The sequence below is a fragment of the Streptomyces sp. NPDC037401 genome (assembly GCF_055602345.1).
This window is the reverse complement of the sequence record NZ_JBVJWO010000018.1, coordinates 125,463-168,023: the sequence shown is the minus strand read 5'-3', so window position 1 is coordinate 168,023 and position 42,561 is coordinate 125,463. Positions and strand designations below refer to the sequence as shown.

Annotated in this window: 30 protein-coding genes and 6 pseudogenes; 16 read left to right on the top strand and 20 right to left on the bottom strand. The window is 69.5% G+C overall.

Features of this window, described 5'->3' with window-relative positions:
* Together ACZ7H1_RS21365 and ACZ7H1_RS21360 are read left to right on the top strand one after the other, a co-directional pair.
* Positions 1-86 (top strand): annotated as a pseudogene (locus ACZ7H1_RS21365) (IS5/IS1182 family transposase); the annotation flags it as partial.
* A 111-nt stretch (positions 87-197) separates the two neighbouring features.
* The gene (locus tag ACZ7H1_RS21360; protein WP_470788669.1) at positions 198-782 is read left to right on the top strand and encodes a DinB/UmuC family translesion DNA polymerase; all 585 of its coding nucleotides are present in this window, start codon (positions 198-200) and stop codon (positions 780-782) included.
* A 54-nt stretch (positions 783-836) separates the two neighbouring features.
* On the opposite strand, the gene ACZ7H1_RS21355 is transcribed toward ACZ7H1_RS21360, so the two are convergent.
* The 8 genes from ACZ7H1_RS21355 to ACZ7H1_RS21320 all read right to left on the bottom strand — a co-directional run bounded on the left by ACZ7H1_RS21355 (position 837) and on the right by ACZ7H1_RS21320 (position 6,243).
* Positions 837-2,123 carry a hypothetical protein gene (locus ACZ7H1_RS21355; RefSeq protein ID WP_470788668.1) on the bottom strand — a complete coding sequence of 429 codons (1,287 nt, stop codon included), beginning with the start codon at positions 2,121-2,123 and terminating at the stop codon, positions 837-839.
* The gene (locus tag ACZ7H1_RS21350; RefSeq protein ID WP_470788666.1) at positions 2,120-2,251 is read right to left on the bottom strand and encodes a hypothetical protein; all 132 of its coding nucleotides are present in this window, start codon (positions 2,249-2,251) and stop codon (positions 2,120-2,122) included. Before ACZ7H1_RS21350 ends, ACZ7H1_RS21355 begins: the two co-directional genes overlap by 4 nt.
* 9 nt (positions 2,252-2,260) lie before the next feature.
* A complete protein-coding gene (locus ACZ7H1_RS21345; RefSeq protein WP_470788665.1) occupies positions 2,261-3,331 on the bottom strand; it encodes a DUF6292 family protein in 1,071 nt (356 codons plus the stop codon).
* A gap of 430 nt (positions 3,332-3,761) precedes the next feature.
* Positions 3,762-4,739, bottom strand: a complete 978-nt coding sequence (locus ACZ7H1_RS21340; RefSeq protein WP_470788663.1) for a DUF6551 family protein — start codon at positions 4,737-4,739, stop codon at positions 3,762-3,764.
* 92 nt (positions 4,740-4,831) lie between these two features.
* Complete coding sequence (locus ACZ7H1_RS21335) at positions 4,832-5,203, bottom strand: RapZ C-terminal domain-containing protein (RefSeq protein ID WP_470788676.1); 372 nt, start codon at positions 5,201-5,203, stop codon at positions 4,832-4,834.
* Positions 5,152-5,634, bottom strand: coding sequence for a hypothetical protein (locus ACZ7H1_RS21330; protein ID WP_470788661.1), 483 nt, complete (start codon positions 5,632-5,634; stop codon positions 5,152-5,154). The genes ACZ7H1_RS21335 and ACZ7H1_RS21330 overlap by 52 nt, the downstream gene beginning before the upstream one ends.
* 33 nt (positions 5,635-5,667) lie before the next feature.
* Positions 5,668-5,997: a hypothetical protein gene (locus ACZ7H1_RS21325; RefSeq protein ID WP_470788660.1), complete on the bottom strand. Its 330-nt coding sequence runs from the start codon at positions 5,995-5,997 to the stop codon at positions 5,668-5,670.
* 45 nt (positions 5,998-6,042) lie between these two features.
* Positions 6,043-6,243 (bottom strand): hypothetical protein, encoded by a 201-nt coding sequence (locus tag ACZ7H1_RS21320; RefSeq protein ID WP_470788658.1) that lies wholly within the window; start codon positions 6,241-6,243, stop codon positions 6,043-6,045.
* A 123-nt stretch (positions 6,244-6,366) separates the two neighbouring features.
* Between ACZ7H1_RS21320 and ACZ7H1_RS21315 the strand changes: the two genes are divergently transcribed.
* The gene (locus ACZ7H1_RS21315) at positions 6,367-7,311 is read left to right on the top strand and encodes an ATP-dependent DNA ligase (RefSeq protein ID WP_470788657.1); all 945 of its coding nucleotides are present in this window, start codon (positions 6,367-6,369) and stop codon (positions 7,309-7,311) included.
* Positions 7,312-7,449: 138 nt separating this feature from the next.
* Here the strand turns inward: ACZ7H1_RS21315 and ACZ7H1_RS21310 are convergent.
* Positions 7,450-7,893: pseudogene (locus tag ACZ7H1_RS21310) on the bottom strand (transposase); the annotation flags it as partial.
* Between the two features lie 600 nt (positions 7,894-8,493).
* Between ACZ7H1_RS21310 and ACZ7H1_RS21305 the strand changes: the two are divergent.
* Complete coding sequence (locus tag ACZ7H1_RS21305) at positions 8,494-8,901, top strand: DUF6193 family natural product biosynthesis protein (protein WP_470788656.1); 408 nt, start codon at positions 8,494-8,496, stop codon at positions 8,899-8,901.
* Positions 8,902-9,348: 447 nt separating this feature from the next.
* On the opposite strand, the gene ACZ7H1_RS21300 is transcribed toward ACZ7H1_RS21305, so the two are convergent.
* Entirely contained in the window at positions 9,349-13,488 is a 4,140-nt protein-coding gene (locus ACZ7H1_RS21300) for a polymorphic toxin type 27 domain-containing protein (protein ID WP_470788655.1), read from the bottom strand.
* Between the two features lie 323 nt (positions 13,489-13,811).
* Here ACZ7H1_RS21300 and ACZ7H1_RS21295 point away from each other — a divergent pair, with 323 nt between their 5' ends.
* The 3 genes from ACZ7H1_RS21295 to ACZ7H1_RS21285 all read left to right on the top strand — a co-directional run bounded on the left by ACZ7H1_RS21295 (position 13,812) and on the right by ACZ7H1_RS21285 (position 17,513).
* Positions 13,812-15,881: a trypsin-like serine protease gene (locus ACZ7H1_RS21295; protein ID WP_470788654.1), complete on the top strand. Its 2,070-nt coding sequence runs from the start codon at positions 13,812-13,814 to the stop codon at positions 15,879-15,881.
* Between the two features lie 187 nt (positions 15,882-16,068).
* Positions 16,069-17,022, top strand: coding sequence for an endonuclease/exonuclease/phosphatase family protein (locus ACZ7H1_RS21290; RefSeq protein ID WP_470788652.1), 954 nt, complete (start codon positions 16,069-16,071; stop codon positions 17,020-17,022).
* 293 nt (positions 17,023-17,315) lie between these two features.
* The gene (locus ACZ7H1_RS21285) at positions 17,316-17,513 is read left to right on the top strand and encodes a hypothetical protein (RefSeq protein ID WP_470788678.1); all 198 of its coding nucleotides are present in this window, start codon (positions 17,316-17,318) and stop codon (positions 17,511-17,513) included.
* Between the two features lie 78 nt (positions 17,514-17,591).
* Here the strand turns inward: ACZ7H1_RS21285 and ACZ7H1_RS21280 are convergent, their stop codons facing one another.
* Complete coding sequence (locus tag ACZ7H1_RS21280; protein ID WP_470788650.1) at positions 17,592-18,494, bottom strand: GNAT family N-acetyltransferase; 903 nt, start codon at positions 18,492-18,494, stop codon at positions 17,592-17,594.
* A gap of 633 nt (positions 18,495-19,127) precedes the next feature.
* Between ACZ7H1_RS21280 and ACZ7H1_RS21275 the strand changes: the two are divergent.
* Positions 19,128-19,944 (top strand): annotated as a pseudogene (locus tag ACZ7H1_RS21275) (IS5 family transposase).
* Positions 19,945-20,085: 141 nt separating this feature from the next.
* On the opposite strand, the gene ACZ7H1_RS21270 reads toward ACZ7H1_RS21275, so the two are convergent.
* The 4 genes from ACZ7H1_RS21270 to ACZ7H1_RS21255 all read right to left on the bottom strand — a co-directional run bounded on the left by ACZ7H1_RS21270 (position 20,086) and on the right by ACZ7H1_RS21255 (position 26,888).
* On the bottom strand, positions 20,086-20,508 hold the full coding sequence (locus tag ACZ7H1_RS21270) for a hypothetical protein (RefSeq protein WP_470788648.1): 423 nt from the start codon (positions 20,506-20,508) through the stop codon (positions 20,086-20,088).
* A gap of 1 nt (position 20,509) precedes the next feature.
* Entirely contained in the window at positions 20,510-24,463 is a 3,954-nt protein-coding gene (locus tag ACZ7H1_RS21265) for a polymorphic toxin-type HINT domain-containing protein (RefSeq protein WP_470788646.1), read from the bottom strand.
* Positions 24,464-24,721: 258 nt separating this feature from the next.
* The gene (locus tag ACZ7H1_RS21260; RefSeq protein WP_470788644.1) at positions 24,722-26,365 is read right to left on the bottom strand and encodes a S1 family peptidase; all 1,644 of its coding nucleotides are present in this window, start codon (positions 26,363-26,365) and stop codon (positions 24,722-24,724) included.
* Between the two features lie 58 nt (positions 26,366-26,423).
* Positions 26,424-26,888 carry a hypothetical protein gene (locus tag ACZ7H1_RS21255; RefSeq protein WP_470788642.1) on the bottom strand — a complete coding sequence of 155 codons (465 nt, stop codon included), beginning with the start codon at positions 26,886-26,888 and terminating at the stop codon, positions 26,424-26,426.
* A 1,399-nt stretch (positions 26,889-28,287) separates the two neighbouring features.
* Between ACZ7H1_RS21255 and ACZ7H1_RS21250 the strand changes: the two genes are divergently transcribed.
* The 3 genes from ACZ7H1_RS21250 (at position 28,288) to ACZ7H1_RS21240 (ending at position 34,027) form a co-directional block, all read left to right on the top strand.
* Positions 28,288-30,735: a trypsin-like serine protease gene (locus ACZ7H1_RS21250; RefSeq protein ID WP_470788640.1), complete on the top strand. Its 2,448-nt coding sequence runs from the start codon at positions 28,288-28,290 to the stop codon at positions 30,733-30,735.
* A gap of 846 nt (positions 30,736-31,581) precedes the next feature.
* Complete coding sequence (locus ACZ7H1_RS21245) at positions 31,582-32,094, top strand: hypothetical protein (protein ID WP_470788639.1); 513 nt, start codon at positions 31,582-31,584, stop codon at positions 32,092-32,094.
* A gap of 664 nt (positions 32,095-32,758) precedes the next feature.
* Positions 32,759-34,027, top strand: coding sequence for an MFS transporter (locus ACZ7H1_RS21240; protein WP_470788637.1), 1,269 nt, complete (start codon positions 32,759-32,761; stop codon positions 34,025-34,027).
* Positions 34,028-34,148: 121 nt separating this feature from the next.
* On the opposite strand, the gene ACZ7H1_RS21235 is transcribed toward ACZ7H1_RS21240, so the two are convergent.
* The 5 genes and pseudogenes from ACZ7H1_RS21235 to ACZ7H1_RS21215 all read right to left on the bottom strand — a co-directional run.
* Positions 34,149-35,402: an NAD(P)/FAD-dependent oxidoreductase gene (locus ACZ7H1_RS21235; protein WP_470788636.1), complete on the bottom strand. Its 1,254-nt coding sequence runs from the start codon at positions 35,400-35,402 to the stop codon at positions 34,149-34,151.
* Between the two features lie 394 nt (positions 35,403-35,796).
* Positions 35,797-35,982, bottom strand: a complete 186-nt coding sequence (locus tag ACZ7H1_RS21230; RefSeq protein WP_470788675.1) for a BBE domain-containing protein — start codon at positions 35,980-35,982, stop codon at positions 35,797-35,799.
* Positions 35,897-36,811 (bottom strand): annotated as a pseudogene (locus ACZ7H1_RS21225) (IS5 family transposase). The gene ACZ7H1_RS21230 and the pseudogene ACZ7H1_RS21225 overlap by 86 nt, the downstream one beginning before the upstream one ends.
* Positions 36,812-36,970: 159 nt before the next feature.
* Positions 36,971-37,390: a RacP protein gene (locus ACZ7H1_RS21220; RefSeq protein ID WP_470788673.1), complete on the bottom strand. Its 420-nt coding sequence runs from the start codon at positions 37,388-37,390 to the stop codon at positions 36,971-36,973.
* A 2-nt stretch (positions 37,391-37,392) separates the two neighbouring features.
* Positions 37,393-37,752: pseudogene (locus tag ACZ7H1_RS21215) on the bottom strand (DUF6192 family protein); the annotation flags it as partial.
* Between the two features lie 1,171 nt (positions 37,753-38,923).
* Here ACZ7H1_RS21215 and ACZ7H1_RS21210 point away from each other — a divergent pair.
* The 5 genes and pseudogenes from ACZ7H1_RS21210 to ACZ7H1_RS21190 all read left to right on the top strand — a co-directional run bounded on the left by ACZ7H1_RS21210 (position 38,924) and on the right by ACZ7H1_RS21190 (position 42,326).
* Complete coding sequence (locus tag ACZ7H1_RS21210) at positions 38,924-39,616, top strand: hypothetical protein (RefSeq protein ID WP_470788635.1); 693 nt, start codon at positions 38,924-38,926, stop codon at positions 39,614-39,616.
* Positions 39,583-40,077, top strand: a complete 495-nt coding sequence (locus tag ACZ7H1_RS21205; RefSeq protein ID WP_470788634.1) for an amidase domain-containing protein — start codon at positions 39,583-39,585, stop codon at positions 40,075-40,077. Before ACZ7H1_RS21210 ends, ACZ7H1_RS21205 begins: the two co-directional genes overlap by 34 nt.
* Positions 40,078-40,094: 17 nt before the next feature.
* Positions 40,095-40,514 carry a hypothetical protein gene (locus tag ACZ7H1_RS21200; protein ID WP_470788632.1) on the top strand — a complete coding sequence of 140 codons (420 nt, stop codon included), beginning with the start codon at positions 40,095-40,097 and terminating at the stop codon, positions 40,512-40,514.
* 82 nt (positions 40,515-40,596) lie between these two features.
* Positions 40,597-41,717 (top strand): annotated as a pseudogene (locus tag ACZ7H1_RS21195) (IS630 family transposase).
* 69 nt (positions 41,718-41,786) lie between these two features.
* A complete protein-coding gene (locus ACZ7H1_RS21190) occupies positions 41,787-42,326 on the top strand; it encodes a P-loop nucleotide/nucleoside kinase family protein (protein WP_470788630.1) in 540 nt (179 codons plus the stop codon).
* The last annotated feature ends 235 nt before the right edge of the window (positions 42,327-42,561 follow it).

Sequence of the window (42,561 nt, the reverse complement as noted above, 5' to 3'; positions counted from 1 at the left end):
TCCGCGACTGCCGCCTCAAAGGCGACGGCGTCCACCACGCCATGCTCGGCATCGCCCGGATGCACAACCTCGCCCTCACCGGATAGGCAAGCGGGTCGCACGACGGTTCGTCATGCCCGAGGCGGCGAGAAGATCATTTACGGGACAGCCCTTAGTTCAGAGAACGCACCCGGGAGCAGCGCCTGGTCCAGTTCGGGGTGCACACGATCGGTCTGCTGGCGCAGCTGCCGGAGGCGACCGTGCAGCGGGTCCTCGGTGGGCGGGCGGGCCAGCAGCTGCGCGAGGTGGCCCGCGGCATCGACCGCCGTGTGGTGGTCCCGACGGAGCTCCCGCACAGCACGGCCGCGCAGCGCCGGTTCACCCTCGACACACTCTCCCCCGAGGAGGTCCGCGCCGCGCTGCTGTCGCTGGCGGTCGAGCTCGGCGACCGGCTGCGGACCCGGCGCCAGGCGGCGAGGACGATCACGATGACCGTCACCCTGGCCGACCGGTCCCAGGTCCACCGAAGCCGCCAGCTGCCCGGCGGCCCGAGCGCGCACGCCGAGGACCTCCGCGACACCGCGTACGAGATGTTCCGAGCGCTGGGCTTCCAGCGGGCACGGGTCCGCGGCCTCGCGCTGCGCTGCGAGCAGCTGGTCGACGCGGCCGCTGTCGCCGAGCAGCTGTCCTTCGACCAAGGTCGCGAGCGCAGACTGCGGGCGGAGAAGGCCGTCGACCTGCTCAATGCCCGGTTCGGCTCCGGCACCGTGGGGCCGGCGGCCAGCTACCGGCAGGCTGGCTGACGCCTTCGGGGCGGGCGGCCGACGGTCCGGCCGGGCCCCGCCCCGAGCGGTCGGTCAGCACCCGAAGTCGTCGAGGACCTTGCGCGTCGCGGCGTCCACCGGGCGGAGAGGGTGGGTGCTGCCGTCCTCAGCCGGCCCCAGACGCAGGGTCGTTCCCCGGCTGGTCGGGGTGACGAAGAGGACACCGTCGTCGACGCGGGTCTGTACCGCGCCGCTGCGGTAGGGGCTGACGGACAGACATCCGTCACCGAGTTCGCGCTCGAAGCGCTCGTACGGGCCGGCGAAGAAGTGCTCAGCCACCGGGCCTTGGCCCTGCCACACCACGATCGCGAGGAGTCCGGCGGCGATGCCGGGGGCCGCGGCCTTGAAGCCGGGAGCCTGGATGAGCCGGGGCCCGGTCCGGTGGACGATCGCGGTCCCCGCGAGCGCGATGGCCCCGGACGCCGCGAGCAGCAGGGTGTAGTGGGAGAGGAGGTCGGCCCGGTTGCCGAAGGTCAGCGGAAGGGCCGCGCAGGCCAGCACCAGCAGGCCCAGACCGGTCAGGGTCACCGCCTGGAAGCCGCCCAGCTTGGCCGGCCACTTCGTACGGGTCGGGACCAGGTCGTCCTCGCGGCCGACCCACTGTCCCGCGCCGCGCAGTCGTCCGGCCAGCGGGCGGGCGCCGTCGAGGCGGGCCTCGACGAGCAGGTCCAGGACCGCGTCGCCGAAGGCGAGGGCGCGGCGGTGCACCGCGAACTCGTCGTCCTTCAGCCGGTCGGCCTCCTCGGCGCGGACCGGCTGGATGCGCAGCCCGGTGCCGCCGGCGAAGGTGAGGTTCACCGGATGTCCGGGATCGGGGAAGCCGGGCACGGTGGGGGCCGGGCGGCCACGCCCGTCCAGGCGCACACCGCCGTCGCGCTCGGGGAAGTACTTCTCGTACATCCTGGGGTGCCGGCGGTGACCGTGAAGGCTGGCCTGGAGCGCCTCGGCCTGCTCGATCACCGCGTCCAGCAACGGCGAGGCCGGGGCGCTGCGCATCTGGTCGGCCACTGCGGCTCCCGGAACCGCCTGCCACAGGCCGCCGGTCCGCCCCAGGACCCGGTCCTTCCACAGGTCGCGGACGGACCGCGGCCATACCCGGGCAGCGGGCAGTCGTCGCGGAGGCTGCCCGTCGGCGAGGTGCGCGCGCAGCAGTGCGAGGGCGCTGCGCACGTAGTCGGTCTCGGCCGCGTAGTGGACCGCGACCGCCGTGGTCCGCTGCCGTAGGTCGGCCCCGGTCTCCTGAACCCGGTCGGCCGAGGCCCGGGCCGCGAGGCCCTGTGCGAGCAGCTCGGCGATTGCTCGTTCCCAGCTCCGGCTCATCTGCCATCCCCCTCCAGGTCGGCGTCCGTCGTCGTGAGGTTATCCGCCGCGATGCGCAGCAGCTGCGGGTCGGCGTAGAGCACGTACTGAGCGCGGGCGACCGGCTCGGGTTCCTCTTCGTGCGGCATGGCCTTTCCTCAGCCCTCGCTGTTGGGCTCGTCCGTGCCGGCCTTGGGGCGCTTGGTGCCCTTGCGGCCGTCGCGCAGTGCGGCGAGGAGCTCCTCGGGCTCGGGCCGCAGTCCGCTGCCCAGGTAGCGGATCCCTTCGCCTTCGGGTGCGGTGTCGGTGTCCTTGCCGATGGGGTGCCGGCGGCTGGTCGCGGTCCGCCATCCGTAGCGGGAGTCCCACACCGCGGCGGCCGGCTGGTCGGTGTCGAGCATCACGGTGGCGGCCACGGCGCCTCCGTCGAGCTGGCGCATCTCGACCTGGGCCTGCTGGGCGATGCCGGCCGCGGCCAGGACGTCGGCGGTGTGCTGCAGGTAGGGCTGGGCTCCGCGGGCGTGGAGCTCGCGCTCGGCGAACGTGACGGCGGCGCGGTGGGTGATGGCGGGGTAGCCCAGCTGGAGAGCGGCGCCCTTCAGGTCGAGGCTGGGCTGCTGCTCGACGAGGTCGGCGATGCGCCGGCCGCGCAGGGTGGCCAGGCCGGACTGGGCGGTGGGGAACTTGGTGATGCCGAGGGTGTCGGAGACGGTCTCGACGGTGACGGCGGGGTCGGCGTCCAGGAGCTCGGCGATCCGCGGCAAGATCTGGTCGCGGGGGATCATGTCGCCGCTGCCCTCGCGGCGGCCGCCGCCGGCGCCGCGGCCGGGCCGGCTGTCCTTGTAGGCGAGGACCAGGCGGCGGGGCCAGTGCTCGGTGCCCTTGGGGCCGGCGGGCACGAGGACCATGCCGGCGGCCAGGGCCGGGTCCTTCTTGTACGTGTTCCAGGTGACGGGTTCGATGCCGAGCACCTCGGCGGCCTCGTGGCGGTCGAGGAGGTCCTCGTCGTCGTCGACCTGGGGCAGCTCGGGGATGGGCTCGCCGACGTAGTAGGCCTTGGTCTGCTCCGAGTCCCACAGCTGGTTGCGGGCGTCGGGCGAGCTGATCGGCACCGGGTGGCCTTCGGCGGCGTAGGGCTTCTGGTTTCGGATCGTGGTGAGCTTCTTGCCGAGGGCGTCGGCCAGGTCGGACATGGTCTGGACGTGCTGCAGGCGTCCGGCGCGGATCACGTTCTTCTCCTTCGTCACGGTGCGGGGCGCGCGGGGCGCCCCGCCGGCGGGGGTGTTAGTCGGTCGAGGGGTCGGGCAGGCAGTTCGGGTTGCACGGCTTGAAGGCCTCGGCACCGCATCCGTCGCAGGGGCGGGCGGCCGCCTCGATGAGCGGGTGGAGGTAGGCGAAGGCGCTGTCGGCGCCGGCGTGCGAGCGGCGTCCGGATCCTGTACGTGCCCACCGCCTTGGGCACCCTGATCCTGGTCGCGTACGTCGAAGCGGATTGACCGCGCCGCACCCAGGCTGTGCGGGCTTCTGGACGAGCCCGGCTCCATGGGATATCCGCCGGCTCGGTGTCCCGGGATTCGCGGCGCCGGCTCTCCCTGCGCGGGGCCACCCTCCGGGGTCACGAAGGGCCCCGCGCCACGCGCGGGGCCCGGTGCTCGTGGCTCAGTCCTTGTCGGGCCGCCCGGGCACAACCAGGAACTCAGCGGGGTCGGAGAGACCGTCGTTGTATTCGGCGACGATGAGCTTCGCGAGCGGGGCGGAACGGGAAGAGGAACCGCCGCCGCCAACTGTGTTCGCGATGGACGATTCCTTCCACTGCGCCACCGTCTTCACCTTGCGCTTGGAGCGACCGGCGAGTTTCGAGCTGAGGCGGTCGAGCCGGGCGTCGGGGTTGCGGTCGAGGACCATCCCGACGGCGCGCAACATGATCCCCTCCCACGTCGAAGTGTTGCGGCCCCACGCATCTTCGACGACCCTCAGCACCTTGGGGATCAGCGGGGTGCGCCCCTCGGGGAGGATGAGAGGGTAGACGCTCCCGCCCTCGTGGCGTTTGGCGTGCTTCTCGTCCATCACGGCGATGGCGGTGAGCGCCTGTACCGCGCCGATCTTGTTGGCCGAGGTGCTGCCGGAGATGCCGAGGCCGAGGCTCTCGACCTCGTTCAGGATCCGGGTGTTGCGAGGGTCGCCGGCGGTAATCGAGACGCGGAAGATGTCGAACGGCTTTACTGCCTTGCGGTCGCGGTTCGCCGCGAGGAACAGTTTCGCCTCCTGCTCGGCGGTGAGTCCCTCGTAGACCATGCAGTCCCTGAGGAAGTCCGCCCCCTCCTTCTCGATGGCCACCTCTGTGGAGTGCTGGCCGTCGAGGAGATAGTACCGGCCGTCGTCCCGCAGGGAGACAATCGCCGGAAGCAGTGCGAAGGGGTCCCACATCTTCGTGAGCCGGGCCGTCCAGACCGCGTCCTTCTTGCGCTGCGCGGCGGGACCGGCGTCCTCTCCGGTGGAGGTGCCGTACAGGGCGGCAGAGTCGAGGTCCTGATCGACGTGCAGGTCCCCGACGCGGATGGCCGCGTAGGTCTTCTGGACGGTCCGGGTCGTTCTGGCCTGCGCCGGGACGGCGGCCTTCTTGCGTGCAACTACCATAAATCCCCCCTGGATTGAGCGTAGGTGACGCCCAGTCAACCATAGAGATTCCTCGCGCGCGGGAATTTCTCGCGCCCGCCACCGCAGGTGGGTCAGCGTTCGACGACGGGCTTGTCGAGGTCGCGGTGGACGAGGCTGACGTCCAGGTGCCGGTCGGCGTACGGCTGGGCGAGGTCGGCGATGCCGAGCTCGGCGGCGGCCTTCTGGTCGCCGGAGAGGGCGGCCTGGAGGGCGAGGGCGACCGCGCCGGCGCGGTGACGTCCGCCGGCGCATCCCGCGGCGACGCGGACGAGGCGGCCAGAGGCGGAGGGACCGGCGAGGAACGCTTCGATCTGCATCACGGTCGCGGTGACGAGCTCCTTGATGCCGGGGGTGGTCATGACGGCGGCGCGGACGGGGGCGTCGTGCGCGGTCATGTAGCGGAGCTCGGGGCTGACGTGCGGGTCGCGGAAGTGGTGGCGCAGGTCGATGGTGAGGTGCGCGTCGTCGGGGCGCCGTGCAGGTAGCCGAAGGAGACGAACTCGATGGTGCCGGTGCGCTCGGTAATGTTCTCCACCTTGTCGGTCGTCTTGGGTCGGCGGGAGGGGTTGCCCCGTGCCCGAATCGGCGGGATGCGAGCGGCGTCGGTGACGGCCTGGCGGCCGGCGTCGGTGATGGCGAAGAAGTGCGGGTGCCCGCGGTGGACGTTGTCGGGGTCCGGGCTGCCCTGGGTGTGGCCGCAGGCGTCGATGCTGTCGGCGTAGCCGAGTTCCTCCAGCGCGATCTCGTCGGCAGCCGTGAGCCAGATCTTCTTCCCCGCGTCCGCGGTCTCGATCAGGGAGCCGATGTTGCCCTTCGGGTGGGCGACGGCGTTCTGGAGGGCCTTGAGGCGCTTGGGGGTGAGACGGGGAGTCATCGCTGTCCTTCCTGGTTGGCGGTGAGGGTGGTGCTACTGCCAGCGGAAGGCGTTGCGGATTTCGCTGGCGGCGCCGGAGAGGTTGTCGCCCTCCAGGCGGATGTCGAAGTCGTACGGGTCGTTGTCGTCGAGCTGGTCCATCACCGCCTCGCTCGCAGCGTCGAGGACCCCGGCGAAGGCCTCGTGGAGCTGGGCGGCCTTGAGGGCGTCGACGATGCTCTCGTAGTCGGCGCCGCGCTTGATGGCGTCGGCGAGGAGACGCAGCGCGGCGGCCGGGGCGAGGGCGGCGAGCTCGGAGGTGTCGGCGCGGACGGCCGGCGTCTCGATGGCGGTGATCCGGGCGATGTCCTTGGAGCTGTCCATGGTGTTCCTCCTGGTCGTGGCCGGGCTGGTCGGCGTGGGAGTCGGTTACAGGTGGGGGATGGTGATGGCGGCTGCGGCGTCGCCGGTGAGTGCGAGGCCGGGGGCCTGGGGCAAGGCCTCGGCGAGGGCGGTGATCGCGGGCCACAGGTCGTTGACCATGTTCGTGGTGGTCTTGGTGACCTCGGTCCAGGTGGCGCCCTGGTCCGGGTCGGCGGGGGCGTCGCCGGTCAGGGCGATGCCGTTCACACCGAGGGCCGGACGCGCGCCCGGCCACGCCTTGCTTGCCCAGCCGGTACCGAGGGTGCGGCGTTTCCCGATCCGCCTGCGCGGCTCGCACGCTGCGGCCAGGACGCGGGATATGGCTAGCCCATGACTCGCCTCGCACTTCCGGCCCCGCTGGCCCTGTGCCGCCCCGTTGAGGACGTACGCCTCGGCTTGGGACTGAATTTCGAACCGAAGTTCGATGGGTGGCGGTGCCAGCTCCTGACCGGCGCCGGGCGCCTGTGGAGCCGACACGGTACAGACCTGACGGCCCAGTTCGCGGACGTGGCCGACGCATCCCGTGCCCTGCCGGAGTGCGTTCTGGACGGGGAGCTCGTGGCGGTTCCGGAGAGCGGGAGCGTAGCCTTCGCGCGGCTGCAGTCCCGCTCCGGGCGTGGTCCGCAGCGCGGTGAGGACTTCGCCGTCCACCTCGCCGTCTTCGACCTTCTCGGGCTGGGCGAGGAGGACTGGCGGCCGCGCCCGTACGAGCAGCGGCGCATGAAGATGCGCGAGCTGCTGGCAGACAGACTTCTCGCCATCCGGCCGGTCCCCGCGACCGGTGACCTGGACGCCGCCCTGGAGTGGGTGGGAGGCCTGAACGGCGTCGAGGGGCTGGTCTTGAAGCCGAACCTGCCCTACGTGGCGGGCCGCGGGTCGGGGTGGCTGAAGTGGCGGCGCATGCACACCAGCGAGGCGGCGGTGATGGGTGTCAGTGGGCGGACCCCGGGCACCCAGTGCCTGGTCCTGGGTCTCCCCCGCGGGGACGGCCGGATGCGGGCCGTGGGCGTCAGCCTGCCGCTCGCCCAGGCTGTCCGCCGCGAGTTGGTGCCTCTGCTCCGGCCCGTCGGCGAGGACCAGGCCGAGTTGCCCGGGACGGTGGGCGGCCTGCCGGGCGCTGACCCTGTCCGCTACCGGCCCGTCGTAGCGAACGTGGTCGTCGAGATCGAGGCCGACCAGAAGCGTCCGCTGGAGTTCGGCCGGTTCCGTCATCGGCCGCGGGTGCTGCGGGTCCGCGGCGACATGACGCCTGACCACCTTCCACACGCACCGTGAACCGCGCTGCGCGCCGAGGCGACGGCCCGCCGGCCCCTGGGCGTCACGATGCCCGGAGGCTCGGGGCTGCCTCCGGGCATCGTGGCGGGATCTCCATCGCTATCCGCGGGCCCTAAGAGGTCGTTTTCGTCCGATGTTTCATCCCGGGATGGGGTGTTTGGTGGTCTTCTTCGGGTCGCGCCAGGAGATGGTGTTCTCGCCGGTGAGGCGGCGGGCCATGAGGTCGGTCATGGCAAGGTTGATCAGGGCTTCGGAGCGTGTGGGCAGGGTTTCGTAGTCGCGGGCCAGGCGGCGGTGGAGCATGAGCCAGCCGTAGGTCCGCTCGACCGCCCACCGCTTCGGGATCGGGGTGAAGCCTCTGGTCCCGGGCTTTCGGGCGGTGATTTCCATGTCGATGCCCAGGGCGGCAGCATGCTCGACGAGGTGCTGGCGGTAGCCTCCGTCGACCCACACTTTGCGAATGCCTGGGTGGTGGGCGGCAACCTGGTCCAGGAGCGTGGTTCCGGCGATGGAGTCCTGCACGCTCGCCGCGGTGACCAGCACGGCAAGGAGGAGTCCGAGCGTGTCGGTGACGATTGCTCGGCAGCAACGACGAGGTCGGGGAATCGGTCTTGGACCAGGGAGCCGCGGCGGGTCTGGAGCAGCACCCTGCCACCCGATCCGGCGGGAGTGAAGACGAGCATCCGGTGCCCGTCGAACTTCTGCTCAAAAGCAGCCCCGCCTTTCATCATGCCGGGGCCCGGCAGCGTATCTGCGGCCTGCGCGAGCATCGGTTCCACCGGCGGGTACAGCGTCACCCCAGGACCTCCCTCGCGCTCTGCGCCCTCTTCCAGGATCGGCCAGGCCGGGTGGACACGTGTGCAGCCGAGGCTGGCGCACGTCATCCGTCCGAGGGGCACGACGGCGCTGTCCCGAGCGGCCCCCGCCGCAGGTAGGGCACGGTGACGGCATGCGCCGCTGGTCCATGCCCCTGCTCCTGCCTCGGGCTTGTCCGGGTGTGGCATCAGGACGAGGTGATCGAGGTCCGTGAGCTCGGCTAGGGTCGTCTCCTCGGACTCCTCCGTCGTCCTCTGGCGTAAGGCGATCGGCGCGAGATCCGTACTATCGTGCGAAGGATGCTGCCGAGCAGGCCGGCGGCGGTGGGCAAGTTGACGTGTACGTGAACGGGTAGGCTTGCCGTCCATGACCCGTTCCGATGAATCCCCATCACGCGAGCCGAACGAACGTGCCCTTTCCCACGTGAGCGGGGCGGTGGTTGAGAAGTGGGCTGCGGTACGCGAGATGAGCGACGACCTGATCGACAAAAATCTGGTCGAGGCAGCCTTTGCGGACCCGGTTCTCAGGACTCTTTTCCCTCTGGTGAGCCATGGATCCCTGCAGTTCAGCCGGTGCACGGAGTTTCCGTGGTCGAAGGACCTGCCCTCCATCTTTCCAGCCGGCGCGGGCCGATTTCGCGTTCTCCGTCTGTACGCCGAGGATGATGCGGAAGTCGGCGACGTGCGGACACCGCAGGAGGCCGTGCGGCTGGTCCGGGCGGAACTCCCGGAAGGGATCCTTCCCGCGATCGACGGCCCCCCCGAGGAGCTTTGACGCCGGCCAGGCCAAGCGCGCGCAGAATTGGCAGGAGTGGGTGAGCGCCCGCCGGTGGGTCGAAGTGGCACGGACGGCGGCACAGCTGCAACGGTGGCAACACAAAGCCACCCCGGACCTGGCTGGATAAGACCGTGCAGCCGGCACTCCCGGATGCCATGAAGTCGAGGGCGCGTTGCGGTGTGGTGCCGGGACTGGGACTGTCGGTGGACTACAAGCGCATCTCGGCCGCCTCCGGCTGAGGACCGCCGCCGTCCTTGGGAGGTGTCCGAGGTCGGCCTGTTGGCCCCATCCGATTGCACAGCGCAGGTCTGCTGGAAACGGCAGGCTGCGGATCGAGCTGAGGTCAGTTCGGTGAGGCCGAAGGACGGACGGGCGCTCCCACGAGGTGTTGTCGTGGGAGCGCCCGAAGTCTCGGTGCTACCGGTCAGAGATGACTCCGTACGGTCAGTCGATCGGGTAGGCCCAGTCGGGCTTTGTCATCTTGCTGGTAACGTTCTTCCCGCCCCAATACCAGTCCACCGACTCCCAGGTGCGCTTTTCCAGAACGATCTGAAGGCGGAGCAACGCCATTTCCCAGGCAGTTCCGTTTCCTGACTCGGTGGCGGGTTTCCACTTGGGGCCCAACAGGGGAATGCCACGTTCGACGAGTAGTTTCAGGGCCTGATCAGGGCTTGTCGCTCCTTTGACGCCGTCGAGGGTTACCGAAAGCCGAATCTTCGGATTCGCAACGGCCTCGGCGACCCCGACCATCCAGATCGGACGACCGTCCCCGTTGGGATAGGGATCGCCGTATCCCTGGTTATTGAAGGTCCGGCCTTTGATGGCATCGGCGAGCTCGTCCGAGTACGGGTTGATGCCAAGCACGATGAGTTCGCCGGTGGTGCAAAGCGAGTCCGCGTTGTGGACCAGCAGCGGAATGCTGCCGGCGAGGACGTAGTACGAGTGGACGCTGTCGATCGTGAGGTCGTACGCAGGCTGCGGGGACCTCCGGTGGGTGACCGAGACGATCGGCACCGACCGGCCATCGGGGGTACGGAGGGTGTCCTGCGTGGTCAGGTCGCCCGCGTCCCGCCACGTACGGGAGTTCTCCGCCCAGAACGGGTGGTGGTCGGTGGCGACGACGGTACGGGCGGTGCCGTCCGCAGCCGGGACGCCGAGCTCGGTGAAGTCGCGGTCGTCGGGAGTACGGATGGTCGCTTCGACACGCTGGGGGGCCGTGACGCCGGTGTCCGGGTTGGTGGACACCACCTGATCACCGACTCGCACGTCCTCAATGGGCCGGGTCGAACCGTCACGCATCAGGACCGGCGTGCCGGCGGGGAAGCTGTGGCGCTTCGTCGGGCAGGGCGGCAGTGAGAGGCCGTCGACCTTGTTCCAGAGATTCTGCAGGGCGCCCCTGAGCTTCTCGGCCTTGAAGCCCCATTTCTCGAGCTTGGCGCCGAGCGCGGCCCAGCCACCGATCGGGATCGTCAGGGCGCAGGACCAGGCGGCGTCCTTGTACTTCCCCGGATCGTCGAAGATCTTGGCTTCCAGGACGTACGAGCCGCAGTTGGCCAGGCTGACCGGGATGCCGACAATCGGCAGCGCGCCGTACAAGTCGGCACCCAAGTGCGCGAGTTCTACGGCGACGCGCAACTTTTCCTGCAGCGGCAGGTTGGCGAAGATGACCGCACCCTTGGCCAACGGCGGCAGGCTCTGGTACATGTGCTCGTTCAGCGCCGCCAGGTAGCGCTGGGTCCGCTGGCGGTTTGCCTCTTCCGTTTTGGCCTTTTCGAGCGCCTCGTTGAAGACGTTGACGACAACGGTGGCGTCCTGGCCCGACCGCTCCGCGGACTCCCGCGCCGTCGTCGCGGCGGCGTAGGCCTGTGCGGCACTCCCGGCGGCAGAGACCGCGCTCGCCCGGGCCCATACCGCTGACTGGGTGGCGTCGTTGGCACTGGCCTGCGCACGCTGGCGGGCCTGTTCCGCGGTCCTCGCGGACTCTGCGGCCTTGGCCGCCGACTGCTTAGCTTGAGTGGCCCAGTCTTGCGCCTGCCGCGCGGCGTCGGCGGCCCGTTCGGCGTCCTTTCGGGCCTCCTCGGCAAAGGCCTGGGCGTCAAGGGTGGCATTGCGGGCGAGAGCGTAGGCCTCCTCTGCCAGGGCTGCGTTCTGCTTCGCCCTGTCCGCGACCACCGCGGCCTCGGCGATCATTTGCTGGACTTGGCTACGATGGGTCTCGGCCAGGTGGTCCATGCGCTGGGCCCGATATTGGCCGGTCTGGAGGAACGAGCGCAGGACGCCGGGAGGGCTCAGGATGGCGGCTTCGGCCGCTGCCTTCACCTCAGGGCCGCCGGTCTGGGCGAGTCTGGCCGCGCGGGCGCGGTCGTCCGTTTCCCTGGCCTCATACTGGGTGACGGTGATGAAGTCGACCAGCGCCTTCGCGGTACCGGCCTTGAGCGCAGTGTCGCCAGCCTGCTTGACCCCGGTGTCACCGGCCTGGCTGATCCGGGTCACCTCGACCTGGTAATCGGTGAACGCCGCCTGATGCTGGCCGGTCTCGAGGAAGGCGTGCACCTGGTCGGCGTTGCCCTTGAGCGCCTCCCAGGCAGCAGTTCGCACGGGCTCGTACGGTGACTTCACCGCAAGGGCCTGCACCTGCTCGGTCTCGTCCTGGAACTGGGCGCTCCGCCAGCCGGTACGCGCGTACTCGGCGACTTCGCTGTCGCTGCCCGCCAGCGCCCACTCAGCAGCGGTGCGGCTCCACGAACCACCGAGTTTCATGGCGGCGACAGCCATCTGGCGGCCGTCGGCCACTACCTGCGACAGGTCCGCCCCGGGCCGGCCGGCCCGCTCGGCCAGAGTGACGAAGTCGTCGTACAGCTTCTTCGTGTCCGCCTGTGCCTTGGCGACCTCGGCCTGGGCCGCCTGGTGAGCGGCGCTCTGGTCGTTGGCCTGGTTACGGCCGGCAGCGGTGCGGGCGGCGAGTTCCTCGTCCTCGGCCTTACGGGCGATGTCGTAGACCAACTTGGCCTGATCCGCCGCATTGGAGGCGGCGGTCGCGGCCGTCCGGGCTGCTACGGAGTGCACCCGGGCCCGCTCGGTGGCTGCGGCGCCGGTGACGGCGTGGGCGGCTGCCTCTTGCGCGGCCGCTGCCGCGTTGCGGGCATGGGTGGCGGAGGAACGCGCGGCGTCGCGTGCCTCCCGTGCGGCTTTGGCGGCCTCTCGGGCGAGTGCCGACGCAGCCTGGGCGGCCCGGGTGGCCTCCGCCAGGTAGCGGCGTGCCGCTGCTGCGGCCGCGGAGGACTGCCCGGATGCCGCGCCGGCCCGAGCCGCGTCCTGGTCGGCGTCGTTCGCGGCGTTGATCGCGTCGTTCACGTTGCCGGTGACCTCGGTCACCGCTACGGACATCATCGTGACGGCGTCGGCTGCCTTGGCAGCCCGGTCGGCCCACGTGGCTGCCATGTCGGACTTGTCGGCGGCGAGGCGGGCCTCGTGGATGGTGGCTTCGTCGACCTTCTGGGCCGCGGCGGCGTCCAACGCCCGTGAGGCAGCGCGGGCTGCGCCCGCCGCGGCATTGGCGGCCTCGGTGGCGGCGGACGCCGCAAGCCGGGCCGCGGAGCTGGCGGCGCGGGCGGCGGTGATCGCCGCCTGCGCGGCGTCGGCGGCTCGGCGGGTGGCCTCTGCCGCGCGGCGTGCAGCGTCACCGGCGCGAGCGGCGTCCTCGATCGCGAGCTTGGTCTCCCTGGCAGCCTGAATCGCGGCCTGCCTGGCCAGCCGGGCCGCGGAGAGCGCCTGGTCGCTGGCGTCCTTGGAAGCGACTGCCTCCTGCTCCGCGCGCTCGCCCGCCGCCTTCGCCTGCTCGGCGAGCTGGCTGACGCTGGCGGTCTCCTGGTCCTGGGCACGGGTGACGTGCTGACCGAACGTCAGAAACTCGCGGATGTCTTCCGGCGTGCCGTTCATCGCGATGGCCGCAGCACGCTTGGTGTTGGGTCCCCCGGCGCTCTCGATCTGCGTCACTCGGACGAGGTCATCGGTGTCACGCTGCTCGAACTGGGTCCGGCGCAAAAACTCCTGCACCTCTTCGACCGACCCGTTGAGAGCAGCGTCACCGGCAGCCTTCACCCCGCGGCCACCGACGTTGGTGATGCGAGCGGCCTCTACAACCTGGTCCTGCTCGAGCGGGACCCGCCAGCCGTCTTTGAGGAAGGCATCGAGCTCCTGCGGAGTTCCAGCGATGGCCCGTTCCGCGGCCTCCCGAAGTCCCCGTCCGGCCTGGGCGACGATCTGTAGTGCCGCCTCCTTGTCGTCCAGGTGCTCTGCCGCGGCACGCTCGGTGTCGAGGAACTGGCGCGCGCTTTGGTCCGAGGAGGAGATCAAGGCCCGCTCGGCCGCAGCCTTTACGGCCGGTCCGCCGGCCTTCCACGCTTCGACGACCCTCCCGCGTTCGGTGTCCCCCAGAACGCTGAGCGGTGGGTCTTCGGCCGCGGCCGGTGGGGCCGCCACCAGTCCGGCAAGCAACGCCAGCGGGAGCAGCCCCGCGCTGAGCGCTCGTGCGCCGCCGAACCTCCCTCCGGGCCGAGCGACCAACGATATGTCAGAGCGCAACGAAATTCCTCCTGCTAAGCCACTTCGCCGATTCGAAGCGAAGGCGAGCCTAGCGAAGAAGATCAACGTCCGATCCCCCGCGGGTCCGCCCCCTGAGATGCCAGCCAACAGGAGTGAATCTGACCATTGTGCATCACAAACGACATTCAGTCAGATTCAACCAGAAATGCCAGCACCCGGTCTGCAGAGCGGCCTGGCCACTACTATTCCCATGATCGCCAACCCGCTTGAAGCATGTCCGGTTTCCCCTTCATGCGGTGCCCGATTCACCCCCGCCAGCTCGGGCGGGCGTTTTTCATTCCCATTCATACGAAAGTGATCTCATGGCTTTGCGCATACGACGACGGCTGCCCGCGGCGTTGACCGTGGCCGCCGCGGTCCTCGGTACCGCGGCTCCGCTCGCAACCGCCGCTCCCGAACCCGCAGCCAATGCCGGTGCGCCGTACGCGGTCGAGGACGGCGCCTACCCGGGCGCCGAAGCCGTACTGGCCGCCACCGGAGCCAAGCTGGTCAGCGGCGACGGGGGCATAACGCACTCCCCCTGCGATGCACCGCACCAGATCGCCGTCTGGGCCCGTCCCGTCACGCTCCCCCTGCGCCGTATCTGCTTCTCCGCACCCGGCGGCACCGGCTTCCTGACCCTCTCCATCCCCGACACGTTCCGCATCGAGACCCACGGCCGGGACCTGCGAGCCAGCCTCACGACCGACGGCGAGAGCCAGACCGTCAACGTCCCACGTGACACAGCGGTCGGCGTGGGTGAGGGAGCCGCCATTGGTTCCAAGTCCGCACTGCTCGAACTGCGCGTCACCGGAACCAGCGCCCCCACGACCACCGTCGACTTCGGTGCCGGCTTCACCGCCAAGCTCGCCATCGGTGAGCAGGGCCGGAGCTGCTCCGGCACGCTCATCGATCCCTACTGGCTCGTTACCGCCACGAGCTGCTTCGCCGAGGTCCCCGGGGCCTCAGTCGCTGCCGGGCCACCCAAGCTGAAGAGCACCGTCACCGTCGGCCGCACCGATCTCACCACCGCGCCCCGGCACGCCACCGACATCGTCGACCTGGTGCCGCGTACGGACCGCGATCTGGTCATGGCCCGGCTGGCCACGCCTGCGACCGGAGTGACCCCAATCGCCGTCGCCACCAGGGCTCCCGAGCAGGGCGAGGAACTGCGGGTTGCCGGCTTCGGTCGCAGCAGGACGGAGTGGGCGCCCAGCAAGATACACATCTCCAGCTTCGCCGCCGGTGCAGTCGACGCCACCGGCCTCGACATCGCTGCCCAGACACCCGCCGACGCCACCGTCTGCAAGGGCGATGCCGGAGGACCTGCCTACCGCACCGTCAACAACGTGAACGACCTCCCCGAGGTCGTCGCCATCACCAGCCGCGCCTGGCAGGGCAGTTGCCTCGACAGCGCCGAGACCCGCGCTGGCGCCTACAGCACCCGTGTCGATGACCTCCACTACTGGATCCAGGGTGTGCGTGCCCTGTCCCCGGGCTGGAAGACCGAAACCGTCATCCAGAACGGTTCCACCCTCTACCAGGGCATCCGCCTGGCCGACGGCACCTGGACCGGCTTCGCCGACGTCCAGACCGAGGCCGCAGCCGGCAGCATCGGCGGCATCCGCACCGCCGCGGCTGCCGGCATCGACAGCGACACCCACGTCCTGGCGATCGCGAACGACGGCAGCCTGCAGCACACCATCCGCAAGGCCGACGGCAGTTGGACCCCCTTCGGCAACGTCGGCGCGGTCGCCGGCCATCTGGGAAGCCTCACCCAGGTCTCGGCCGTCTCCATCGGCAACGACCTCCACGTCGTCGCCGTCGCCAACGGCAAGGTCTTCCACACCACGCGCAACGCTGCCGGGCAGTGGAAGCTCTTCGGTGACGTCGCGGGCGCCGCCGGGCCCATCGCCACCGTCACCCACGCCGCCGCAGCCAGCGTCGGTGGAGCGCTCCAGGTCGTCACCGTGAGCGGCGGCAAGGCCTTCCACACCTTGCGCAACACTGCCGGCCAGTGGTCCACCTGGGGCAATGTCACCCAGGCGGCCGGCCCCACCGGTCCGATCACCGGCATCGCCATCGCCGGCATCTCAGGCGATGCCCACGTCGTCGTCGCCACCGACAACGGCACCCGCCAGTACCACGCCGTCCGCAAGGCCAGCGCCAGCTGGGAGGGCTTCGGTGAGCTGACCGGCTACCTCGGCAACGTCACCGTCAAGTCTCTGTCGGCCGCCCACGTCGACGGCGAGCTCCAGCTCACCGCCGTCACTGCGGACAACAACGTGGTCCACACCATCCGCCACGCCGACCGCACCTGGACGACCACCCCGGTCACCCTCCAGGGCATCACCGGCACCCTGGGCGCCATCTCCATCACCGGCACCCTCTAGCCTGGTGACTCCTGGTCCCGCGGCGACACACCAGCCGCGGGACCAGGAGCCCAGCGCACCTGGCACCCATTGAGGGGCCGGTAACGGTGACGCGAACGACGCGCCAGTGGGCCCCGGACCAAGGGCATCGGCGCAGCCGGCAACTCCCGTACCAACGAAGCCCGCTCGCTCCTCGCAAAGGAACCCCGTGACACCGCGCATGCCCGGTGCCTTTCGAACTGCCCTCACCGTTGCCGCCGTACTCGGGCTCGCCGGCACCGGAATGACGGTCGCCTGCGCCCTGCCCTCCACCGCGGTCGCCAGTGACGCGGACACGATGCCCTACGCGGTCGAGGACTTCCCGCGCACCCTGCAGGTGATGTCGTGGAATATGTGCGGCCCCCAGCGGACAACGTGGGGCTGCGCTGACACTGGTTCACCCGAAGACAAGATCGGCGTGGTCACGGGCAACGTCTCCGTCAACCGCGTCGAAGCGGCCCTCCTGCAGGAGGTCTGCGAAGACGACTTGACGCTTCTCATGACCAGACTCGGCGCGGAGTGGCACTCGGCCTTCCAGCCCTACCAGTGGTCACAGGACGGCAAGAAGTCGCCCAGTCGCTGCGGGAACGACGGCACAGGGCGCGCCGACCGCATCGGTACCGCGATCGTCGTTAAAAGCCCGATCGGTGACCCTCAGGCGTATCCCACCACCCAGCCGGTGACAGGACTGAACACCCCCTTCCACTGCGCGACCGCGACCGCCTGGAACGTATGCCTGTGCACCGTTCACGCAGCACGCCTGGGCGCCGAACAGACACAGCCCACATGGGACTATCGGGACGATCAGTTCGCCCAAATCAAGGCCGTGGTGGACACCTTCCCCCGCACCGTCTTCGGCGGTGACTTCAACGCGCTGCCCCCGGACGCCCCCCACAACAGTGCCACCTGGATCTGGCCCGCCGGCCTCTACTCCACCGGCCCCGGCACCCCCGGCCACCAGGAGTGCGACCAGACCGGCACCGCACGCACGGGACAGCCGACCCACAACTTCGGCGGAAAGATCGACTACACCTTCAGCACCGAGCCCCAGAACTGGTGCACCGTTACCCAGACGCGGTACTCGGATCACCGCGTACTCATCGAAAGCTTCACCACCAGCTGAAACTCACGGGATGGGGCCAGGACGGTGCCCCGTCACCGGCCAGCCCCTCGCTATTGCCGGACGTCAGGCGGCGTCTCAAAGTGGACTACGAGCGGATCGCGGGCCAGCCATCGACGCCCTCCGCGCCCCACCCAGACACCTCACCGCAGCCCTCTCCCCCACACGGTGCCTGCAGCCCTCCCCTGGCCACAGGCACCGGACCCCTTCACGCGTCAGCGGTGGTGGCGTCCGCCGTCGCGGCGGGGTCTGTACGGTCAACGGCTCTGTCTCACATCCGGTGGTAACGGAGGGTGGTGAGGATCGTTGATGTCAGCGTGATGGACGTCAACGAGCTTGTGCAGATGGTGCTTTCACACCGCAACCTCAACGTCCTCGGCCGCTACAGCTTCACCGCCTCCACCCCGGCCGCCGGCGCACTGCGGCCCCTGCGCAACCCGGAGGCACCGGAACTCGACGACGACGAGGACGGCGCGGAGCTCACCAGTGTGTAGCCCCGGCAGGAGTCGCAGGAGCGAGGTGTGGGGCTCGGTTGTCACACCCCGAGTCCCACACCGTTTCCTGTCTCTGGGCTAGATCAGGTCGATGCGTTCCTGGGCGATGGGGTAGCCGGCCCTCGCGAAGTGGGCGGCCATTGGAACGTTGGTCTGGTCAGTCCCGGCCACGATGCGGTCCACGCCCTCGTCAGCGAGCTTATGCGTGGCCTCGACGAGCAGGTCATAGGCGTATCCGTGGCCGCGGTGCTCGGGCACGACGCCGATGTAGCCGATGAGAGGGTCTCCGTAGTGGCGGGCGGGGACGCTCAGGCCGACGAGTTCCCCGGCAGGGTTGTAGGCAAGGCGCCACCACTCGCGCGGGCTCGGCAACCAGCGCAGATAGTCCAGTTGTTCCTGGGCGGCCGCCTCCAACCCGGATGCGGCAACGGTGCGGCGCACATGGGCGTCGAGACTGCCCTGGTGAATACGGCGGAAGACGTCGAGGACCGCCGCGTCGTCGGGCTCGGGACGGAATTCGAGGCGGCCCGGGCGCACGGGCATGCCGCAGTCCGGCGTCCAGCGGTAGCGGAAGCGCTCGACCAGAGGAGACATACCTGCGGCGATGGCCGCGTCGATCCGGGCCTGGGCCTGCTCCCGGACTGCGGGGACGTCGCGCCAGCCGGGCGGCAGCTTGAGTGAGTACTCGGCGTGCAGCGGCGAAGCGCGGAGCAGTTGTACGGCCGCACTGGCGTCCGTGAAGTCGAACCAGTCCAGAGCAAGCGGCTTGTCGTCCTTAGGTCCGGCCCACCAAGCTGCTCGCGCGACGACGACGCCGTCACGCAGGGCCACCCAGGTCCACTCGGGGCGGTACTCACCGGCGGCGGCCATCCCCCTGTAGGTGTCGCCGAAGGCGGCGAAGCCGACCAGGCCGGGATCGGGCAGGGATTCGAAAAGTGCTTCCTCGCCTGTGGCGAGGGGGCGGATGACCAGATCGGTCACGTGAGGGTCCTTCCGGGTAGCGACGCGCTCCCCTTCAGATCCTCGGCGTCCTCGGAACGGGGTGGGAGCACATGAGAGTCAGCTGGCTCACGGTTCCCACCTCCTATTTGCCGTCGAGGACGCGAGCGGAGCGTAACAGCGTGATCGAATGACCGACAACAGCATTTGGCCTGCCGCACGCACCACATCTCGACCGGCCCAAACAGGACCTGCGGTACATCGGAACGAAATCCGGCGCCGGTGGCGACCCCGGGGCCACGAGTGTCACGCACGGTCATTCTCATAAATGGTCAGTGCGAGTTCTGCGAGAGCCCCCGGAGCGATCACGTTCCCGCAGGTCGCCGTTCGCAGAATTCCTCTCGAAACCTGGGCCGACTCCGTCTACGCCGCCCAGCTCGTCACCTGGGACAAGCAGCACCTATGGCGCACGAACAAGGCCGTCAGCCAGCCCAAGGACGCCACCGGATTCGGCATCCTGCCCCGCCGCTGGGTCGTCGTACGCACCCTGCGACCCACCTGCCTGGCTCATGCACGCCCGCGACTACGAACGCCTCTTACGAGCTCGTAACAGGATCTTGTTGAGATGCCCTGGTCGGGCGTAACCGGTGTGATGATTCGGCCGTTCGTGAGTGTGTGAGCACTCGGCCTTGGATCGTGGACGACGACTTGTGGGCACTGATCGAGCCGCTGCTGCCGCCCTGGCCGACGAGGTCACCGGGGCCGCGGCCGGTGGCAGACCGGTTATGTCTGCAGGGCATCTTGTACGTCCTGCACAACGACATTGCCTGGCAACTCTTGCCGCCTGAGCTGGGCTTCGGCTCGGGACAGACCTGCTGGCGGCGCCTGGAGCGGTGGCAGCAGGCCGGAGTCTTCGACCAGCTGCACCGCATCCTGCTCGCCGAGATGAACGCGGCCGACCGGCTCGACTGGTCGAGGGCGTGCGTGGACGACTCCCACATCCGCGCGAAAAAGGGGGAGCCGACACCGGTCCGTCGCCGGTCGACCGGCGGAAGACGGGCAGCAAACACCACCTGATCTGCGACGGACGCGGCACCCGCTCAAAGTCATCACGACCGCGGCCAACGTCAACGACGACACCCACCCTCGCCCTCATCGACGGTATCCCGCCGGTGGCAGGTCGTCCCGGCCGGCCCCGCCGACGGCCCGAGGCCCTGCTCGGAGACAAGGGCTACGACTCCAACCCCAACCGCGATGAACTGCGCAAACGCCGGATCCTGCCGGTCATCTCCCGCAAAGGCGCCCCGAACATCACCCGAACATCAAGGGCATGGGCAGACTCCGCTACGTCGTCGAGCAGACCCTCGCCCTGCTCCACCAGTTCAAACGACTCGCCGTCCGCTGGGAACGCCGCAACGAACTCCACGACGCCTTCGTCTCCCTCGCCTACAGCCTCATCTGCTGGCGGCGCCTCAACAAACCCGAATCATGATCGTGTTACGAGCTCTAAAGAATGGCCCCGCCGGAAGAAGATCCGACGGGGCCATACAAAAGCGCCACTGAGGTCGGACCATATCTCCGACATCACGGGTCGAAATTAACGCACAGCCGTTCAGCGCTACGTCCGGCAGCGTCAGCTCTCCCGGCGAATTTGCTCGACCAATTCGATTGACAGTGCCTTCGAGCTCAGCATTTCAGAGACAAGCCCTCGAATCAGTTCTTGATCGAAGCCCTTCCCGCGGGACATCGCAATGACCCAGGGGACAGCCGTCTGCATCCAGTACGAACGACCCGAATGCCATGCCGACTCGACTGTCAACTCCAACAATCTCTCCGGAGTTGACACACCGCCGTCCTTGAGTTGGTCCCATGCGCGGGAAAACTCACCGAGGACGTTGAAGAGGTCACGCTCCAGATAGGGCCACATGGGAACAAATCCGGAACCTTCGAGAGTTGCCCTCCCTTCTTCCTCGACACCTACGCCGATCCTGCCGTCAGGCATTACACCGATCCACGCTCCGTCGCCGCGATAAACTGCCGGATGCCACTCGGGCATTTCAGCCCCAGGGCCTGTAGTCGTATTCGATTCCATAGGATTCCAAGAACTCTGCGAACTGGCGACGCGTTGCGTCCGTCCATCGGTGACCATAGTGGCCACTGTTTTCTGTGAACACCAGTTGTCCGTTGTCGCGGAATAGCGTGCCACCCAGCACTCTATTCGTGTCAGCGCCGACGGCGTCCGCCAGCTGCTCGTGAGGGCTGAGCCCCCCGGGGATCCGTTCCCGGTCGCCCGCCATGAACCTCCCCGTATCGGGGTCGAAAACGAACTCCGTCTCAGGCTTGGACGAGGTGAACGACTTCAGGTCGTCGGCCGAGTCGGCGCCTGGGCCCAACACAACGTCGCCGCAGCCGGAGTTGTGCACGAGGACAGGCGTGTTGCCCGCGAGGACATAGTACGTGTGCAGGTCAGCCACTGTCAGGTTGTACGTACGGGCATGCCGACTGTACGAACGATTAGCCGCGACCCGTACCCGGTCTCCATCGCTGGAAAGCAACTCGTCGCCGGGACGAAGCTCACGCGCCTCAAGCCACCTCTTGATGGAGGGGCTCCAGAACGGGTGCTCGGATGTCGCTGTGAGATTTCGCGACCCTTGCTCGGTCTCAATGGTCAGTTCATTGAAGTACTTGTCGTCCTCAGTGACAATATGCCGAGTTACGACCTTCCCGGCTGAATCGCCAGTGAGGGGATCGGTCGCTCGAACCTTGTCTCCGACCTTGACGTCCTCGATATTGCGGGTTCCGCCGTCGTCCATGAGGACCTTGGTGCCCGGCAGGAAGCATTTTGCGCATCCCTTGAGGCTCCGTATCAAGAGCGCTCCGGCAAACTTCAGCGCCCGGAGTTTGGAGTTCATGACGACGTCTTGGGTGAGTTCGGCGCACGACCAGAGGCCGTCGAGGCCGCTCCCGTTGAAGCAGCTGTAGAAGTTGCTGAGTCCGAGGAGTTCGTTCTTGATGAAGCGGAGATCGTCGTCGTAGGGTTCGAGTGCTTCGCCGAATTCCGTCGCGAGCATGCATACGGGCTTCTTGATGCACCAGTACGCATACTGCTTGTCGGTCATGCAGTCGGTGCCGGCGAAGCCGCACCTGTACTGGCGCCGCGCTTGCTCACCGGGGTCGTTGCGTCGCCGTTCTTCGGCTTCCCAGTACTTTTGGGTGTAGGCGTCGTAGGCGTCCTTCGAAGCTTGGAGCGCGGTTTCGAAGTCCTTGCCGGCGGCGAGGGCGGAGTCCTTGGCACGGGCGGCTGCCGCCCACGCCAGCGACGCGGAGGTGCGGGCGGACTGTGCCGAAATCTCGGCGTCGGCCGCCGACCTGCCGGCCTCGTCCGCGGCGTTCTCGGCGCGTGCGGCGGCGTCGCGGGCGGCCTTCGCGGACTGTGCTGCCCGGTTGGCGGCTTCCTTGGCCTTCGCCGCGGATGCCGCGGCCTGGTCGGCGAAGGTCTTGGCTTGGGCGGCTGATGCGGCGGCTTGCAGCGCGTAGCCGTTGGCTTCTTCCGACTTGTCGCGGGCCAAGGCGGCGACCCGTGCGGCTTCGGCTGCGTCCTGGTGGGCGGTTGCGGCGATCTCGGCCGATTCCGCGAGCAGTGCCAGGACGCGTTCTTGGTGGTTGGTTGCCAGGAGGTCCTTGCGCTGGGCCCTGTACTGGCCGTTCTGGATGAACTGGTGCACTTCGTCGTCGGAGCTGTGCACGGCGATCCGCGCGGCGGCCTTCAGCTCCGGGCCGCCGATGGAGGCGAGCTCCGCAGCGCGCACTCGTTCGTCTTCGACGCGGGCGGTGTGCTGTCCGGTTTCGATGAACTGGCGGTACTGGGCAGGGTCGCCGGACTTGAGCGCCTTGCGTCCTGCTTCTTCCAGGATCGGGCCGGCGCCGTCGATGATCTGCGCGATGTGCACGCCGAACTCGTCCGCGCCCACCTGGTACTGGCCGGTGGTGAGGAAGGTGGTGACGGCCTGCGCGTTGCCCTTGAGGGCCTGCTCCGCTGCCCCGCGGATGCTGGCGGCTCCGGCATCCTCGGCCATGCGCGCAACGAGCGCCCGCTCGTCCTGCTGTGTGGCCTCGAGCCATCCGGTGCGGGCGTAGACGTTGAGGTCGGCGTCCGAGCCGGCGAGGGCGACCTGGGCGGAGATCTCGCTCCACCCGCCCTGCGTCTGCGCGGTCTTCAGGGCCACCTCGCGTGCCTTGGCCGCGATGGCCTTGACGTCCGCACCGGGCTGGGACGCTTCGACGGCAAGCGCCTTCGCCCGGGCCGTCAGGTCCTTGGTCTGCTGCGCAGCCTGGGCCTTGTCCTTGCGGCGCTGCTCCTCCTCCGCACGCAGGTCACTGGCGCGCTCGAGGCCGGCGTTGGTCCGGGCGAGGAGGCGTTCGGCCTCGATCTCGCGGGCGAGTGTGTACACACGGTTCGCCTGTTCGACCGCGTCGCTGGCGTCCTTCGCGGCCGCTGCGGCCGCCTCGGCGTGTGCCGTGGACTTCGCTGCTGCGGTGGCCGCCTCGCCGGCGTGCTCGGCGGCCTCGTCGGCAGCCTGCGCCGCCTTCTCCGCATGGTCGGCGGCGGAGTTGGCGGCAAGGCGGGAGTCACGGGCGGCGCCTGCGGCCCTCCTGGCGAGATCAGCGGCCTTGTTTGCAGCGCGCTTGGCCTCGTTGGCGTAGCGGCGGGCCCTGTCGGCAGCCGCCCGGGCCTCGGCGGAGCTGGCTCCGGCGGCGTCGGAGGCGTTCCCGGCGTCGGTGGCCGCCTGGCCGGCGGCCAGCGAGTTGATGGCTGCGCCCACTGCGGCCAATGCCGCATCGGCGGCGCCATTGGCGGATGCCTCTGCCTGGGCGGATGCCTCCGCGATGCCCCGCACGGCCTTGACGATGTCGCGCGCGTCCTGGGCCGCCTCGCGGGCTTTCTTGGCCCCGAACTCGTTGGTCGCCGCGTCCGCTGCCGCGTTGTTGGCGCGGGTGGCTGCCTTCGCCGCGGCGGCCGCGGCACCGGCGGCCTGGGCTGCCGCGTTGGACGCGACACGAGCGGCGTTGGTGGCAGCGCGCGCCGCGGAAATGGCCTGCTGGGAAGCGGCAGCGGCCTGGCGGGCGAACTCGGCGGCCCGGGAGGCGGCCGCAGCGGCCTTCACCGCGTCGTCCTTGGCGTCCCTGGTCTCCTGCGCGGCCGTCAGCGCCGCCAGCTTGGCCTCCTCCGCCGCCTTCACCGCGCGGTCCGACTCCGCCTTGGCGGCGACAAACTCTTCCTTCGCCTGCCGGCCCGCTTCTCGGACCTGCTGGGCGAGCTGGGCGATCGTGGCGTGCTCTTCGTCCGCGGCGCGGGCCGTGTGCTGCTCGACCTCCAGGAAGTCGCGGATCTCCTCGGCCGAGCCACGGAGGGCGATGCGTCCGGCCGTGCGGACGTTCTCGCCGCCGACACTGAGGATCTGCGCCACCTGCACGCGCTGGTCTTCCTCGCGCCAGGTGTAACGGCCCTCCCGGAGGAATGCTTCGACCTGGTACTGGGAGCCCTGGAGTGCGACACGGCCCTTGGCCTGCTCCATCGGGCCCGCGGTGTCGATGATCTGAGCGACCTTGAGCCGCTGATCCTCGTCGAAGGGCGCCTTCCACCCCCCCGCCAGGAACGCCTTCGCATCCGCGGGCGTACCCGTGAACGCCTTGTACGCGGCTTGCTGAATGTTGGGGCCGCCGACGCTGCCCATCTGGGAGGAGGCGACGCGGTCGTCCTCGACCGCGATCTGGGCTGCCTGCTCGAGGAACTTCGTGACCTCGGCATCACTGCCGGTCAGGGCGACCTCTGCGGCTGCCTTGATGCCCGGTCCGCCGTCCTTCCACAGCTGCACCACGCGGCCGCGGTCGGTGGGCGGAATGACGTAACCGGCCGTCGGAGCCGGATCCGCAACCGGCGGGGTGTCCGTGGCATACGCCGGCATCGCCAGCAACCCGGACACCATCGCCAGGGGCAGCGCGGTGCTCACGAGCACCCGTATCGCGTTGTGGACCAGGCCTGGTGGCCTCGTACGCAAGAGTCTTCGTTTGGATGTCATCTCAACCCATCGGTGAGCGGTCTGTACGGTGGGGTTGTCTGCCTGGCCGAAGGTGGCACCGCCCGTCGGGGGCCCGGTCGTGTCGTTCGGACGGACGCCGGGCCCGCGGTCACGCCGGCAGGCGGCTTGTGAGGTAGCCCGGTACGCCACGGTGCCCGGCATGGCGGCGTGGCGGTGAAGCGTTCCGGGTCAGCCGTTCCAGGTGCCGGTGAGGGCGAGGTGGCCGGGGGCAGCGGGGAGCCCCTGGACCGTTACGGTGCTGGTCGCGGTCCAAGTGCGGTCTGTGTGCCGGGTCGTGTGCAGGAGCTTGCCGTCAGCGGTGGTGACGGCGACCTGGACCTCACCGGCGACGTTGGCGGTGGCGACGGACTTGGCGGTGATGGTGCCGAGGATGCCGTTGAGCTGGGTCAGCGGGGTCCAGGTGCCGTTGAAGTTGCGGACGGCGTGGTATTGGCGGGTGCCGTTGTCGGTGGCGATGACGATGTGGGTTTCGTCTCCGGCGCCGATGGTGCTGAGGGAGGTGATGGGGCCGGTGGCTCCGGCTGCTCCGGCGACGTCGCCCCAGGCGAGCCAGTTGCCGGTGCCCTGGCGGATGGAGTGATACGCCTTGCCGCCGCTGACGGTCGTGACGTGCAGCTCGCCGCGCACGACTGCGGTGGCGGCGGCCGTCACATTGGCGACCTTGCCGGAGGTGATGTCCTTGAACGGGGTCCAGGTTCCGTCCGCCTTGCGGATGGTGTGCAGAGCCTTGCCGTCGGCGACGGCGACGACGTGCAGGTCCCAGCCGATGTTCATGGCGGTGACGCTGGTGAGGTTGCCGAGGGTGCCGGCCACGCCGAAGACGTCACCGAACTTGCCCCAGGTGCCGTCCTGCTTGCGGATCGTGTGGAACAACCCGCCGCTGTTGCTGACCGCCAGGACGTGGGTGTCGCCGTTCATGCCGACGGCCGCCGAATTACGGATCCCGCCCAGGCTGCTCGCCTTGGACTGGACGTCGTTGAAACCGGTCCAGGAACCGTCGGCCAGGCGGGTGCCCTGGTAGAGGCTGCTGCCCGACTGCACCATGGCCTGCGTCATCCAGCCCGGCATCTGGGCCCGGACGCCGTCGATCCACCCGCGGAGGTCGTCTACCCGCGCGGCGATGGCGCCGGTACGGGTCTCGGCCGGGTCGTTGCCCAGGCAGCCGCCCTGCCAGGACCGACTGTTGACGCCGACCACCTCGCCGGCCGCGTTCAGCAGCGGACCACCGGTATCGCCCTGGCAGATGACGTCCGTGCCCTTGCCCGTGACGCTCAGGGTGGTGTCGTCGGAAGCATTGACCGTGAACGTTCCGGTGTGGAGCTTGCCCGGCGCCCACTCGGTCCTGGTCCGCCCGAGACCGACAGCCCTCAGCTCCGCACCTGCCGCGGGCACGGCGCCAGCGCCCTTGACACCGGCGATGTCGGCAACCGGCGTGGCCAGGCGTGCCAGCACCACGTCACGGTCGGTCCGCGGAACGACCTCGACGACCTCAACGGGCTTCTTGTGGCCCGAGGTGGCGGTGGTCTTCACGGCGGGCTTCCCGGCGGGAACGGCCGCACCGGGAGTGACCGCGAAACAGCTCGCGGCGGTCAGGACCCAGGAGGCGTCGATCAGGACGCCGGAGCAGGCCTTGCTCGTCTCCAGCTCGCCGATGGTGAGCCTGACGGTGTAGCCGTGCGCGTTGTCCGCAACCGGAGAACCTCCCACGGCGTGCGAACTGCCCGTCAACAGAAGTGCGGAGACCGCAGCGGCCGCAGTGGCGGTGGCCAGAGCGGCGCCCATCCGCGGGGAAAGCAGACGTATGTCAGACATGCTGATCCTTCAGAGGGCGCGCGAGGGGGTGGTCGTCGATGCGGAGTGGAGGCGGGAGTCAGCCCGTGATGCGGAGCTCGACGAGCACACTGCGAGCACCACCGACGACCCCCTCGCCGACGCTGGCGTAGCCGTCCTTGACGATGTTCACCGTTTCGGTTGCTCCGTTGGCGGTGAGCTGCGCCTGGATCGGGTGGTCGGCAGCGTCGATGGCGTAGACGCGGTCGAGCTGGAGGGCGAGGTGACCGGTGCTGGCGTGGGCGGTGAAGCAGTAGAAGCGCTGGCGGTTGACGGTCGGGTCCGCGACCGCGATGACACGGATCTGCTTCTTGGTGTCGTCACAGTCGGCGAGGGTGATGTTGCCGTCACCGCGGACGAGCCTGATGCCCTTCTCCGCCAGGATCTTGTCGGCGTTGGGGTAGGCGCCGTCCTCGACGGCGTACGGCATCTCGGGCTGCGGGGCGGGCGGGGTGTCGGCGGCCGACGCGTAGGCGCTGAAGGTGCCGAGCGAGGTGAGTGCCACGGCGGCAATGATGAGTCGGGGGGCGCGAGTAGGCACCAGCAGTCCTTCCGATGGATGAAGTGGGACAATGCGGCGGGGTGCTGAGTCCCCGCCGCATGCGAATCGACGGCGCACGCCGTACGGACAGCTTCGGCCTGGCGCGGAATGCGGCCACGGCACGGCTCGGTTCGACAGCAGCGACCGGTGCCACGGCCCGCGTTCAGTAGTGACCTGGATTCCCCATGCGCATGGAGCGTTGATGGTCTCCGGCAGGCGGGCGGAGTGAGAGCCGCGCCTGGTTCGAGGACGGTATGCGGGAGACCGTCGATACGTCAACATCTATTGAGGTCAACTCATCGCTAGTTGATAAGCATGCTGTGAGGGCGCTACCGTCTCTCCCGGGCCACACGCCCCGGTCGCCTGGCCTGGGATCATCCACGCGTACTCGCCGAACTGCCAATGAGGAGGAGTTCCTTCAACATCAGCGGGGACTTGGGGCTGCCATCAGTCGTGGACGTGCGGGCGGGCCGGCGGAGCACCCGGCTGCGCCTAACGCCCTCCTCTTAGCCCCGTCCCTCCGACGGCAGCCCTCGCCGGAGAACATCACACCGGGGCAGTGCCACGGCCGCATGCTCCTGGCCGGGCCCACCTCCCAGGCCGGCCTGTTGTGGCCCAACCCGCCAGAACTCAAGCCTGCTCCCCGGCCACCGGCGGGAACGGCTACCTGAACCTGAAGAATTCTCCTGTCGATGACTGAACTTGCCAGTGTGTCCAATGCCGTTTGCGGGCACTGCAAGCTGGTCGAGCTGCCTAGCCGGCTGGCAGGGACTGCCCCCGTCTCTTCGCACGCGCCACCTGGAAGTCCATGCCTCGCATCATTCGTCGGTCAGCTGGGTTCGCTGTCGGTCTGACCGCTGTAATCGGCCCCGGCAAGCTGTCCCCCGGAGGCCCAGGCACGATCGGTACCCCGGGCACCGGCACCCGCGCATACGCCGCACGGATCACGGCCGGCGGTGAAACCCCCGCCCAGCCCCTGCTCGGCCCCCGGTTGCCGGTGACTGGCTGTTGAGCACTAGGAGCTGCTTCAACGCAGAGGCCACCGCCGGGGCACCGAGCCGAGCCGCGTTTCGGTGAACTTTCCGGCTACCTCGGCAACGTCACCGCCAAGTCCCTCTCCGCCGCCCACATCGACGGAGAGCGCCGGCTCACCGCCGTCACCGCGGACAACAAGGTCGTCCACGCCATCCGCCACGCCGACCGCACCCGCCCCACCCCAGTCACCCTGCAGGGCATCACCGGCACCCTCGGCGCCATCTCCATCGCCAGCACCCTCAAACACCCTGCGCGTTCGTCCGGTGTCTGTGGCATCCCAGTGCCACGGACACCGGACGAGTCGTGGAGCTCATCGTGAAGGAATCCCATGTCTGACCCCAGTCCGCACTCCCTGCGGATGACCTGCCTGCTCGTCACCGCCACCGCGGTCGCCGCAAGCCTGATCTCGACCGGCTCCGCCCAGGCCCTGACCGGCCCCGAAGCCCCTGCCGGCCAATACGCCTACGTCGCAAAGCTGAACTTCGGCGATGAGGCCACCAGCCGCGCGTGCACCGCGACGCTGGTGAACGCCCGCTGGGTGCTGACTGCCGCCTCCTGCCTGGCTGCCAAGCCCGGCCACGCCATCACGGCCGGGCAACCCGCGCTCAAGACCACCGCGACCTTCGCCGGCGGCCAGACCCGCGAGATCGTCGAGGTCTCCGCGAGCGCCGCCGACCGCGACCTGGTCCTGGCCCGCCTGGCCACGCCCCTTACCGACGTCACTCCCGTCAAGCGCGCCACCGCCGCCCCCGCCCCTGGCAGTGACCTCACCGCCGCCGGGTTCGGCCGAACGAAGACCGAGTGGATGCCCGGCACGCTGCACACCGGCGCCTTCACTGCGGACTCTGCTGACGCCACGACGGTCGCCATCACCGGCAAGGGCACCGACGCCATCTGCAAGGGCGACACCGGCGGTCCGCTACTGAACGCGGCCGGCGAGCTGGTCGGTGTCAACAGCCGCTCCTGGCAAGGCGGGTGCCTCGGCGAGACCGAGACCCGTACCGGAGCGGTCTCCGCCCGAACCGACAACGTCGGCCAGTGGATCGACCAGACCACCGCCCCCCGCCACGGCGGTCAGGTGTCCCTGCTCGCCGCCGGCGGCGGCGCCTCGTGGTTGCAGTCCGGTGACCTCGGTTACGGCGAGTACGGCTCGTCGTGGGGCAAGGTCGACGGGCTGGACGTCTCCAAGGTGAGCACGGTACGCCACGGGGACAGCGTCCGGGCGTACGCCATCGCGGGGGGCAAGGTCTACGGTCATGACCTCGACCTCGCGACCGGCAAGTGGTCCCCGTGGGGCGAGATCCCGGGCGGTGCGGCCGGAGCGAAGGACATCACCGCCGCACTCGTCGGTGACACCGTCCACCTGCTGATCGTCGGCTCCGAAGGCAACCTGTACGCGCAGGCCGCCGACTACAGGGCCGGCCGCTGGAACACCACCTGGAAGGCTATCGGCGCGACCGGGCTCAGCCACATCACCAGCGCGGTTTCCGGCACCACCGTGCGCGTCCAGGGCATCGGCGGCGGCGAGGTCTACGGCCGCGACTTCGACACCCGCACCGGCAACTGGTCCGCCTGGGGCGCGGTCCCGGGCGGCGCCGGCGGCGCCGTCGACATCGCCTCCAGCACCGTCGGCAACAACGTCCACGTGCAAATCATCGGCTCCGACGGCGCGATCTGGACCCAGTACGGCAACTACGACGCCGGCCGCTGGAACGACGTGTGGACCAAGATCGGCGGCACCGGCCTGACCCGCATCAGCAGCGCCGCGTCAGGCAACACGGTCGAGCTGTACGGAGTGGGTGCCGAAGGTAAGATCAACAACGCGTCGATGAACACCACCACCGGTGCCTGGAGCGCCTTCACCGAGCTTCGGGGCGGTCTCGCCGGGGCCTCCGACGTCGCCGCCTCCGTCGCGGTCGCGCCCTCCAAGGTCACGCTGGCCGCGGCTGCCGAGAACACGCTGTTCGCCCAGAACGGCAAGCTGGACACGGGGGCCTTCGGCGCCCAGTGGGCCAATGTCGGCGGCGCTACCGTCACTCAGCTCGTCGGCGTCGACACCGGCAGCAGCGTCCGCTACGTGGGTGTGGCGGGCGGCAAGGTCTACGACCGCGAGTACAACGTCGGTGCCAACACCTGGGGCAACTGGACCGAGGTCCCCGGCGGCGCCGGCGGCGTCAAGGACGTCTCCGCCGCCATGATCAACAACGTGCTGTACGTCCAGGTCCTCGGATCGGACGGCGGCCTCTACACCCAGGTCGGCGACTACAACGCCGGCCGCTGGAACACCGGCTGGACCCCCGTCACCGGCATGACGGGCATGACCCACATCAGCAGCGCGAAGGTCGGCTCCTACGTCCGCCTCTACGGCATCCAGGGCGGCAAGGTCTACGGCCGCGACTTCGACAGCCGGAACGGCAGCTGGACCGGCTGGGGCGAACTGCCCGGCAACATGACCGGCGCCAAGGACATCGCCGTCTCCACCGTCGGCCACACCGCCCGCGTCCAGGTCGTCGGCGCAGACGGCGCGCTCCACGCGCAGACCGGCGACTACCTCGCCGGAATGTGGAAGCCGACCTGGACCAAGATCGGCGGCAGCGGCCTGACCCGCATCACCAGCGCCACCGCCGCCAACAACGTCCACGTCTACGCCACCGGAACCGGCGGCAAGGTCCACGGCCTCGCCCTCGACACCACGATGGGCACCTGGACCACCTGGCGCGAGATCCCCGGCACCCTCACCAACCCGACCGACCTCACCGCAACCACCACCAAGTAACGCCCCACACAGACCGGCCCCGCTCCCCACCCGGACCGCCCTCTTGGTGGGGGCGGGGCCGCCGTCACACCCCCAGCCACCACCGGAGCCACCGCCAGACGAACGACACGAGCCACCTCGGCACCCGCACCTTGGTGACCGCGAGAGCCCTATGTATAGGCCTGTTGGCCACCTGACCGTCACGGATCTTCAATAGGGCGGCTTCCCCAGCTCCAGCGGCGTCGGAGGAGATCCTGACCGTGGGCTCTCCGCGCCGTACGGAAACGAAGGGGCCGGGTATTGCAGCGCCTGGAGGCGTCCGCCCACCGGCATCGGGGGCGCCTTCAGGAGCTGCTGCGCGCGTACGGGCCCGGCAGGGAGCCCGCTGGCTTTGTTGGTGAGTGACGAGAGCACCTGTAGCTCAGCGGTGAGAGCACCCTCGTTCACGAGAGAGTGATGTCGCTGAGTTTCGAGAGCGCCTGGGTGGTTGCTTCGGAACCATGGTTGTGCTCTGCACGACGAGGCGCCCGGGTGCTGCCGAAGCCCATGGTTGATTCGCCGTGACGCCAAGGTCGGCCTGTCGCTGCGCGCGGGTCTTGCGGAAGTACGGCGTCGCCTACGCGACCGTGCGGAGGCACTGGTGTCGCCGCTGCCGGAACTGGCGTGCGACGCCGCGATGCTGTTGAGTCTGCAGGTCAAGTTGTCTAGAAGCCTTAGGGGTTGACGGTGTTCAGGACAGTACGGGGGCTCGCGGGTGGAGCAGCGTTGATAGTGGCGCTGACGGCGTGCGGAGGTGATGGTGACGACGGGGCGGGTGCTGCCGGTGGCGCCGGGGAAGCCGGCGGGAAGGCGAAGGCTCCGGTGGTCGTGACCGAGGACATGATCCGCACGGCCCTCATCAGCAAGGCGGCAGCGCCGCAGGGCTGGAAGCAGTCGGGCAGCATCCAGACCTACGAGGGCGGCGACAGCCTGCGGGAGTGCGAGGAGCACACATCGACGAGCTGCGGCGGCTTCGTCTCCGTCGGGTCGACCACCCTCTCCCTCGGAGAGGGCGGGGCGGTTGACCAATCGACCATCCGGTTCAGCATCGTGTCGTTCAGGTCTGTGGACGATGCGAAGGCAGGGCTGAAGGGCATGTCAGCCGAAGCGCGGCGCAAGGCGGGGTCCGAGGCGAAGCCGCTGAAGATCTCGGCGGGAGCGGACGAGACCGACGCCTTCACAGGCCCGCACACCGAGGTCATGATGCGCGTCGGAAGTGCCCTGATCCGGCTGGAGAGCGGGAACCTGAAGGAGAGCCAGCCCCAGCCCTACGGCGACTTCGCCAAGCTCCAGATCGACCGCCTCAACAAGACGACCGAGGGGAAGAACCCCGACGCCTGAGGCCGGCGCCCCTGGAGCGGCCGGGAGCAAGGTGCTGTCCCGGCCGCTCCACTGAGCGATGATCCGATCACCGCCCCAACGCGGGCTGGGTCAACCTGCCGCTATAGGGATCGAGCCGTTGCGGGCCGAAGCCGCGCCGGGGCGGTCAGGCGGTCCAACCGTTTCTGCTTCTGACCGACATTCCCGAGCCTCACAGGCTGGAACCGCTGCCAATAATCGTCGATGTTCGTTCTCGCATCTCACCTACGCAGCCAGCCCGCCTCGCACGGCCGGTACATGCTGTGCGCCCGACCTGAAAGCCTGATCGTCCGCGAGCGCATGCAGAACGTCCCGTTCCTCCTCCGCAGCCGCTGGGATGAGGCGCTGTCCTGCTGGACGACCTTGAATTCGCCTGGGGGCCGGTCACCCGCCTCAGCCGCTGACGTCAAGACGAAGGCGCCCGACCCCGTAGTTCTGGGGCGGGCGCCATCTGCGGTAACCATGCGGCAGGGTTCCTTGCCGCTGCGCGACCCGCGCGACCCCGCCGAACCTCCGCACCCCAACAATCCGCCCATCCCGCCCCCGAGCCGAGGAACAAGCCGAAGGCGCGCGGAAGCAACGAAGCGGACGGCTGCCGTCTGGTCCCACCGCGCACCGTCCGTGAACCCGGAACCAGCGCGGGAGCGTGAGCATCCACGCAAGCGGCGACACCGGCACCGGCATACAGCTCGGACTGCGGGCCAACCTCCCCCAGTTCGCCCTGCTCGTCGCGGTCAACGCACTCGTCGGCGGGATGCTCGGCCAGGAACGCACCGTCCTGCCTCTGCTCGCCGACGACGTCTTCCACCTGTCCGCCTACACCGCCGCCCTCACCTACATCGTGGCGTTCGGCACGACGAAGGCCGTCACCAACTTCTTCGCCGGCACCTGCTCCGACCGCTACGGCCGCAAACCGGTCCTGATCGCCGGATGGCTGATCGCCCTGCCCGTGCCCGCGATGCTGGCCTGGGGCCCCTCCTGGGGCTGGATCATCGCCGCGAACATCCTGCTCGGCATCAACCAGGGCCTGACCTGGTCCACCACCGTCATCATGAAGATCGACCTGGCCGGACCCGAACGCCGGGGACTCGCCATGGGCTTCAACGAAGCCGCCGGATACGGCGCCGTCGCGGCGACCGCCATGGCCACCGGCGCCATCGCCGAACACGCCGGACTGCGCCCCGCCCCGTTCCTCCTCGGGGCCGCCTACGTCGTCCTGGCCCTGGGCCTGTCGACCTTCGCCGTACGCGAGACCCGCGACCACGCCCGCCTCGAAGCCGCCCGCCACACCAACCCCACAGACGGCGGGCACGACGGGAAACTGACCACCGGCCAGATCGCCCGCCTGACCAGCCTCCGCGACAAGGCCCTCTCTGCCGCCAGCCAGGCCGGCCTCGTCAACAACCTCAACGACGCCCTCGCCTGGGGCATCTTCCCCCTGCTCTTCGCCGCCCACGGCCTGTCCATCGCACAGATCGGCATCCTCGCCGCCCTCTACCCCGCAGTCTGGGGCGCGGGCCAGATGCTGACGGGCTGGTGGTCCGACCACATCGGCCGCAAACACCTCATCACCGCGGGCATGCTGCTCCAGGCCGCCGCCATCGCCCTCGTCGCCGCCGGCACCACCTTCGGCGTCTGGGCCACCGCCCAGGTCCTCCTCGGCATCGGCACCGCCCTGGTCTACCCCACCCTGCTCGCCGTCATCGGCGACGTCGCACACCCCGCCTGGCGCGCCCGCGCCGTCGGCGTCTACCGCCTCTGGCGGGACGGCGGCTTCGCCATCGGCGCCCTCCTCGCAGGCGTCCTCGCCGACGCCTACGGCCTGACCACCGCCATCTACGCCATCGCAGCCCTCACCGCAGCCTCCGGCCTCCTCGTCGCGGTGCGCATGTACGAAACGCATCCCCGCACCTGACCACCGCACCGTCGAGGTTCCCCAGCCACACGAGGCGCCGGGGCACTGTCGGCGTCGTCGCAACCTCCTGGTGACGACGCGCTACGCCTGGGCGCGTGCCACTACGCTGCTGGACGAGCGGTCAGGCCGCGTTCCCCGTATGGCCGCTCATCCGTTCCTCCATGTGTCCGAAGAACACCTCGGGCGGCGTCACTCCAGCCGTCACCCTGGCGAACTCGTCCTGCGCCGACGGGCTCTGGGACACCGCGAGGAGCAGCTGCTCCATCTCGGGAGGTGGGGGCTCCAACGTTGCGAACTCCGCCGTGAATTCATACATGCTCATAACCTGGGCATCCCTGGCCTCCTGGGTCGCCCGCATGGCTTCTTCGAAGGGCTGCCGTCCGTCGAGTGTGTCGCCCAGTGCCCGGGCGCACCGCTCCGCATCCCGGAAGGCGTCCTGGATGCCCTGGGCGGTGATGGGGTCCTTCAGGTATCCGGCATCGCCGACCAGCACCCAGCCTGGGCCGTAGGGCTTGCGGAAGTAGTTGGGGATGGCCATGCCCAGGAACCGCTCGGCCCGGGTGGCGGCCGAGACCCGCTCGGCGAAGGCCGGTGCCAGGGCCAGCGTCGCACGGTAATTGCCTTCGACGTCCGCACGGTTGGCCTCGAAGTCACGCATCGGCCAGGCGCAGATGAGCAGTGTCAGATCGTCGTTGGTGGGCCAGGCGGCGAAGGCCCGGTCCCCGCGGTCGTACGCCTCGAACGTCCCGCGCATCGGAAGCCCGGACCAGTAGGTGTAGTAGTAGGCGTTGATCTTCGGTTTCTCCGCGTAGCCGACGGCGCCCACGGCCTTCGCGACCGACGAGTGGAGTCCGTCCGCGCCCACGACGAACCGGGCGCACTCGGTGACGGTCTTCCCGTCCTTGCCGTGGCCCTTGATGCCGGTCACCGTGTCCCCGTCGGTCAAGATCTCCTCGACGGTGAACCCCTGGCGCACCTCGGCACCGGACTCCGCGGCAGCGTCGATGAGGATCTCGTCCAGGACGGTGCGTCGCGGTGCGTACGAGGCGTCGAAGCCCTCTCCGGCCGGCGAACCCGTGATGGTGAAGGGGCCGAGGTCGAACGCGTAGGTGTCTATGGGCGGGCAACCGGTCTCGACCACCCGATCCAGCAACCCCCATCGCTCCAGCGCGGCGAGGCCCGGCGGGTGGATCAGATGGGTGGAGATCGTGTCGCTCGGAAACGTCGCCCGGTCGACCAGGAGGACCCTGTGTCCGAGGCGGGCGAGAAGCATGGCGGTCGGTGCCCCTGCGCAGCGTCCACCGACGACGATCACGTCGTGGTCGCGGGTGCCGGTGTCGGTGCCGGTGCCGGTCGCGCTGGCTGCACTGGTCATGGCCCCACCTGCCCATCGGTCGGCACCGCCCTCCCGGCTCCTGATCCGGTCGACCAGGAGCCGGGCCCACCCGTCGTCGCGATGCGGTTTGGCCCCCTTCCACGCTAGACCAGGCCCGCCTTCGGGGCCCGCCGGAGCACGGTCGGTGCAGAAGCCCAGGGAGGCATCCTGGTCAGCCTGCCCGCCCGACGACGTCCAGCTCCAGTGGGATCGCCCTGGGCGCGACCGGTCACACGCCGAACCTGTTCGCGGACCGGCCGGAGGCCGGCCCGACCAGAGGCGCCTGCTCCCGCGGCACGCGCGTATCTGGGGTCCCGTAGACGGACTCCCCGCAAAGTCCCAGGTCAACGGCCTGGGCCTTGTTTGTTGCCGGACCTCTGAGGGCGGGCGACCGTCAGTCGGGGCGGATGTTCTTGATGTGGTGGAAGGCGTTGTCGGGGTCGTACTTGGCCTTGACCTCCGCGAGCTGTCCGTAGGTGCGGTCGCCGTATGCCTCACGGACGCGGCTGGGGTCGTCGTCGGAGTCGAGGAAGTTGACGTAGACGCCGGTGGCGCGGTGCGGTCCGTGCCGGCCGAGCAGGGCCGGCCAGGCCGCGCGCACCGCTTCCGGTCTGGGTGATGCGACGGGTCATCAAGGTGATCGCGGCCCATGTGATGAGGGCCTCGCTGTGCTGGACGAGTCGTTCGTAGTCGCGGGCATGACGGCGAGCCTGCGTGATCCACGACAGGGTGCGTTCGACGACCCAGCGGCGGGGCAGGACGACGAATCCGGTGGCGTCCTTGGGCCTGCTGACCGTTTTGACGGTGAGGCGGAGGTACTTCTTCGCCCAGTCGACGAGCTGGCCGGCGTATGCGGAGTCGGCCCAGACAATGGTGATTTCGGGGTGCATGAGGCGGAGGCGGAAGAGGACTTCCTTGGCTGCGTCGCGGTCGGTCATGTCGGCGGGGGTGACCATGACCAGCAGCGGGAGGCCGCGGGTGTCCACCACGAGGTGGCGCTTCCTGCCATTGATCTTTTTCGCGGCGTCGTAGCCGCGTGAGTCCTTGCCGACGGTCTCGGCCGCCTTGACGCTCTGGGAGTCGATGACGGTGGCGGCGGCTCTGGGGCCTTTGCCCATGTCACGGCGGATGCGTCCGCGCAGGTGGTCGCGGATCTGCCCGACGATGCCGGCGGCGGTCCAGCGGGCCATGAAGCCCCAGACCGTGCGTCAGGGCGGGTAGTCGGCGGGCAGGGCCCGCCACTTGCAGCCGGTGTCGATGACGTAGCGGATCGCGTCGGCGATCTCTCTGCGGGGCCACTTCTCGGGGGCCCCGCCGGTCTCGGTCTGGCAGGCGGGGATCGGCAAGAGGGGTTCGTTTGAGGCCCACTCGGCGTCGGTGGTGTCCGAGGGGTAGCGGCGTTGGCGCATCAAGTTCACCCGGGTGAAGTCGAAAGCGGGGGTGGGGGGGGGGGGGGGGAGGAGGAGGGGGGGGGGGGGGGGGGTGGGGGGGGGGGGGGGGGCGGGGGGGGGGGGGGGGGGGGGGGGCGGGCGCGCCCCCCCCCCCCCCCCCCCCCACCCCCGTGCAGGTCAGGCGGTTGCGATGAGGTCGAGGGTGGATTCGATGGAGTTGAGCTGGGCGACGATGTGCTTGACCCACTTGTCGCCCGGGTGGGCGGCGGCGTGGGGTGCGACGGTGCCGGTGATGAACCGGCGGAACTCGGTGAGCTTCTCGTTGATCACCTGCCGTTCATAGGCTTCGAGGGCTGCTCGTTCGGCTCCGAGCTGGTAGCCGTTCTCCCTGGTCCAGATCAGGGGTGGCCAGCCGTTGGAAGCGATCAGGTCCCGCAGGGCGGCGAGCCCTGCCCGTACTAGGCCGGGTGAGAGTTCGCTGGCCGTGGCCAGCTGGTGGAAGACGAGGCCCGCAGGGCGGGCCTCGAAGAGGATGAAGCGGAGTGTGTCGGCGTGCCGCTGGGCGGCCTGGCCCCGGCGCCTGGACGCGCGGGGCAGGGCTATTCGCCGGCCAGAAGGCGGGCGAGCTCTCCGTCGACGTCGACCTTGCCGGTGTCGACAGCTGTCTCGATCCAGTCCAAAGTGGCCCGAACACGGGACACGTTCTCGTGGACGATCGTCTTCTCGTCCTCGCCGAGCTGCCTGTCCCGCAGTCCCGGGACGGTGCGGCCAGCGGCCGCGACGAAGGAGTGACAGGCCGCGACCAGGTCGATGAACTCCATCGTCCGCTCGATCCGGCGGACCGCAGGCGCGACCGAGCTGGTGCGTTCGAAGTGCTCGCGTGCCTGTCGGCCCCGTTCGACCTGGGCGTGATTGACCTGGTGGCGGGCGGTGTCGTCGGCCATGGCCTTGAACGCGACTGCCACCTGATCCGCGGGGACGGTCGGGGCGTCCGCGGGGCCGCCCAGGCGCAGCAGGAGACCGGCCTCGACCAGGTCCGCGATGGCGCCCGCGGTCACCGCGGGCCGGAACAACGGCAGCGGGGTACCGAGGGCCGCGGTGAGGCGGTCGGCCGCCTCGAACGACGACAGCCCGACCAAGCCCGCGCGCACGCCCTCGGCGTCCACCCGGTCCAGCACCTCCACCGGCCAACCACCCCCGCCCCCGGCCACGTCGGTGTCGGCCGGCGGGACGGCCGCGGTGGCCACCGCCCACCGCCACGCCTGAACCGACACCCGCAAACGAGCCGCCGCCCCGAACTCGTCACACCGCACCTGATCCGCCATGAAACGCACTCCGATCGCACACCGCGGCCCGACCGTCGACCCGCGCCACACAACATGAAGGAACGTCGCAGAAGGTGTCAATCGGGTTGATTGCAGGGTGAGTTGGGCGCGCGTTGCACAAGTCGCGTACGCGTACGCGAGGCCCGGATTCACCCCCGCGGGGACCGCGGCGCCCTCGGGAAGCCGGTGCCGGTCCGGCCAGCCGGGCATGCGGAAGGGCTGCAACCCCGCGCTCGGGGGTTGCAGCCCTTCGCCGTCGCGTAGGCGGCCCGGGTGCGAGGCGAGCGCAGGTTTTCAGCGGAACCCGTACCTGCAGCTCGGCGTAGCAGCGGGCGCAGACCGGAAGCGGGCCGCCGGGCCCTTCACCCAGGCCGGGGGCAGGGCGCGCAGACCCGGGCCGACCAGGCGGCCGGACTGCTCGAACAGCGGGCCCGGCCGTCAGATGGCGGTGGCGCCAGCGAGCGTAGGCCTCAGAGTCCCACCAGCGGGCACCTTTCAGGTGGCGTGCCGGAGCAGGAAGTCCCCCTGAAGCGGTCGATGCCTCGGGCCCTGGGCCCGGACCTCACCAACCCTCAGGGAACCCAGGCATTGGCGTGAAGAGGTCAGCGGCGCGGTGCCGGTTCCGGGTGGCATCGACTGTTTGACCTGGGCACGCGCAACCGGCCACATCCAGCACGGTTACCGGACAGATGATCGAAATGTTTCGGCGCCGAGCAGAAATGGCCGCATAGCTTTGATGGACCATTCAACGCATCCCGGGGGGCTTTTGCGTAGAACCAGAGTTTCCGTACGCGCTGCCAGCGTCGTGACACTGACGCTGGCCTCGCCCTCGCTCGGCATGGCCCCGCCCGCCTCGCAGGCGGCGGACACCGAGCTGCCGGCCGTAGAGAAGGGGCAGCTGGCGCAGATCGCCGATGCCTACCTCCAGCGCCGAGCCGACGCCGTCACCATCTCGGGGTCCCAGGGCCTGCGCACCGCGGCACCTCTTGCGTTGACTGCGCAGGCGGCCGGCGAACTCGGAGGCGAGATCGCCGCACTGCGGGAGAACGCTCAGGCGCTGGAAGAGCGCTGGAGCGGGTTCAGTCACGCCGAAGTGACCGTCATTCCCGGCAAGGGCACGGTCAGCGGCGACACCGCGACGCCGGCGGTCGAGGAGGAAACCCGCCTGTACTTCCCCGACGTCCGGGAGGGGGACGAGATCACGCACACCTCGTACGTCCTCCCCCACACCCTGACGTTCAAGCATGGCGCGGACGGCGCGTGGAAACTCGCGGACGATCAGACGCCCGACAACGGCTCGGGGCCCGCACTGCCCACACAGCTCGAGGAGGATCCCGGCCCCATCAACGAGCCGGGCCCCCCGACGACGAGCCGCTACCCGGCTCCGAGGACGAGGGCCCCAAGCCCCCGCCCAGCACCATCGACGGGACCGACAGCGACGGATCAGTGCCGGACGCCAAGCCGATGGCCACGGCCCGGTACAACTACGGCGCGGTGATCACGTACGCGAAGAATTACGGCCACCGCGGTAACCCCAACCTTCGCACCTACGACCAGGACTGCACCAACTTCATCTCCCAGGCGGTAACGGCCGGCGGCTGGAGAATCACCCCAGGCACCATCTCGGAGCGGAAGGACAACCGGAAGTGGTGGTACGGGCACTACTCCTGGACGACCAGCTACACCTGGGCCGGGGCGGAGAACTGGTTCTGGTTCGCCCGCGTGCACTCTGGCAGGACCGAGCGCATCCCGAACGTCTGGGACATGATCCCGTCCGACGTACTCCAGGCTGACTGGGGGCCGCGGCCAAACGGAACCATCAACCACACGATGATGGTCACGGGCAGGCAGCGAGGCATGCTCTACATGACCTACCACACCCCCAACACCATCGACATGCCGCTCAGCTACCTTCGAGCCAAGTACCCCGGCTCATGGTGGTACACCCACCGCACCTGACCCGAAGGGTGGAAGCCATGAACAAGGCCCTCGCGCTGCTGGCGGTGCCTGTCCTGTGCGCAGCGCTCGCCGCCTGTTCTTCTGACGACAAGGACGGCAGGAGCGAGAAGGAGACCGCCGAGAAGTACATCGCCGCGCTCAACGCCCGGGACCCTCAGGGACTCATCGACCTGAATCATCATGTGCCGGGCGAGACCGGGGTGAAAGAGCACGCCGACAAGCTGATAGCGGAGAACGGCGGCCGCGGCCTCAAGATCGCGAAGATCAACGCGAGCCACGAGTTCGAGCCCACCCTCGCGAGCGTGCACATCACCGGCACCGACCGCGCCGGCAAACCGTTCAGCATGTACGTCCTGATGGACAAGAAGGACGGCGACTGGGTCATCGGCCTGGGCAAACTCCCCATCAAGGGCACACCCAAGGCGACCTCCAACTAGTGCTGTGACCGTGAACGTTTACCGGGTCGCTCGTTGTGCTGGTTGGAAGTGACGATGCTTCCAACCATCGCGGGGAGGGCGGGTGGCGCATCCGGTCAGGGTCCGTGGGCTGACCGAGCAGGAGGGGCAGAAACTGCAGCAGGTCGTGCGGCGGGGCAGTACCAGCTCGGTGCGGTTCCGGCGGGCGATGATGCTGCTGGCCTCGGCTGGGGGCAGCACGGTCCCGGTGATTGCGCGGCTGGTGCAGGCGGACGAGGACACCGTGCGCGACGTGATCCACAAGTTCAACGAGATCGGGCTCGCATGTCTGGACCCTCGGTGGGCGGGAGGCCGCCCCGCCTTCTCGATCGTGACGACGAGGACTTCGTCGTTCAGACGGCCACCACCCGCCCGACCGTGCTGGGCAAGCCCTTCACCCGCTGGTCGATCCGCAAGCTCGCCGATCATCTGCGCAGGAACATATCCCGGCCCGTCCGGATCGGCCGGGAGGCCCTGCGTTGCTTACTGGCCCGTCGCGGGATCTCCTTCCAGCGCACGAAAACCTGGAAGGAGTCCCCGGACCCGGACTTCGACGCCAAGCTCGCCCGCATCGAGTATGCGATCAACGAGCGGCCCGACCGCACCTTCGCCTTCGACGAGTTCGGGCCGTTGGGCATCCGCCCGACCGCCGGCTCCTGCTGGGCTGAGCGAGGCCACCCCGACCGGCTGCCGGCGACGTTCCGCCGCACCCACGGGATCACCTACTTCCACGGCTGCTACTCCGTCGGGGACGACCAGATGTGGGGCGTCAACCGACGTCGCAAGGGCATCGACCACACCTGGGCGGCCTTGAGAACGATCCGGGCAGCACGTCCGGACGGCGCCCCGATCTACGTGATCCTTGACAATCTCTCCGCCCACACGAACCGGCGGATGAAACGCTGGGCGGCCAAGAACAAGGTCGAGCTGTGCTTCACCCCGACCTACGAGTCCTGGGCCAATCCCATCAAGGCCCACTTCGGTCCCCTGCGGCAGTTCACCCTTGCCAACTCCCACCACCCCAACCACACCGTCCAGACCAGGGCCCTGCACGCCTACCTGCGCTGGCGCAACAAGAACGCCCGCGACCCCGACGTCCTGGCCGCGCAGCGACGCGAACGCGCCCGCGTCCGCAGCGAGAAAGCCATCCGATGGGGCGGCAGACCGCTACCAACAGCGGCCTGAGCAGGACGGAAGAAACGCCGACTTCACCCTGCGGGCAGCCCGGAGATCGGGCTGCGACAGACTGACGTGGTGATCGACAACGCCTTCGTGATCGTTTCCGGTCTGCCGGCCAGCGGCAAGAGCACCCTGGCCCGCGGACTTGCCGCGGAACTCGGCCTGCCGGTCATCGACAAAGACGTGATCCTGGAATCGCTCTACGACTCCCTCGGCATCGGCGATCAGGCATGGCGCTACCGACTGAGCCGGGCCAGCGACGACATCCTGTTCGCGCTCGCTGCCGACGCCGGGCGAGCCGTCCTCGTCAACTGGTGGCACCGCGACACCGCCCCCGCCCGACTCCACCAACTCGACGCTCAGCTGGTCGAGGTGTTCTGCGACTGCGATACCGAACTTGTGGCTGAACGGTTCCGGACACGCAAACGCCACCCAGGCCACCTCGACCAGGACCTCACCCGCGAGGCGATCAGCGACCGCGTCACCGTCTGGGCCGCCCACCCAGGACCGCTCGGACTGGGCGGGCGTCCTTTGATCGTCGACACCGCCCAGACCGTCGACATCAACACCCTCGCCAAAGAGGTCGACGCACTCATCACGGGCCCTCAACGTTGAACTGACGGCGGCACCACGGCCCGAACGGGACAGGTCAACCCATCACTTCCCATCCCGGTGAACCTTCCCGGTCACAGCACTAGGTACCGCCGCACCACCGGGGGGGGGGGGGGGGGGGGGGGGGGGGGGGGGGGGGGGGGGGGGGGGGGGGGGGGGGGGGGGGGGGGGGGGGGGGGAGAGGGAGGGGGGGGGGGGGGGGGGGGGGGGGGGGGAGGGGGGGCGGGGGGGGCGGGGG

What these genes read in the sequence shown, in the direction of transcription:
- ACZ7H1_RS21355 (WP_470788668.1), bottom strand. Translation starts at nt 2,123, where the DNA reads ATGAGCCGGAGCTGGGAACGAGCAATCGCCGAGCTGCTCGCACAGGGC.
- ACZ7H1_RS21350 (WP_470788666.1), bottom strand. Translation starts at nt 2,251, where the DNA reads ATGCCGCACGAAGAGGAACCCGAGCCGGTCGCCCGCGCTCAGTACGTG.
- ACZ7H1_RS21340 (WP_470788663.1), bottom strand. Translation starts at nt 4,739, where the DNA reads ATGGTAGTTGCACGCAAGAAGGCCGCCGTCCCGGCGCAGGCCAGAACG.
- ACZ7H1_RS21330 (WP_470788661.1), bottom strand. Translation starts at nt 5,634, where the DNA reads ATGACTCCCCGTCTCACCCCCAAGCGCCTCAAGGCCCTCCAGAACGCC.
- ACZ7H1_RS21325 (WP_470788660.1), bottom strand. Translation starts at nt 5,997, where the DNA reads ATGGACAGCTCCAAGGACATCGCCCGGATCACCGCCATCGAGACGCCG.
- ACZ7H1_RS21315 (WP_470788657.1), top strand. Translation starts at nt 6,367, where the DNA reads ATGACTCGCCTCGCACTTCCGGCCCCGCTGGCCCTGTGCCGCCCCGTT.
- ACZ7H1_RS21305 (WP_470788656.1), top strand. Translation starts at nt 8,494, where the DNA reads ATGACCCGTTCCGATGAATCCCCATCACGCGAGCCGAACGAACGTGCC.
- ACZ7H1_RS21295 (WP_470788654.1), top strand. Translation starts at nt 13,812, where the DNA reads ATGGCTTTGCGCATACGACGACGGCTGCCCGCGGCGTTGACCGTGGCC.
- ACZ7H1_RS21270 (WP_470788648.1), bottom strand. Translation starts at nt 20,508, where the DNA reads ATGCCCGAGTGGCATCCGGCAGTTTATCGCGGCGACGGAGCGTGGATC.
- ACZ7H1_RS21260 (WP_470788644.1), bottom strand. Translation starts at nt 26,365, where the DNA reads ATGTCTGACATACGTCTGCTTTCCCCGCGGATGGGCGCCGCTCTGGCC.
- ACZ7H1_RS21250 (WP_470788640.1), top strand. Translation starts at nt 28,288, where the DNA reads ATGTCTGACCCCAGTCCGCACTCCCTGCGGATGACCTGCCTGCTCGTC.
- ACZ7H1_RS21235 (WP_470788636.1), bottom strand. Translation starts at nt 35,402, where the DNA reads ATGACCAGTGCAGCCAGCGCGACCGGCACCGGCACCGACACCGGCACC.
- ACZ7H1_RS21205 (WP_470788634.1), top strand. Translation starts at nt 39,583, where the DNA reads ATGGCCACGGCCCGGTACAACTACGGCGCGGTGATCACGTACGCGAAG.
- ACZ7H1_RS21200 (WP_470788632.1), top strand. Translation starts at nt 40,095, where the DNA reads ATGAACAAGGCCCTCGCGCTGCTGGCGGTGCCTGTCCTGTGCGCAGCG.